This window comes from Caballeronia sp. LZ019 (assembly GCF_031450825.1).
Classification (GTDB): Bacteria; Pseudomonadota; Gammaproteobacteria; order Burkholderiales; family Burkholderiaceae; genus Caballeronia.
Map to the genome: position 1 here is coordinate 57,672 of NZ_JARTVZ010000004.1, position 57,671 is coordinate 115,342.

Here is a 57,671-nt window from a genome sequence, read left to right on the forward strand (position 1 = left end):
GCCTGCAACGCCTGCAGCAAGCACCATTGCGTGCCGGCGGCGACGAGAAACAACAGCCCGGCAATGAAGACCACGGCGGCGGTATTCATCACCCGCTCGACGTTCAGCTGGAGCCGAGGCGAACCCGATTGAGGCTTGCGAACATAAAGCGCCGCCAGTAGTGCGCCAATCCAGCCGGTGCCGATCAATGAGATCCACCCGCCGATTTTCGATTCCAGCCATAGAAAGGCCGGAAGGGCGTAGGTAGCGAGCAGGAACCACAGCACCCAGATGGCGGCGAGCGTGAGTAGCCACGCATTAAGGCGGCTCCACCACTCGCGACTCTGTTCGAAGAAGCGTCTGCCCACGATCCCGATGAAAACCGTACTGCTTCCGCAGATCGCAACGAGCATGCAGGGCGGGCCCCAAGTGGCCATCGCGATGAGCTTCGTCGCCTGCTCGTGCGTGGGAGGAGACGAGGTCGGATCGACCAGATAGAGCGTGGCGAGGAAAACGAACAGGGCCGCGATAGTCGCGAGGATATAGATCGGTATGTCATTGGCGGCGCGTCTCAGCCCGCGTTTGCTCCATAGCTGCGGCTTCGCTTCGCCTTTGCTGGTGTTGGATTGCGCGGTCCGGCCAGTTTGGGACTGAAACACGACATAGGCGCCGAGCAAAACAAGAAGCGCGACTGAGATAACGATTGCCCCGTCGACGTAGTCCCGCAGCGTCTTCGCATTCCCGCTCAGTAGCCATACCGGCCCCATGATCGCGCCCAGCATGCCGGGCATGACCACGGTCCACCCAACCCCGGCGGTCGTAAGCAGCCAGTTCCGGCGCCTTTGCACACTCAGCGTTTGTTGCCACAGGTTGTAGGCGATACCGAGCAAGAACACGAAGCCCCACCATACCGCTGCGAAGCCGAACTCCAGCCGGTGGCTCACCGCACTTTTGTGAAACGAAAGCAAGAGGTATGGAGCAAGAAACATGCAGCAAAGGAATCCTAGCAGAACGATTAGGTTCAGAAGGAAATTACGAAGCCACGTCGTGAGCAGGGTAAGTGAGTCGAGGGAGAACAAACCCGAACGCGGGGCGAGATAACTGGAATATCGGCGCAGCCACGTCACTTCCGGTGGCTCGTCGGAGACGGGAACACTCTTTGCCGATCGTTTCGTATTCTCGCAACGCCCGAGTTCCTTCTGCACGTCCTCGAGTCCTTGCCGGTGTATCCAGGCGCTCAGCCAACTGCCAATGTATCCACCGCCCGACACCGTGGAGAGATAGTCGAACGATTCGAGGCGGCGATTACGCGCCAGCGATTGCAACACGCCAAGGCTGAAAGTGGCGCTGCGGATGCCGCCTCCTGATAGCGCCAATCCGATGCGCGAGCCGCTTCGTTTGGCCGGCGTCTCGCCGTCGCAGGAGAGCGCTTCATCGATTGCTTTCAACTCGTCCTCGATAACCTGTTCGAGGCTCAGGGGGGAACTGTCGTTCATGGACTCTTACTCCGTTATTCCCTTGAGCAAGCATGAGTCAGCCTAAAGGAACCTGGATGCGGCCATACGCACGATCTCGACGTGATCGACCGGGCGACATTGTGCCGCTATGGCCAGACCGGCCCTTAACATGCCAGCGTCGATCAGACGTTCCGCCACGAGTGCGCGCGCTCTGGATTGCTGCGCCGGGTCGTCGATGAGGGCTGCGCGCTTATCGATCTCGCAAAGTCTCGCAAAGCGTTGCGACGCGCTCAGCGACGCCTTTTCGGCATCGAACTCGCCCAAGGAAATAAACACGGCAGTAATGCGTTCCCAGCGGCCTGCGTCTTCCGGATGGTTTAGATAGAGCAGCGCTCGTGGAGGCGTGGCGGGTACGCCCGCATTGACTAGTCCGGTGCGCACATTCGTCAGCAGCAGGAGCTTGTCATTCAGGCTGTCCATGGCTTCGGGCAGCTTGCTCCACCAGCGTATGGCTGCTTCCGTGTTGCCCAGCGACGCCCATGCAAGGGCGCGCTCCCGCGCACTGTTGTCGTCGGCGGTCTGGACGATATTGCCGACCGTGTACCGTTCGGGTTGCATGGTCTCGATCGATTGCATGATCGGACGTGCTTCGTCGGGCGCGCCGATGTCGATGAAAGCCCTGGCATAGCGCACATGATGAATTGCAAGCCCTTCACTTGGAACACGGGGAAAGCCAGGAAATGCAGCGTGCTCCGCGCGCAGCAGCAATATCGCCTCGCTCTGGCGGTCGCGTGCCGCCAGTAGCCGCGCGACACCGCAGGCGGCCTGGACCCGCGCTGTCGCATCGCGAATGGCCCGCAGACCGGCCGGTAGATTCACGTCCTCTTGACAGGCCACACGCTGAACGAGAAGCGCGCCTCGAGCCTCGGCAGTCACCGCCACGGGCTCGACAACATTCGTGCGGCACGTGTCCGCCATCAATTGCGGCAAGGGCATGTCGCCACGCGCAGCGACGGCGGTCTCATTGAACCATGCCACCGCATCGTCGATGCGGTGCGTCGCAACGAGGCCGAACATGACTGCGGCTGCGAGAGTGTGTTGTTCGCCAGCTTCGTCGCCGAAACGATCCAGTAACTGACGTGCTGCCTCCGTCATGCCGGCCGTTCCGAGAGCACGGGCCATTGCGATGTCCCCGCGCGACGGCCCGGGAGATTCCGGTCCCAGCACGCCGAGAGCGAGCGCGGGCTTGGTGTTCTGCTCGACGGCCACAGTCGTCACGGCGCGTTGTGCCTCGATAACCCGGCCGCCTATGGCGAGCCCCGAGATCAGCGAGGCTTCCGCGATCTTGCGATCGTCGGCAAGCTGAAGCTGCGAAGTCAGGAGTCGGGCGCTCGCGATATCGCCGCGTAACGCGAGTTCGGTTATCAGTTGATACGGGATTTCGGGGTCTTCAAAGGTAGCGCCGATAAATGGTGCGCGCACGAGCGCGTTCGACACGATGCTGCGAGGCTGAGTTGCTCCGAGGAGCGCACGCAGCTCGACACTGGCGAGTCCTGCGGCAACACACAGGAGCACGGTCGAGACAAGAGAGAGTGGCCAGAACTTGCGCCGAAGCGTGACCGTTGCCGCAGGTCCGCGCACGGCGGGTAGTGTTGCACCGGTCAACGCATCGCGCAAAGCAACACGCACGTCGGCGTCTAAGAAATAACTCGTATGAACTAGACTTTCGACCGCGTTAGCGTGTTGCGCCGTGTTACGGAGGGAGTCCACGGACGAGCCCTGGAAGGCAATGCCGTACAACGCAAGCCTCAGCCGGGCGGCAACTCGGGCGAGCCGCTCGTTGGCCCGCTTCGTTATCTGGTCGGAGACAGATCGCGGAAGGCTTCCATCCGGTGCGACCTCGTCGGGAGCGGTCAGGACTTCCCTGAGACGAAGGCCGCCCAGATCGTTTCCTTGTGACCGTCTCGAGAGCTGCGACCATATAAATTGGTCGCCGAGCGGCGCGATGATAAAGTTGTACGGCGCCGCCCACCATCCCTGAGCACGCATCATCAAGCGTCCTTCGAATGCTCTCGTACTGGCAAGACCGTTGATGGCTTCGTCCTCGCTCGAATAGAAACAGGTGTAGCGCGGTTGAAGCGCACGAAAGACATCTTTACGTTGTCTGATGAGGGCTATTTCGCGAGTCTGTGATATGGCTACAGCGACCAGACGCTGGCAGCCGAAGGCAAGCAACCCTACGAGGACGAAAAGCGAGATCAGCAAACTGATCGTTTCCCGCAGCTGCGGGTTCAGCGTGAACTCATGCCACAACGGTACGATGACGGAGTTGAAAAGAGGCAGAAGCGCAATGGCGCTCGCGAGCTCCACGAAAAGAACTGCCATCCAGCGTAAGAGACTGCCGTCGGGTCCATAGCGCAAGAACGGTGTACCGACCGTCACCCAGCGTTTTAGTCCAGGCAAGCCGGGCCGCGCCAAGTGGGCGAGCACCAGCGCATCGAAGAGAACGGACCCGCCATGACTATGTCCGATTAGGCTGTATCGAGCGCCATCCCGCTCAAATTCGATGATGATATCGGCAAGCCGTCTCGCAGCCTTTCGGCGTTCACGTTCGCTATTCAGGCCCGACCACGTAAAGACGCGCGTGACGGGCTGGACTTCGTGCAGCGAACCGAGCATTTTGCCGAAAGCCGTATGAAAATCGCTATTGCGTTGCCACCAGGTCGTTCCTTCTATCGCTTCCTTGAACGCGAACGTGCCATGGATAAGCAGAACAGTCGTAGGCGGTGCATGAGGCTGGTTCATCGACGCACCCCGTCAAGCCGGTTCAAGTAATTCACTTCTGCTCATTTTTTCCAATGAGAGTAACGGTGCTCCGGCCGCCATTGCAGCGCATGCCTCGTTGACGTCCAGGCGATATCGCTCGATCTTGTGCGGCTCAAAGGAACCTGCTAGAAACTGAACCCAGCGCTTGAGACCCTCGAGATATGAGTGAAACGCGGGTGCGTCGATATACGGGTCGCCGCGTGTATCGAATCCATTGATGTGATCAACATAGCCGAAAGCGCGCGGTGGGACGGAAGCGAAGATTGCGCTAGGCCGGCGGATCTGGCCGGGGAGGTGCCGGACACGGACGTCTAGTGTTGACACTTCGGTGTAGCGAGGTGCCCGGAAAAGGCAAAGCTCACAATCTAGCCATACACGCTGCATGATTACGGCTATTGCGCTGCCCAGCGAATTCCCGGTAAAGACGAGCCGACCCAAGTCTTGAAATGCGTCTCCCCACATGACATTCCTGGTCCTTGACTGCATGCTGACCGCCTCCTCCGCGAACGCTGCGCGCATCCCCGTCATGCCGTATTGCACGGTACTTCGAACGATGTGTGAGCGCAGATTGATGTTCCAGTCGAAGAGGAAGCGCGTTCCACGAAGGCCGATGAGCACCGCACGACTGATCCTGGCGCCGACGGCTGTCGCACCATGATCGGCCACCGCAAAGCTCGGCACCTCCGCCAGTCCGACAAGTGTCATTACATCCGTTGGATACCCGTGAACGACGATTGCTCGATAGGCGTCGCGAGGAAAGAGCTCCACGCGCTTGTGCGGATCGATCTCCCACTTGGGCACGTGATAGTAAGGCCGTTCGGCGAAGAGTGAGCGAACGTAGCTCAGCGTCGAGTTCGTGAGAGCGGTGTCGACCGGCTGGGATCGGGCAAGGGCGAGCATCTCGTCAAAAGCGTATTGGTACATGGTCTCCCTCTTATTTCATTACGCCGCGAGACGAAGGAATTTGTGCTTGTGTCCGATACCGTTTAGTAGATCTGGGTTCATTGAAGTACACGCAATACAAAAATCCAAGGAGACGCCAGCATTTAAACGAAATCGCATCATAGCCGTCGGTAAAATATCCATGTTCGACGCAGACCTGGCAATACTCAAAGATAGATGGGGTACTGGTCGGACGTTCAAGGCGATTGAGCCCAACGTATATCTTCACTTCCCGCCGAGCGTCGCGCCGTGCCAAGCAACAGATGTGGTTTTGTGCCCTTCCCCAGCGCGTCCGCTGGATGCCTAGAGACGCTGTGAAGCAATAGGTGTCGTTTCCATGCGCACCCACTTCGTACGGGAATCGTCGGTCTGCGTATCGAAGCGTCGCCATGATTGCCGGCTGAGCCGCATAGTCGCCGCCCAACACATGCTTCTGATGACGACAGCGCGGGTGTCGTTTCCCGACCCCGAAGCCGCCATCCGGACTATCATTAACTCAACGTTCGCTATCTGTTGTACAACAGCCATTCGGCTAGGTATCTTTATGCGGCGTATTCGAACAGAGAGTGCGTGAGGCGACTGGTTGAACTTCAGCTCGGAGCGTCATGCGCTGGCGAGCGGCAAGAAATGAGCCGACCAGTCAACTGACTTATTCGTAATGCTAGTAAGCTTGGACATAGACGGCCACGGCCACAGGTGGACATGTGTCTGACCTAGGAGACGGTCGATGCGGAAAAATCTGCGACCATCGATAGCATCGGGACCTGCAAAACTCGCTAGCTCAAAGTGAGCACAGCCGGATCAAGGGCGCATTCGGTCAACTCGTTCAACGTACCTTTCCATTCGGTGGTCGGATATGCCTAAAACCGTGGGAAGCCCCTTTCTAGAGCGCAATGAAAGATTGCCTTTGTTCGGTACCTGGATCAGGTTAGGAATCGCGTTCAGACATCGCTCGTCTGCCGAGTCAACGTAACCGAGAATGGTTGGTGGAAGCGTCGGCACTGCGTCGAGTTCATTGAAGATGTGGTATGGCTGAGGGAACGCGACCTTAGCGTTCGTATCGCCGTACCGAGGCATTCCAAACGTGTAGCAGGAGGTAGCGGATGGAATTGAGACTCTCCGCATTATTCAGTAACGGTGCCTGAAGAGATCGTATTGCTCGAGGCGCGCATAGAAAATTGCCGCCATCGCGCCACCGAGGGAATGCCCTGTTACATAAATGGGCACATTTGGCTCAATAAATGCAACGACTTTCTCTACTACTTCGTCAGCACAGTCCAACACTGCATCTAAGAAACCGCAATGAACTTTTGTCGCCGTAGGGCCAAGCGCATATCTGACTTTTCGCGCGTCAAGGTCGGCTTTGAAGTCGGAAAAGGAAAGTGTAGTCCCACGAAAAGAGATAAAGATGACGCGTCGAAGCTTCGAGATCGTAACAAGAACGCGATTACGAGTTACAACCGCTATCGGAACGTCTCCGTCTAACTGTCGAACGCTACTTTGCCTCTTCTCCATTTCCCATTCAGATACATGTCCCTGATATCGATCAGACGGGATGACTTTCGCCCGCTTCGATTTCTTCAGTTCGAATAGCGGTACTTCTTCGTACGCCAAGGCCGAGAACACACTGGAAATCTAGGCTTTTTCCCACGTGAAGTTGTTTACTTCCCAATCGACGATCTGATCGACGAGGTGCTGTGCTTCGCGAAAGTGATCGATGAAATCCATGAGAGCATTCTCAGATAGGTGTTCTTTTAGGCTTGTACCTTATCATGCTTTGACAATAGGCGCGGCCCTCGTCACCAATAGCAAGAGGCATCCCAATGGTTGAGCGGGTAACGGACCGCTTTGGCCAACTCGGAATCTCGGAGTGCATCAGTCGCTTGAGTGCCCGATGTTTCCGCAAGTGAGCGGCACGAGCTGGCCGGACGTTTTCCGGAACGCAAGGGAGCCTGGCGCGACAACGTGTTCGTCAAAGGGGGAGCGAAGCGTCGAATATGAGGAGGTGTACCTGAAGGCATATGAATCGGTGAATCGGTCAGTCACACCCGGCACCCGACCACGCGCTCCGTTAGTCCGTCTGTTCGATTCCCGACATCGTGACGAAAAATCAACTCAACGTATGTCCTCATGCCGAGCCTAAAAAACTTTACTACCTTCATTACAGTTGGTGATTAACTCTGGAACCCAAATACTGAGCTCCAACTCGCGCGGGTTTTCGGGTCGACATTGTCCGGCAGGCGGATTTTGCAATTGTCCAAAGAATGTCCTAATCATTGTGGAACCCTCGGAGACATCCGACCACACCCTCGCCGTTTATCCGCCAGTACGTCGGATCGACATCCGCAGAAATCGTTTGTGCACCCGCGGTTTGGCTCTATACAGTTTGAAATAGAACAAGACAGGCGGAACCGTGCCACCACAATCATGTTCCTGAACTGGGCGGAGGTGGTGAAGCTTTCCATACCGCAACTGGAATCCTTCCGAATTGCTATCGATATGAACGAGAACGATTCCGGATTCGGTGGTTCAGTCGCGCCGGTTTGTCCCGCTCTTCGATAAGTATGGCTTCAACCGTCACGAGACGGAAATAAACATTGCCAGTCGCCTCCTACCTCGGAGTGAGAATGTCTCAAGCTGCGAATGGATTTTCACGGCTTCAGTCCGTCAACAGAGACGCCAAGCGTGTTGCCGCTGTCATGATAGTGGCCCTAGGCATCGGCGCTTTCTCTGTTGCGGCAGGCACGCCCGATTGGAAGACTGCATGGGTAGGCCTATTATGGGCTATCGCGTGCAGTGCAGGTGCATGGTTCCTGGGTTTTCTGTTCGGCATTCGGCGGTCGTTGTCCTCCGATCCGGCTCGTACCGCATTGCCTGGGGCACAATCCTCCGCTCTTCCAATGGATCGGTCCAAGACACGGCAGCGGGCGAAAGCAACACGCAACCAATTGTCTGCGATGAAGCAGAGCACCGCGCAACCGAGCACGGTTCGATCACTGTTCTCAACGTCAACGCCGGGGCGAATCGGGCCACAACAAAGCAAACCACCTTCAAATTTTGGAGTCAGCCGGACAATGCAGCGGTCGAAGTGGCCTACCGCCGTCAACACCAATCTCGAGCAGATATCGAATTGGATCACCAAAATCATCGTCGGAGTGACACTTGTCGAGAGCAAAGAACTTATTAAACGGCTAGAGGGCTGCAGGACATGTCATCGGTCAATCGCTCGGCAGCACGTATCCGGATTCATTTGTCATGGCCCTGTTGAGTTACTTCTTCCACCTCCGGCCTCGTCGGCAGCTATCTTCTGACGCGGCTTTTTCTGCAGCGCGCATTCAATGATGCATCCATGTCAGGTCGTTGAACGAACGTGAATGAAGCACGCATCTCGCAACACTTCTCGCATCTTCTACGCACACTGCTCAGCACGTTCGAAGGCTACGCAATGAACCAGGCCGCTAATCTGCAAGACCTCGTCGTGATCATCCACGGTATGGGCGGTCGGGCCGAGAGAATGGAACCCGTCGCCAACGTGGTCAGCAAGGCGTGGAAGCAGCGGGGCAAGAGCGAACCACGTATCTTCGTCCCCCAGTTGGACTTCTCGATGGTTTCGTTCGACGATCCGTGTCAGATCGCGCATCGACTGAGCGAGGTCATCGAAAGGAAATACGCCAGCATTCCGGCCCCCGGGAACGTTGTCATTATCGGATACAGCTTCGGGTCGCTGATTGCGCGCAAGGCCTATGTCTATGCATGCGGCGACTGCGCTGCAGAGGATCTCGAAGCGTCCAAATATGATGCACCCAAAGCATGGGCGAAACATGTCGAGCGCATCCTATTACTAGCGGGCATGAATCGCGGCTGGCATCTGTCTGCGCAAGTGATGCCTCACAGGCTGATTCAATGGGGAATGGGCGTTGTGATCGGCAACCTCATCATGGGGCTGACACTCGGAAGAAAGACGCCCCTCGTGTTCCGAGTACACCGTGGCGCGCCGTTCTTGACGATGCTGCGCCTGCAATGGATGTCGATGCACCGTAATAGAGCCGGTGGATCATCGCCGATGGTCATACAATTACTCGGCTCGATCGACGATATCGTTTCACCCGAGGACAATATCGATCTCGTCGCGGGGCACGACTTCTATTATCTCGACGTACCGCATTCCGGACATCGAAGCGTGATCGAAATGGATCAGAGCGACGCGGGTCGCGCGCGCGCCGCTGTACTTACGGACGCACTGACGATGGATGCGGACCGTCTCGGCCGATGCTCCATTCTTCCTGGCGACGACGGCTCGCCGGTTGTGAACGAAACGGTCACTGACGTCGTGTTCGTGATTCATGGCATTAGAGACGAAGGTTACTGGACGCAGAAAATCGCGCGCCGCGTCATCACGCTCGCGCGCCTCCGCGAGCAGCAGCGGGACGAACGAGCGCACCCCGGCGCTGGCCGGTCGCGCGCAGGCGCGCCCTGTTTCGTCAAGACAGAAACGTCGAGTTACGGTTACTTCGCCATGCTGCCCTTTCTTTTGCCCAATGTGCGCCGCAAACGGGTCGAATGGTTGATGGATCGTTACGCTGAGAACAAGGCGACTTACCCGAACGCCCGGTTTTCTTACGTCGGTCACAGTCACGGCACGTACATGCTCGCTCGCGCGCTCGAAACGTATCCCTGCGTAAGGTTCAAGCACGTCGCCTTCGCCGGCAGCGTCGTTCGCACGCAGTATGACTGGGACGGGTTGATTCGTGCCGGACGCGTGCGCGCTGTACTGAACTTTGTCGCGAGTGCGGACTGGGTTGTGGCGACCTTTCCACGTACGTTTCAAATGCTCGGCTGGCAAGATCTCGGGAGCGCCGGTCATGACGGCTTCGCACAGGCGAAGCAGGACAATGCGCAGGAATATTTGGCAAAGCCGGACAGCACCATACAGGACCACCCGGGTCCGAGGCTGCGGGAAGATCACTACGTCAAGGGCACCCACGGCGCCGCGCTGAAGGAAGAACACTGGGACGTGATAGCCCAGTTCATTCTCGATGGGCAAGCGCCCAAGTCATGCGACCTGCTCGACGAACGCAGTTCGTTCGTCGTCGGATTGGGACGCAGCGCGCCGTTGATCTCGTTCATGGTCGTCGCCGTTCTGCTGGCCATCGGAGCCGTTCTGCTTGATCTGGCCGGACGCGGATGGGAGCATTCCAGATGGGCCCTGGCGTTCGCGGCGTATGTCGTGGTCATCTGGAAAATCGCGACATGGGTATGATCGCGCTCGCACGCCCGATGTAGTTGTGTGCGCCTTCGACACGCAAAGTGAACCGGGCATCAAGGGCGCGTTGCGCCTAATCGTTCGCGTGTGGTCTCAACCTGAGCTCGCGCGGAGGGTTCTGTCAACAACGCAGAACCCCCTTGCTCACATGCTCATAGCGACTTGAGAAACGAGATGGACGGCGCGAAGAAGTACTCGCCGCCGCGCATCGTGACGAAACCTGAGAAGCTTTCGTCGGGCGTTCCGTCGCTCAGTTCTTTGCCGTATATCTTCGTCCACTTCTGGCCGGATGGTTCGCTCGGCTGACCGATCACCGGATCGATGCCCACACCCGGATTTCGGAACGAAGAGTTATTGACCCACGAGCGTTGCGTGAATTCGAACTGTTTTTCGAGGTCGCTTTGATACGCCATAAACAGCAAGCCGACGCCTCCCTCCGGCTTGTTGTCCAGGCGATTGTCGTTGGGTTTGTCGTCGCGTCTGCCGTACGGAATGCCGCGCCGCGCCATCAGGTGTGTCTTGGAGTCGGGTGTATCGCTGCGCGGATTGGACTTACGGATGTGCGCGGCGAATGGGCAACGCAGGCCGGCTGTATCGCCATTCGGTTGCTGCTCGTAATTGAAGTTGTTGGTCACCGGGTGGCCCGCGAGAACGGAATCGTTCTCGTCGTTCGTGCGCGTATAGGGCACGCCATTTTCGAAACGGCCTACCACCGCAGCGCCTGCATCGATTGAATCTTTCGGTCGGCCGTACTTGGCTTCCAGTAGTCTCGACAACTCGTCTTCCCGCGTCTTGAAACCTTTAACGTTTTGTTCTAGCTTGCGGAACACAAAGTAGCTGCCGCAACTCACGTCATGCTTCCCGCCAGGGCATGGCAACAACAATTGCGATAGTGGAATGGTCGGATCCCAAACGAGCGGCACGCCTGCCTCGGCCTGTTCCTTCTGAACCTGTTCGACTAGCGCTAGCGGCTGACTGCGGCCATCGACGTACCCGAAGTGCTCGATGCCGACCTTTGCGTCGTTGCGCAGTACGTTACCGTCTTCCGCATGATCGCGGTTGAGCAACACGATCGCGCCACCCGTTGCGTCGATGCTATCGATCATGGCGTTACGCTCGTCGTCACGCGCGGTTTCGTCGTCGTTCGCGATCAGGATCATCGCGTGGATTTCTCCTGAAAATGTGAGGTCCCACGCCGATGCAGGCGGATCATTAAGATTTCGGGTTTTCATTCCCGCGACAAAAGCGGCGTCGTCCGGTTTTGCTTTCCGCACGCCGAGCGCATCATAGCCGGCTGCCGTCAGCATTACTGCGACGAACGTGCCGCCGTCCTTGTTCTGTGTTTGGTAAGCGCGCGCCTTGAACAGCTGATCCAGCGCGGAGCCGATTCTCTGCGCCACATGCGCGAGGAATGCTCGCGCTTCATGCCGCTTTGCCGCATTGAACCGGATAAATAGATTACTGGTGTGTTCGCGGCCGTGCCCGTCGAGAATATTTCCCTGCAAGTCATTGAGCATGGTCAGTTGCTCGGCCGCTTCGGGCGTGGACGCAGCATGCGCCGACGTCCATGAAAGCGGCTGCGCGAGCCACGCAAGCTGATTGTTGAGAACAATAGACATAAGACCTCCGTAAGTGATGATGGAAGCGTTTCAGCGCGGTCCCGGTAATGCGTGGCGGGCTGCGCTGGCCAGGGTGCAGTGAGAGGACGGCGTTGGAATGAGTGACGCGTGTTACAAAAACGTTCTATATACAGCTTTCATGCTTTCGCCCCCACGCGTTTTTATGCATGTGAGATGGTCCCCGACAAGATCTTCTATGGTTCCGGTAGGGCCTCGATACACCTTAGGACACGACATCATTGCTATCCGCCAATGTTTATGATTCGTACGCCTTGATGGGTGGGTGCCCATGAAAGCAGGCGAACATTGCTTGGGACGAGCCGCATCCGCGCTGCGGCCTAAGCTAGCAAGGCGACATGTGATAATTGCGCGCCCGCTGGCATCACTCACACGCCTTTCTCAGCGCGAGATCTAGACAGCACGCTTATCTGCGCCGCGAACTGTCCGTTCGCGTTCCTTCAGTCAGTGACGCTCGCGTTGTACCCGCCAGGCGCACGTAGTTCGGGTCGTCTCTGAAGAGATCGCAGCGACCAGTCAATGTCGGCCTTCGCCGGCGCGCCATCGGCCTATGCGGTTATTGGAGAGGCCAGTGTCGGACGTTAGCAATCAGCAGAATGGTGGGCAGCGGGTGTAACGGCCTCGTGCACCGGGGCGGCCGATTCGTGCATCGGCATCCGCGCGGTCGGGATGACTGGCGCTTCATTGTCAAGAACTCGCCGTCAGCGAACACGTCGAGACAACGTCTTGCCACTCGCTCGCTAGCCGTAGGAGCGGCGACTCGAGCCACGAATTTGGCCTGCTTCATGACATTGGAGTTGGCAGTGCGATGAAGCGTCGAGCCGATAGTGGAGCCGCAGGGCAGATCGGCTGCATTGTCGTTGCACTCGGGCGCGGTCGCCGCACCGCGGCAAATGCAGATGAAGAAGGCCGCTGTTGGTTCGTCATTTCTTCCCTCATTCGATGTGCGTCGGACGTAGTTCAGTCGCAAGACGATGAAAACAAAGTAGGAAGCCTGCCGGGAGGCATCGAATCTGCCTGAAAGTATGCTTTTCAGTTGCAAGCGCGCTCGTTCTTCGCTCGCTTCGCTTTTGCAAGACGTTTTCTAATGCTGGATTTTCAAAGCCGCGCGAGCTCAATCGTTCTCCTCACGAAGATCGGGTGCAACGTGTGGAGCTTTTGATTTGCGTTCCCTTACTCACTGCATCTCTGAGCAGTCGCTGATGACGCCGGCTTTGCAGAAGATATTTTGGTCCGCGCGACGCAGGTGCCACCCGTTGCATCGGCTGCATGTGATTTTGTTTTTCAGCCTTCGCAATCTCGAGGGGGCCATGAACTCAGCAATGCACACGCCGGCGGCAGAATTTACCGATACGCCTAGCGATCAGTTGCGCAAGCCGCTGAAGACCATCGTCGCGATCCAAGGCATCGGAGATCGTTGCGCAGCAGCACCGTGCGCACTGTCGTGCGGCAATCCGCAGAGCGCCACGACCCACCGCTCGCGCTCATGCCGCTCGGGTACTTCGACGTGCCAGATGCGGGCCATGTCGAAGTGCATTAGCTCGACATCCCGAAGCCTGAAGGTAAGCAGCCAGAACCGGCTCACGCGCCAATCAAGCTCATCCGAGTGTAACAACAGCCGTCAACTGGAACTTAAGTCGCAACGCACCGTGCAAACGAGTTGACGACGCATCACCACAAAGGAGCGAATAATGAATGCCTGCCGCCTGCTTCTGCTTCCTCTTGTTTCGCTGTTCGCGCTCAGTGCATGCAAATCCGTCGTCGGGCCTCAGACGGTCAACAAGTCCGTGGGCGATACACAGGCCGTCGGGTCCACTGCAGATATGCGTTTCATCCTCGCGCGACCAAAAACGGACGGCGACTTGCTTCGCTCGAACGCCGGCCAAGAATCTCTGCAGAACTCGGGGCAGGACGCCGCCGCGAGCCAGTTCAATGTCTGCGCCGAGCCGAGTCCGGACGTCGCGAAGGCCATTTCTCAGGCTATTACAGAGAACGCCGAAGCGACTATACAAGGCATCAAGGCGCTGGGAGGCACCGGATCGGTAAACGCGAAACAGGCGTTGTCGCTGCAGCAGAACTCAGCCGTCGCGGAACTGGGACGTCGGCTCGCGACGACGCAATTGCTCCGCGATGGGCTCTATCGCCTTTGCGAGGCGTTCTCGAACGGCGCGATCTCCAAGTATGAATACGCGCTCGTGCTGAGCCGCTACGGCGACACGATGGTGACGCTGCTCGCCATCGAAGCGGTGTCGGGTATCTCGGCGAGTCAGACCGCCGCATCGATCGAATCAGTCGTGGTGCCGCCCAAGGACGACACCCTGAACAAGACGCAGCCGAAGGACGGCGGCGACGGGCACAAGTCAGACGACAAGAACACAACCGACGCTTCAGCGAAGGACGTCAAGGCTGCACGGTTCACCGATGCTTCGCCCGGATCGGTCAATGCGCTTGCGGGTGGCATGATGAAAGTCGCGGCGCGCACGGAGGGCGCATCGATGCCCCAGACCGCAGCGGTCGATAAGTCGGCGCCGGATGGCAATGCGAAGACTGTCAACACGGCCGCGTCGCTCAACAACGACACTGCGCAGGCCGTCGTGATGCTGCAAAAAGCTTATCTCGAGCAATCGCGCTATGCGCCGCTCCTCGCGCTGTGCACGGCGGCGCTGAGCGATTCGATGCACGGGCCAAACGCAATCGCGGACATCTGCAAGGCCAACATGAACAGACTCCTGCAGTACATTCTCAACGGACGCGCGCCGTCCCGTTAGTGAACCGACCCGCTGACCGCCGATGAACGGATGCGCGTTGGCGGAAATGTCTAGCGCGACGCGGACAGAGTTGTTCCGGCAGCGAGCGCGAGGCAACGGCCCACATACAGCCGCTTGACAGCCCCGGTGCGCCGGCCACCAACGGCCGGGCAATAGCCGCGCAGACTCGCTTCGTCGCGTTTGCGTCGGGCTGCGCGAGCGCATCCGCGCTAACCGTACTGCTGCGAGGTCGGAGGCCCGTGGGATAAAGAGTCTCGCGCCGGGCTGGCGATACCTGCGCAGAGTGCGGTAATCGCACTAACGGCGGGTTGACCGAAAGCTGCTCGCGCCTTCTTTAGGGGCGAGCGATCAAACGAATTGTTGCCACCAGTTGACCGTCAAACTGCGTGCGCCCCTTCTTGCGTTCTAGCGGTATAGGGCGGCCGCAAGGCCACGACCCACAAGCGCGGAAATTACACCGCTATTGGACGACTTCTAACCGACGCAATTATTTGTTCGCCGGCGCAGATTCCGGCGGCGAACGTGCCGCAGCAATCTACAGCCTCATCGGCACCGCGAAACTCAATGGCATTGACCCTGAGGCATATCTGCGCTCCGTGCTTACGCACTGCCGACCACCCAATAAACCGCATCGACGAACTTCAATACGGTGTCCAGGCCACGCTTACGTCTTTCCGAGATTGACGAGGCGACATTGTCGCCCGACACCTTTCTGCCTTGCGCGCGGTGCCCTTACGTCCGAACCCATAGAGCGCAAGACTTGCCCCGGCGCCTTGTCTGGGCCGCCGTCGAGTTTCAACTCGAACACCACGAGGTCATCCGCGGAGTCGATGAACACTAGGCGAGTGGGCCGACCGCCGTTTGATACTCCACTCCGTCGCGGCCCTCCTCGTCGATGTAGAGGCGTGACGACCCCTTCCTGGGGCGGTCGGCGGGTTCTTAGCTAGGAAGTCCGCAAGGTGCGCTTCCATGGCGAACAGGCCGGAAACCGTACAGATCGCGGCTTCCGTCAATCGACTTGGTGATTTCCCCTCAAAGCCACCGCTTGCACCGCGGAGTTCCTGAGTCGATCATGCTTCCACGGCCGATGTGTCGTCGTTGGCCGTCGCGGCCCCAGGGATTCCCGTTGTTGTTAACGTGGGTATTGTGAATCGCCCCGGGTTTTGAGGAGGCACCAATTCGCGAGAGAATGGTGTCATGAACAAGACGAACAAGTTTTCACCTGAGATGCGCGAGCGCGCGGTGCGCATGGTGCAGGAGCATCGAGGCGAATATCCGTCGCTGTGGGCTGCGGTTGAATCCATCGCGCCAAAGATTGGCTGTGTGTCACAAACGCTGCTGGATTGGGTCAAACGCGACGAAATTGACAAGGGCCAACGCGAGGGCTTGTCCAGCGATGAGCGCGAGCGTTTGAAAGCGCTGGAACGCGAAGTCAAAGAACTGCGCCGCGCCAACGATATTCTCAAGACGGCCAGCGCGTTTTTCGCGCAGGCGGAGCTCGACCGCCGACTGAAGTCGTGAAGGCGTATATCGACCGCTACCGCGATGCATACGGGGTCGAGCCCATCTGCAAAGTCCTGCAGATTGCCCCGTCGTGCTACAGACGTCATGCAGCCCGGCAACGCAATCCTGCGTTGCGAAGCGAGCGGGCGCAACGCGACGATGCGCTTATCGTTGATATTGAGCGCGTCTGGCACGCCAATTGGCGAGTCTATGGTGCCGACAAGGTCTGGAAGCAGATGAACCGCGAAGGTATCCGAGTGGCGCGCTGTACGGTCGAGCGCCTGATGAAGCGCCTTGGATTGCGCGGCGCACGGCGTGGCAAGACCTTACGCACCACTATGCCGGACACATCGGCGCCTTGCCCGCTTGACCGGGTTCAGCGCGTGTTCAGGGCTGAGCGCCCGAACCAGTTATGGGTATCAGACTTCACCTATGTGTCTACCTGGCAGGGATGGGTGTACGTGGCGTTCGTCATCGATGTCTTTGCACGGCGCATCGTGGGTTGGCGATTGAGCCGCAGCATGCGTACGGACTTTGTGCTGGATGCATTGGAGCAGGCGCTTTATGACCGCCGGCCTGCTTCGTCAGACGCTTTGATTCACCACTCCGACAGGGGCTCGCAGTATGTTTCCATCCGGTACACGGAGCGTCTAGCCGAGGCAGGCATTGAGCCGTCCGTTGGCAGCCGTGGCGACAGTTACGACAATGCGCTAGCCGAGACCATCAATGGTTTGTACAAGACCGAGCTGGTTCATCGCCGGGCTCCATGGAAATCCCGCGAATCGCTGGAGCTCGCCACATTGCAATGGGTGCACTGGTTCAACCATATCCGCTTGCTTGAACCCATCGGATACGTTCCGCCGGCAGAGGCCGAAGAAAACTACTGGCGTAAAATCGCCAGCGAGTCCAAGGAAGCTGTTTTAACTTAAACCAACCTGCCTCCTCGATACCCGGGGCGATTCAGGGGCGCAGCGGATGAATCTCGAACCAGCACCTTATTACCCGTCGCAAGCTCCGCCGACCCACCGGGCGCGCTGATGGAGCCATCGTTTTCTACGAGGGCGGGCGAGATGAGCAACACATCGCCGCCCGTCGAGTTGATCTTTCCAAGATTGATAACGGAACCGCGACCCTTGCCCGCGAAAGTAAGATCGCCTCCCGCCATGAATGCGTCGTTATTAACATCGAGGGCGGATGCGACGAAACGCCCACCGGTGGTCACGACGCCGTTCGAGCCGATCACTACTCCTTGCGGATTAACGAGATAGAAACTGCCGGTCGCCTTAAGACTGCCGTCAATGACTGAGCGATCGGTGCCTGTGACCCGGGACAACGTAGCGCCAGTGCCGTTGTTGACGTTCACCGTATGGCCGTTGCCGATCGAGAAGCTCTTCCAGTCGATGATCCCGCGCGTCGAGCTCTGGTTAATCGTCAGCGACGATCCTTTTGCACCGATGGACCCGCTGCCCGCGACGAACTGGCCACCTTGAGGGAGCGGCGGTGCGGCATGAGCGCCTGTCGCGCAGAGACCCACCACGAGCGGTACGAGCAGCGAAAGCGGTCAACGAGACACGTGAGTGACCGACAAAAACGGTCGCGAGAAACCGATGCAACGCTGGTGCAAGCTGCGCATTGAACCCTCCGGACATAGCGTAGTTGTTTATTACTTTTTGTCGGACGAACGTTTGCTACACCGCTTGAGCTGCCGGAAAGAGTTGGTAAGCTCTGCGCCCTTGCGCGGATAGTAATCGCTTACTTGTGAGCCGTTATGTGGGCCGCCGCACACACGTCGGGATGAGACCCCGCGACTTCTATCGACTCTCAAGCGGCCAGTCGTCCGATATTCTCCGTCGGTCTATCGGTCCTCGACAACCGCAATGAAAAGGACAGTCCTCGGGTGGCTCCTCATGGTCGGCACATTCATAGCCGGGTGCTCCTACGCTGCGACTTTGATGTCGCGCGACTCCGGGAGAACATTCTCGGGCCTCACGAAGGGCAAAATGGGAAAGGGGACGATGACCGTCAACATTGACGACGTTGTCTATACCGGACCGGCCGTTCGCGTTGGCTCAAACGACACTCTCGGGTTTGTCTCGACATATGGATTCAACAATCGGGGCGTTTCGACGAGTGCTTCCGCGGACAGCTATTCGATCGGCGACAAGTTCGTGACGGCCCTTCTCTCTTCTCAGAACGGGCACGGGCTACGGTGCGACCTTCGCGGTAATGGAAGGACTGGAGGCGGAATCTGTGTCAACGAGGGCGGAAAAGTCTACGACGTGTTGCTCGTGCGCGAGTGATCGGTCCATTCCTAGCGAAGGCTTACATACGTCCTGCGCCGCCGCCCTATGGTCCTGCGCCGCCCTAACGCCCACGCTCTCTGTCCGAACTGCCACCGGGAGAGACACTTTGGGGCAGGTTACGCCGACAAAGGAATCTAGCTCACAAGACGCTAAGCGAAAGCTTGTCAACGGCACTCTGGAATTGATACAGGTTCTACCGGCATCGGCACTTCAGATTTGATACACCGGGTTGTAGTGTTATTGCGGTGCCGACCGCATTCCGTTGGCAGAGCTCTCCTTTGTTGTGGTCGATCGCTTCGTAACCAATCCGGCTCTCCGCTTGTCGCGTAGTCGATAGCTCTCGCCCTGGATCGCGACGACATGAGCGTGATGCAATAGCCGGTCGAGCATGGCGGCAGTTAGCGTTGCGTCATCGGCGAACGTCTGGTCCCATTGCCCGAACGGAAGATTGCTGGTCACGATCAGACTGCCGCGCTCATACCGTTTGGCGATGACCTGGAAGAACAGGTTGGCTTGCTCACGGCTCATCGGCAGGTATCCGATCTCATCAATGATCAACAGCCTGTACGGATTGACGAACCGTTTGAGCGCGTCGCCCAGTTGATTCTGCCGATGTGCCGTGGTCAATATCATCAGCAGGTCCGCTGCGGTGATGAAGCGCACCTTGATTCCCGCTTGCGTTGCTGCGTAACCAAGTGCCATTGCAATGTGCGTTTTCCCGGTGCCACTCGATCCAAGCAATACGACGTTCTCGTTGCGCTCCAGAAATGCAAGGCTCGCCAGCTCCTGGACCTGCGATTTCGGCACGCCACTGGCCGCTGCGAAGTCGAAACCATCCAGGGTCTTGATCGCCGGGAAGCCTGCCAGGCGTGCAAACGTCGCGCGCTGTCTGACGAGCCGCGCTGTGTGCTCGGCCTTTAGTACCGATTCGAGAAACTCTGTCAGGTTCACGTCGTCGGCGATCGCCTTCTGTGCCAGGTGTGGCAATGCATCCGCAATGGTCGTGAGCTTTAGTTGAGCGCATAGCTGCGCCACGCGTTCGTGTGCGATGTTCATGCGGCAACCCGGATCAGCTGGTCATACACGGACAGCGGGTGCTGTAGCGGGGACAGCCAGTCGTGGAATCGCTCGCGCAACTCTTGTCCGCTCGCCGGTGTCGTTGCTGGTAACAGAGCCGGATACGGTGGCGGCAGGCTCTGCAAGGCCTTCTGCTCAACAATCAATTGCTCGCCCGGCTTCAACCGGGTCGTTCCATGTATCCGCACATGCGCAACTTCGCGTAGCCAACGCAAGACTTCAGTGTTGGCGGTCATCGCGTCCAGTTCGATGTTGGCCGCCTTGAACTGAGCGGCCAACGGAACGTAAAAACTGCGGCGCAAATATCCGTTCATCCGTTCGACCTTGCCTTTGGTCTTCGCGCGATAGGGCCGACAAAGCTGGGGCTGAAACCCGTAGTGCCGGGCGAAGTCAAGAAACCCCGGCTGGAAGCGGTGCTGCTTCGGACCGTATGCATCCCGTTCGATGACCACGGTCTTCATATTGTCGTACAGCGCACGGCGCGGCACACCGCCGAACCAGTTAAAACAGTTGACGTGACACCTCAGCAAAGTATCGAGCCGCATGTCGGAAACGAATTCGACGTAGGTCGCACGGCTATAGCCCAGAGTGGCCACGAATGCGAACAGATTCGCTCCTTTGCGCCTGCGGAACTCGACCCAGTCAACCTGCATCTGATCGCCCGCAGCAGTCTCGAATCGCACCAAAGGATCGGGCGCCGGTACCGGCCGCAATATGGCAACGAACTTGCGCACGATCCGCTCGCCACCGTCGAATCCCTTCGACTGAATCTCGCGCCACAGAACGGTCGCTGGAATCCAGTCCGGCGCTGCTGCCGCGATCCTTTCACGTAGATACGCTTCGAATGGTTTCAGTATCGACTCACGCGGAGTCGTCGCGGCTCGAAACGCCGGCGCGTCCTCCGCCGCCAGATACTTCCTTACCGTGTTGACCGAGCAGCCAACCTCACCCGCAATGGCACGCAGGCTCTTGCCCTGCTTGTGCAATATCCTGATCTGCATGTATCCCTCGTACGAGATCATCGCCGCTCAAAGCGGCCATTATCCCTTCGTCGAGGTGTATCAATTTACAGGTGCCGATGACAAGCTCGTCTTACGCATACAGAAGCGCCTCTGCTCAGGCCGGACAAGGCACGAACTTAGTGACTTCGACTCGCGCCTTTGCTGTGCGCCGCTGAAACAGATGAGCGCAACACGCCCGAGCACGAATAACAGAAAACCGTTGCGTAAAGAATCTCTTGTGCGTTTCCGCTAACGCGCCCACCACTGGCTCTCGCAGCCGTCTCACTCAACGAAACCCCACGCGCAGCGGTGCCGTTAGTGGGTTGTATCACCCTCGGCGACGTGCTCCCGTGTAACGCTCATTTCCGCTGGCGGGTGGACGCTCGCGGGACATGGCCGAACGGTCCCTCGTTCGAAGGTGCTCTACAGTGTGCGCTTCTCCGACGGTCGAGACGGCGCTTTGAACACCGTCTGAATGCCCGTCGGCGACTGCATCGCCAGAACGTATTTGTCGAACGCCACTAGCTGGCCCGTCATTTAATGCCGTTGACCTGTTGACCAGACACACCCAGACGGCCTTCTCTTCGCGCGTCAGGGCGTTGGGGAAATCCGCTAATGTCGCTCGATTGACGGACATGGTGACCTACCCGCTGTTCGGTCAACAGAACGGGCCGTGGTCGTTGGCGCGGTTCGACGACACGACTCCGCCGCGACCCTATCCCGCGTCTTCGTCATAGTAGCGCGCGGCGGCTTCCAGCATGCGGCGTCGCTCCGCCCGCACATAAATCGAGGTCGTCTGCAACGACGCATGGCCGAGGATCGCCTGCACGACGTCGGTCGGCATCTCGCGCGCGACCGCGCGCGTGCCGAACGTATGCCGAAAAGCATGCGCCGACGTGTTCGCCAACTGCACCAGGTCGTCGGTGCTGAAGTCCGCCAACGCGGCACTCTCCTTGGCCAGCCGTTGCACGGCCGTTCTGACGAGCCGCCCGAACGCATCGACGGTGTACGGAGCGTCGTCTGCACTGACATCATGTCGCTCGAGCGCAGTGCGCGTGCCCGGAATCCACAGCGGCGCAATCAGCGGCCCCCGTGCATGCGGCGCGTCAAAGTCACGCGTCCGGTCTTGCCAATGCGCGCGCAGCGCAGCGACCGTCGCGCCACTGACGGGCACCGTGCGCTGCTTGCGGCGCTTGCCGATGACGGTCAGCGTCCAGACGGACGACGAGCCGCGCCCTGATTCGGCCGGATCGAAGGAGCGGGACGACGTTGGCGGCGACGTTGTCTGCGACGGTGATCGGGTCGAGGAATTACGCGACGCGCGCCCGTCCCCGGGCACCACGGCGAGACGCAAATCTTCGCGACGGGCGAGCGCCGCCTCCGCGCGCCGCAATCCGGAATCGCCCATCAATAAAATAGCCGCCCGCGCGGCGCGCCACTGTCGCGCCTCCTCGTCCGACTCCGGGCCGATACCGTTGACCCCGTCGCAGTGGGCATCGAGCGCCTGACGCACCCGCGTCCATAAGCTCGCGGGCAGCGCCCGGTGCACTTGCACGGACAGCTCGCGCGTGACGGTTGCCGGTTCGTGCACCGCGCTCCACGGATTGCCGGCGAGATAGCGCACCTCGACCAGCCACGCGAACGCGGCGCGCAGCACCCGCACCGCATACGCCTGACTGTCGGCCGACAGGCCTTCCGGTGCGAACGGGCGCCACCGCCCGCTGCTGCGCGGTCGCTTCGGTCCCGTGAACGACGGCAACGGCCCTTCCAAAAAGTCCTTGTACGCCTCGCAGTCCTCGACCGTTAGCGACGACAGCGCCTTCTTTCGAACCACCACGCTCCACAGGATCAGCCGCTCGATCTCCCGCGTGTAGGCGCGCAACGTCGTCGGCCGATCGCGATAACGATGCAGGTACGCGTGCACCGCCGCGAGATCGTGCTCGGCGCGAATGAACGCAAAGCTCGTCGCCCGGTTGAAGCCTTTGGCTCCTGACAATTCGGCCGGCACCGCCAGGTGCTCGAACGGCGCAAGGCGTGGTGCGCTTTGATCGCCGCCGACCACGATCACGCGATCGGCGCCCTTCCCTTCGTTCACGCTTGCCGGCACCAGGGATGCGGTATCGACGTCGGCGGCGACTTGTACGCCCAGCGTCGCTTCATGCCGCCGCAGCCACGCGACGATCGCCCGCGCGCGCAACGCGCCGATGCGCGGCACCGAGCGCCACCAGCTGCCGCCGCGCGCATTGCAATAGTCGATCAGCCCGCCGAGCGTGCCAATGCCCTCCCCGTTCAGGCGCTGCGCGACCAGCGGCCGGAACCACAGGTGCACCGGGTGCGCGGCCAGCGGCACCGCCGCCGCCAGCGTCGACGCCTGTTCGACCATGCGCAAGGTCATCGCGGTGAGCTTCGCGCTGCCGTGCTGTTTGATCGATGCCTTCAGGTGATCGGCCAGCACCGACGAGCCGTGCCGTAACGCAAGCTGCACCAGGTCGTCGCGCATCGTGCGCAGATAGCGCTCCATCGCGTCGGCGCTCGCTGCATGCGGCGCGTGCTCGGGATCGTAGTAAAGCCGCGCGATGGTGGCCGCGGGTAGCCGCTGCACGAAGGCGCGCAGCGCGGTGAAGTCGGTGCGCGTGTAAGTGCGCGGCGGCGGCAGGGTCAGTTGTTGGGGTTGATTGGCCATCGCGGTGCCCTTATTGATTCGTCAACGGAAGCCAACGGCTCCCCACGTGCGGCTCGTTTGGTGAGGATTTCCAGGGAAGGACGGCGAGCTCATTCGGGCGACCCGGCCGATCCGCTGACGAACAGCCGTTGATCCCAGACAACGGCCTGCGGCGCCGAGACCACCAGGCGCGCGGCATCCGGATGGGCCGGATTGACCACCGCATTGCATTCCGCCCGCGCGACCACCGACGGCACGACCAGGATCGCCGATCTCGCCTCCTCAATCCACCGATCGCCGAAGCGCCGCGCGACCGGCGCATCCGGGGCATCCCAGCCGGCCGGCAAATCCTCAACCGTTACGCGTTCGATCGCCACCTCCTCTGGCACCTCGGCTTGCGCCCACACGTGATGCTTCGGGACCTTACCGATCCGCGCATGGACCAGCACCTCGAGCATTGCGCCGGCGAAGTTCAGCGCGCCGTAAATGACCGGTCGCCCTGGACTATTAAAACGCCCGCCGACCAGCATCGCGCCGGTGCCGCTCCACACCGGGTGACGCCGGTCTGCGATTCGAAAGATCCTCATCAGGCCGACACCTCAGCCGGATGCTCATAAAACGTCATGCCGGCAGCCCGTAGAACAGCTTCCACAGCAGTTCCTCGACGCGCCGCGCGCCGAGTTCGGTGAGCGCCACGTCGACCGGCGTGCGTCCCTCCAACAGCGGGTGCGCGGTGTTCAGAAACTCGCGGGTGTCCGCCTCGTCGTCCCACACATAGCGCGCAGTCGCGACGATGCGGGCCAAGCGCTCGGTCTTCTCGGACTCGTCCGGACTGAGCCTGTCGCGGCGGCGTTTAAACGTCGCTTCCGGCACGATGCGCGCGAGCAGGGCGCGGCGCTCCTCGGCGCTGCGGGTCGCGTGCTCCACACCTTCCTTAAGCGCCGACTTGGGCAACCCCTCGCGGACCTGCGCGTCGAGTTCGGCGACCGTGTGCGGGATGGACGGCAGCGCCATCACCGCGGCGATCTGTTCGGGCGACACCAGTAGCATCAGGCTCTCCTTGGAATCACTTGAACCTTCATTATAGTCCAAATGATACCCCTACCCGATTGGACCGGGGTCTAAAGCAGACTACCCGTCATTCTAGCGATTAAATGGTTCACTGCTAAGAGCAATTAGCAGACAAGGTAAGGTCGGCTAGTTGGCACGTGTCCTACGTTGACAGGCCAGCTTCCCCGCCTCCGCCCCGCCGTTTCCGCGGCCATGACGACCGCTGGGTCGCCCGGGCCACCCCCGTTACGCCGGCTTGATGTTCGACGCCTGCTTGCCCTTCGGACCCATCTTCTCGTCGTAAGTCACCTTCTGGCCTTCGGCAAGCGTTTTGAAACCCTCGGCGCGAACTTCAGAGAAGTGGGCGAACAGATCGTCGCCGCCGCCGTCCGGCGTGATGAAGCCGAAACCCTTTGCATCGTTGAACCACTTGACCGTACCGGTTGCCATGTGTGCTTGACCTATAAAGTTGAGAACGGCGCTGCCCTCGCAGCGCGCCAACCTATCTTGGCCGTGCGCCTCCTGCATGGCAACCCGGTGGTTCCCCGCCCGGGCGCTGACTGACGAGTTTTACCGGCGCGCGCGTGAGTCACGCTGATAGTTGACGTTACCATGCTCGAGTGGGAGGCTCTGCGGCTCTAGGCAAAGTGAACCCGGCGGCGACGCCGTCGGCCGCGCATGAGCGACGCTCAGCGATCGTCCCGGCGATCGACGACGGTGCGCGCAAGCAGCCCATGCGAGCGAACCTGGACGACGTGCGGCCCTCCCCTACCGGCTGAGCCCAGAAGCCGAGCACAAAAAGTAAGGAGGCAGCTGACGCGGGGAGCGCGCTTGCCGCGCAGGACCGGTCGATCCGAACGGAACGTCGAATTAGTCGCGACCAAGCGGCCGGCGTCTGGCTGCAGGATGTGCTCGAGGGCCGTTCGCTTCTAGGGCTGAACTTCAAGCCGTTTCCGTTCGCGACCCCCGTCGCCCACTCGAATAAATTCCCTGCGAGCGCCTTCGCACGCGCGGCTCGGGTGATCGTGCCGCAGGGTAAGCAGGCCGGGTCGCGCCCATCAGATCGGCGAGCTGCAGCCCCTCGGCGTTCGTCTTCGTGTCACAGATGACATTGTCAAAGGCGTCGCGCGCCGGCGCGCGGTCTTGCCGTCGCATACGGCGCACAGGCCGCTTTGAAATCGGCACCCTCCTTTGCGCCATGCGCCGTACGCGCCGCGTGCGTGAGCGCTTCGTGCCGCCGCTGGAGGCGCAGGAAGAGCCGCACCCCGTTCGGGCCATACGAGACGCCGACAGAGTACGGTATCCGGGGCTGGCGTCGCGCTGGGTCAGACCGCGCTTATCGATCGCGACGGCCACGACCTTGATCGGAACGTCGGCGAGGAACTGCACGAGGATACAAAAACGTCTCGCGGGCCTCCCTGCCGAGCTTCGAAAGGGCGCCGCACTTACGGCGCTTATCGATCTCGTGCAGCAGGACTCAGTCGTGCCTGAGGGTCGCCAATGTGAGCCGCTTGATGCGCGGGACGATCGCATCGGGGTAAGCCCTCTTCTGAACGTGCACAAACCCAAGACGAACAGCGGTACGCCTATCCATCGAGCTCAAGCTGTTGTCTCCGCGCTCGTTGACACCGACGATGTGCGCTGCATGGGCCCGTGTTGGTTTGGGTGGGTTGGCGGATCGGAGCAAAATCGCGCCCCGCGTCGCCCGCTGCCTGGGTGATTTGGGTGGCCCGTTACCGGTGCCGCCGTACCGATCCACGCTGCCTCGCGCGCGGATTTCAGCAAAGCCGTTCGTCATACAGGCCCGAGCCGGCTGCGGGCGAAAGCACAATCGACCGCTAGTTGCGTTTGGCAAGCGTGCTTGCAAGCCTCGTCGTTTCGCCGTGCCGCGGGTTCGAGTCTGACGCGACCGGAAGTCATCGGCATAGGGCGGTGTTTGATCCGCCCGCCGTCCGCGCCTTGAGCAACTGGCGCAGGCCGACAATGTGCTCACGCGCGCTTGCCGTCACGGGCGGTCGCTCACCGGTCAGCGACGATCGCACCGGCTGAACTAATGGTGCGGTGCGACGCTGCGCCTCGGCGAACTGCTCCAGATCCAACGCGGTGGCGGGGCGGAGTTTCCCGGCCTTGAGGGCACTCGCAAACGACTGCATCCAACCGGTGGCTTGCCGGCCGACGCGCTCAGTCACGCTGAAGATCGTCATCGAGTCTCCTGCGGCGCCGACGACGAATTGACGCGCGTTGTTGACATCAATGAACGTGCGACCGGCGTGCTCGCGCGCGAACCGCTCGGCTTCGCGCTGTTGCTGTGCCCGCTCGTGCTCGGCGTGAGCCTCTGCGTGACGACGGCGTACGAGCAGCCCGAAATCAACTGGATTCCGTAGCAGGGCGCGGAGATAGTTGATCGGCGCCTTGGCGCGCTTCAGGTGATCCCAGGTGGCCTCGACCACGTCCGACAGCCGCTTACCGTGTCCGCCGGCTTCACGCATCAACTTGAAGATCAAGAAATCAAAGAATCCCAGGGTGCGCAGGCGCTGAAGGTCCGCAGGCAGTTGGCCCGGTTGTCTCTTTTGAAAAACAGAAGGGCTTAGATCCTTATATATTCCACCGTCTGCCACATTGGCACACGGTGTCGACACAGTAATCGGGGCGGGGGAGGGTGCCGGCTGTGACGGCGCTTGCACGGCTTCGTTTTGTTGCGCGGGCGGCGACTCGATCAGGCCGAGCACGGCAGCCGCATGCTTGGTCAGGTGGAGGTACGCGCGACCGAACAACCCCCCTTCAACATAGCGGCCCTGCTGACGTCGATCGATCAGTCCGGCGGCTTCGAGATCGTCGAGACTGCGATAGAAGGTCCGCATGGATTGCAGCGCGCGGCCTGTGAGCAGTTCGCGGCGCGCAAAGATGGCGGCGAAGGGTTTAGCAGCGTCAACGGTGCGCGCGAGGGCGGACAGAACCTCTCGAGCGCGACGGGGGATTTCTTCGATACGTGCGGCCCGGAATGCCGCCCGGAAGATGATCCAGGGCAGGTTGGTTGAGTCGCAGCGAAAAGCGGTGAGGGCGGCCGTATCTGCGGGGTGTGCTTCACCCTCGCCGGCAACAAAGCGTTGCGCGATAGACATGTCGAGCGGTCCATTTCGGTGAATGGGTAGGTTTCACTTGACTGTCGATCTTGTTGCGCTAAACTCCGGGATGTATGTAGTCCCTTTCCAGTTTCCAGCTGGGGAGTAGTGCGGCAAGGTTTCCAGCCAAGCCCACAATCACAAAGGCCCTCAGTTTCCAGCTGCGGGCCTTTGTCTTCTATAGACTTAAAGTTCCTTCATTTCCTTCTCCATCAGCGCCTGCGTAGTACGAAGGGCTTAAAAATCAATGGTTTGCGTTTTTTTGAACCTGTGCCAGTTGTTCAAGGTGTTTGCGGATAGCGTCACGGACCGAGTTCGCGATCTCCTCTGACTGGAACTCGATGCGCATGACGTTCTTTGCGCTGCGGACGTCGCACCACGTCGTTTTTCCCGAGCGGATCTTGAAGTTCGTAGCTCCTGTCGCTGCTTTCTTGGGCTCGACGGAAGCGCGTACGAATTTAATCGCCTGCGATTGGTCAAACTTCCCATCCGCAAGACGTTTGACCGCCTCTAGCACTCGGTCGCTCTTGCCCGCCTCAGCGAGAACCGCCAACTCCGCCGCGGCGTTTGCTCCCAATAGCGCCATGTTCGCTTCAAGAATCTTCCGGGCTTCCTGCGGGAGACGTTCGAAGGATAATAAAGCGCTGATATGCGACGGACTGATCCCCACATGCTCTGCAACAGATGCCTTGGTCAATTCTGGATGCTCGTGTTGAAATCGCTTTATTCCAACGTATTTCTCGTAGTCGGTAAGGTCCGACTGCATCAAGTTTGCGAAGAAGGCTCCTTCATCGGCCTCTTCTGGCGTCGCCTCGCCCAGTACACAACGAATCGTTTCGCGCCCTAGTTCACGATAAGCATCGCTCCGATGGTGTCCCGAAATAATTTCGAATCCGCCTTGTGTCCGAGGAAGGACCACTACCGGATGGATGAGCTTGTTGTGCCGCAGATTGTCTCGCAGCTCGGCATACTTCTCCGGAGCCATGTATCTACGCCGGCCCGGGACCTCATGCAAATCGGAAAGAGGCACATCTACCGCACCGCCCATTTGCTTGGCTTCCTGCAGCTCCTTCTTGAGGCGGTCGATTTCATCCTGTTGCTGTTCCGACTTCGCCTGGAGGTGCATCAATTGACCGGGAGCGGTGCGAGGCGTCGTCGCGGCTCGCTTCTGTGCCTCGTCTGCCTCCTCATTTGTAAGGCGTATGTTCGCGGCCTTGGAGGCAAAATTTTTCATGCTCATGATGCGTTACCCCCTTTTTGCCAAAGAGCCGACACGCGATCGTTGACGCGATCAACGAATTGGTCACAGGGCGTTCGAATCCGACGCAAAGTCTCGGCACCCCCCTCATATGTCGTAATGTCGTAGACCGTCGCAAATCGCATATTCGTATTGCGAGCGACATCGGTTTCTGGAATCTCGACTGGAATGACGCGGTTACCGTAGAGTTGGCTAATCCACGATTGGACCGCCTTGGCTGCCGGCTTTGGCGTCATGCGCGTGATCAAGATGTCGAGGAAGTCGAATTCTTTGCGTGACTGTTCTCCGCGTGCTGCCATGCCTGTCACCAAATCCGAAAACAAGTGCCAAAATTGCACCATGGAGGCGAACGACAAAACGTCCGGCACGACAGGCACAATCACCCCATCAGCCGCGAAGACAGCATTGATGGTCAAATAGCTCAGCGTCGGTGCCGTGTCCAATATGATGTAGTCGTACTCTTCGCGCAGCGCTTCAAGTCCCGCGTGAAGGACGTTTTCAAATCGCTCGCCGCGGGCGCCCGCCGATGCGCGCGCAGGAAGCATGAACTCAGCGTTGAAGAGTTCAGTGGACGACGGAATCAGGTCTAAGTTCGGCCAATAAGTCTCTTGGGGAAGGGACCGCATGTCAAACTCGTCACCCCTCAAGTAGGCCTCGATCAAGGGCATGATGGTTTGCGAAGCGTCGACTTCTGCGTGCGGGTTGATCCCATACAGCGTTGTCGCACTTCCTTGCGGGTCGAGATCTATGTGGCAAACACGTTGACCACGACGCATCGCCAGTCCCTGTGCGAGGACGGTTGACATCGTGGTCTTGGTCACGCCGCCCTTGAAATTGGCGACGGCAATAACCTTGCCGGGACCCGATCTTGGAGTTGGAGCCAGTTCAGCACGGACCCATTGAACGGCCTCAACCACGGTGAATTGACGCGGCGACCCTCGACGGGTCTGCTTGCCTTGAGGAAGCTCGCCCTTTTTGAGCATGTAGGCCATTCGCTGGACGTCAATCCCGCACATCTCTTGGACCCGTGCTGAACTAATCGTCGGCGGAACCTTCCTTGGGAATGGTTCGAGTAGCTCGTCGCGAATCTTTTGCAGCATGAAGTCGGACAAACCAGCGAGCTTGATAAGATCTTCTGGCGTCGTCTTGCCGGGGTTGGCGAGGTCTAAGTCCATGGTCCGTTTTTATCGTCAAGAGATATTCTATCGACAGAAGAGTTTTTAATTCTAGCGATAGAATCAAGGCCGACTTTAGTCGGCAAGCTGGGTAAACGCAAGTTAACTTTGAGGTTTTGCGATCGCGCAACGCCTTGCAGCGCGGGCGGGACACGTAGGTTCCGCGAAACAACGTTAAGCGCCAGGGTCATCCGATCGCGTTAATCAAGCGCGTCGGTGCCCGCGCCGGAGGGCCTCTAAGCCGTTATCAGAAACGCTTTGCTTGCGGCGCGTACGCATTGACGCGAAATCCGCCGAGCCTTCGAACCAATGACCTTCATTTGCACCGGCACTAGTGCCAGTGTTCGACTGCAGCCGTTGCCTAACCGTCGTCACACCTTTTTCGTATCCTGCGCATGATACGACATTCTTAGGACGGACTGTTGTTTCTCGGATACGGACCGGAAACATCTCTATGAAACTGTTGTGGTCTTAGCCGGTCGTGCCCTGCGAGGGCGTGCGCGCAACGGTGGACGGCCGTGATGCACCAACAGCGCAAACCGCGCCGTTGCAGGGTAGCGTTGTGGCAGGGGCGGTCGCTCGCCACCTCCGTACTTCTCTCCTTGGTTGCGGTTACTCTATTTCGGCAGTCGATAGAGTACGGAGCACTGCCGGTGTCCGAATATCCACGGCGGAGAGCCCACAGCTGCGAGCCGGCCATTCCTTGACGCCGTCGACGCGGCGCTCGCTGGGCATCCTAAGGCGCCAACGGGGTCGCATACGCCTCCGCCAATCGACGAGAGCGCCAAGGTCGAACTGCGCGTCGGGACACGGCAAACACCCGCGGAACTCGGGAAGTTCTTTGAGGCGCTCTGGTGATGCCCGGTTCGCTTCCGCCACGATTCTCGAGTCGCTTGGCGGCTTCACGCTGAATCAGCGCCTTCAGCGCTTCGCGAACCAGCGATGTTTTCTCTTCTACCTCTATAGGCGCGAGCCTTGGCGCTCAAGCCATCATCAAGAGCGATGATTGTAGGCCTCGCAAGCTCCTATTGATGCTTGATTATTGGTGTCAAATGATGCCCATGCCAATGCGCGCGTTCGCAACTGCCGGGCGGTCATAATCCTCGGCCTCGGCGTCCGTGATCAACCGGCCATTGTCTCCGTCATCACTCGTTTTCCCAATCACAAGTCGTCCGTGCGCCGGTTAAGAGCAAGCGTGTGAACGATCTCAGGAGAGATGAGAAACATCGATTTAAGTGTGCATCGGCCGCGCACCACCCGTTCGCGCTCGCGCTGCTGCCGTGCCCGCTTTGCCTGCATCAAGGCATTGCTCGGCCGCCTTGGTTTCTTCTTCGGTCATGGATTATTCCGGCTGCGTGTTCGCGTGCTCATCACAGCGGGTTCGTATCCATCCGCTACTCATGTCTCCGTCTAGGCCACGAAGCTTGCCACGATTCCCGCACAGGTCGCAGATGCGCAGGCTCATGGCCTCAGCTAGCTTGATCATGCCATGTTGCAGGGGCTCGGGTCGCTGCACGTGGAAACGCAAGCCGCCCATCTTTTCTCGGACCTGCCACGCCGTGACTTGCGGCGCTCCCTTCGCTGTCGCCTGCTGCAATTGATTGCACAGCGTGTCAATCAGATTGAACCAGCCGTCCCGACACCAGATCCGCTCTTGTCCCGAGAAGATCTGCGGATAGCGCTCAAATAGCTGTTCCTCGAGGTCTGGGTTCATCTCGTTGTCTTTGAAAGCGTGTCTTGGTTCGGTGCGTCGCCTTCTTCTAGTCCAGCGCCTGCCGAAGCGCGTTAACGCGTCGTTTGAATAGGTCATCGACGATGATTGTTCGATCGCGCATCGCGTCGGGACTGCCGAGGTCAATATCGATCAAGCAAGACGCCCATTCCACCAGGACGGGTAGCTCGCGCGCAGGAGCCAGTTGTGCCCGAATCCCGGCCATAAATTTCGCTTCGTCGCTTGGCATCGCAGTTTTCGCAAGCAGTAACGCGCTGGCCGTCGCAGTGGTGGCCGCGTTGACTTGCCGTGCACAGGTTGGCGAGCGCAACAGTTCGCTTAGGCGATTGCACAACGCAACGTATCGCCCGCTCGCGCACACTTCAGCTAGAACAGCACGAGCAGTAGCGGGTTCGTCATAAATTGGCTTCAGCCCTCTGGCCTCCAGTTCACGCACTGCGTCCTCGACCGCATTCGCGACGCGGTCAGCGAATACCTGGCTCGTAATGTAGCGACCTAATCGGCTACCGCGGGCGGTTCCGGCGTTCGCGACAGCGACAGGAACGCGTTCCACGGCTTCATCACGTGGCTCACCGTCGCGCACAATATAAGCAGGCTTGATTCCCTTGGCCTCAAGCTCGTTCACGGCCTTTTCGATAGCGGCGTTCGCGCGTTGTAGAAATTCGTCACTCACCATGTAGCGGCCAAGTTTGTCGGGCGGCATGTTTCTTCTCCTTGATGACGCAAGGATACGCGTGGAGCCTAGCGCCGCGAAAGCAAGATTCTCACGTCTACCACGCATCAGCACCCTTCAGCTGTTGACGATGGCAGTAACGCGGACGAAGATTGGGACCCTTCTGTGGCTCGCTGAACGAGGAGGCAAGCTCCCAAGAGTCCACGGGTCCTACGGGAGCATTTCCGACACATAATCCCTTCATCGTGCGCGACTCGCGTCGCGATCGCATTGCCTGCTGCCTGATCGACAGTGTCCGGAAAGGGCAGGGCGCTAGTCGGGGAGCGCGGTTACCAACACGCGAAAACGACAAGTCTGCTATGCGCCGCGCGACCTTCTGGGATAAGCGCTCGGACGTCCCGCAGCGTCGGGAACAGACGCGAGGGGAATGCAGAATGCCTAGGCGACCGATCGCTGGCAAGCCATCGGCGCAGCCGGTGCAAGAACTGCTGAAAGGCAAACTGGCCGCTGTCGGCTCCGGCAATGACCAGTTCTTTGCCGACAGGAAAAGCCTTACGGGTATTAGCGGGCCAATGACCCAGGTACGCCGGTGCGACGCCATCGCCGGTGTCAATCAGACTAACAAGAGCGGACGAGATGTCGGAGATGCCGCCGCAGCTGATTGACCGTTTTGGGCTGCGCCTCAGCTGCGGCAGACTGAATCAAAGCCGATTGGTCGCGCGATCCATTCTCGGGTTATAGCAAGCGCGTTCGACTTGCACCGGTTCTGTCAACGCGAGCGGGCGTGAGCAACTGGCTTCGAAAGAAGGACGCGACCGCCGGGACGGCGAGGGCAGCGGCGACGACAACCGCGACGAGCTTAATGATGCATACCTCCGAGTCTTGGTTGCTTCGCAGACGATACCCTTTGCGTTCGCGTAGCCCGAGCACGGGTAAGGATTCGCCTAAGCAGCGTGTGCATGCAACAAGCGCGTATTGCGAACTAAAGCCGGGGCCGAAAGGGTCTGACGTCGTCGATCGGTTCAGGGTTAGCGGGTACCGGCGCTGCGCCTGGCTTCGTCATCGACTTGGCAGCTTCCCGAAACTGCGCCCAGGCGGAACGACGCCGTGCGTAGTGTCGGCGTGCGGTCCTGACCGAATGATGCCCAAGCAGTTCGGCGACCTCCTCTTGCGACTTCACCGCTTTCGCATTCGCCGCGAATTGGTGCCGAGCGGAGTAGAGCGCGTAGCGTCGCTTCGAATCGTTGGGCCACAGCGACCGGCAAGCGCGGCGCAGTGCTCCGGCGCAGCACTCGTGGACCTGCGCAAATGTGAGTCTTGTCGCAAGCAGTGCGTTGAGCGACTCGAGATGGGCTCGGACGACCTCGAGGTCGTCAGGGTGCACGGGAACGGACCGGCTCAAGCCTGTGCCACGCCCGTTGGTCGCCTTGGCGTTCTTGACGATAAGTTCCTCTCCGTCGACTGAGAGGCTCGCTTCGCGCCACTCGCACGGGCGCAACCCGGTGCTGACTGCAGCTTTGAGCCAGAGCGCTGCACGGCGTGAGTAGTCACCGCCTTTCGCCGGATTCGAGAGCTTCGCAATCAGTGCATCATAATCGCGCTTCGGAACCCCCTTGCGTTTGCGTGATGAAGTCTGACCGACTTCGGATTCCGGCTTGCAGTTGGCCCACGATAGCGCCCGGATCTGTTCGGCAGCCTTGGCGAAAAGTGGGTATTGGGTGCGTTCAAATTCGATGTCGTACCGGCAGGCGATGCTAGCTTGGTACTGGCGAAAGGTCGCCCACTTCCACTCACTCGCGTGCCGTTCCATGTAGGCGATGACGTCGTCGGGTGCCGGATAGGCATCTTCGTGTAACCACATTTCCCTGGCCATGCGGCTCAGGATCTGATGGGCCCGTCTTAGGTATTTGGTGATGGTGTCTTCAGTTCTGGTTTGACTGCGTGCGCGGTTTCGGTCCATGGGTGTGGTCTAGGTCGTATTAATTTCTTATGCGGATGAGTTCAGCCGGCAGCAACTCCGATGTGTTGCCGGCTCCATCAGCCGTTCTTGCTCGGTCTGGCCGATCGAGAACGCGTAGCGATGCTCGACCGAAGCGGTGGTCTATTCGAACCGGATCCCCGCTTTCTCGTGCTTGATGTAATCATTGATCGTGCAGCCTGCCGAATGGCATGCGCCGGATTGGTTGCAGCACGTATCGATTCCAAGCCCCGATCGTGTTCCGAATGATCGCCCTTCGGACACCAGATCATTCTCGCTACAGCGAAGCTGTACGTTTTCGACTAATAGAGTTTTCGCCGCGTTACCCGTGCTAATGGGGCGCGCGGTAACAGCCCAGGCCGTCGCAAGTCCGAGCATAATACCGATTCGATGGGGAAAGCGGTGCAGGTCAGTGATCCGGTGTTGTTTGTGCGCAATATAGATACTTAGTAACGCAGAGCAATTATCAAATCGACGCAACGCGCAGTGTGCATCGCCGGTCAGCGGCCCTGTTCGTTACAACGCACGAGGCTGTGTTCAGTAACGGCCGCCTCGATCGATTGGAAATTGCCGGGCACACCCATCGCACTTGGGAAAGCGCCGAGCCAACTCGCAGTTCGTCGTCCCAGCAGACACCGGCTGCGTGTTCGCATCTGTGGCTGTTACAACGCATCGACGGGCGCGCGGTAACAGGCCGCACGCAAATCCTAACTGACCCGTTCAAGGGACTGGCATGCGATGCGTTCCAACGCTTCTTTCACCTAACACAGCGCCGCACTATCGGTTGCCATGTAGCGCGCATTGGGGATCGCCAGTAACCGACGATGGCTGTTACGACGCATTGCGCAGTGCGTTGTAACGGCCACCTGCATTGATTCAAATACGGCGCAATCGCCCGCGGCAGTTGGGAAAGCCGTGAGCCGCTTCCCGGTTCGTTGCCCGTTCGAGAGATTAGATGGGTGTTCAGATGTCGGGCTGTTACGACGCATGGCTCAACGCGCGGTAAAAGCCCGACACTAGGATGCATTCGATCCTCGAAGGCACTGGTGAATCTCGTATATAGGATCTTCCCCTAACTCATGCTCGCAAGTCGTCTCAGGCATTGCTGGAGCCAAACGACGCGAACACGACGCTGGCACGCGTCGTCTCGCGCGTGCGCTCCGCCGATATCGAAGAACGACGCCGCCACGCGTCATAGCGCGGGACGCCGCAGCTAACAATGTCCGCATCACACAGGGACGACGCTAGAACGACGCAGCGAGGCGTCATAGCGTTCTGGTACCGGTCGGTCAACGAAGTAAAATGAAAAAGCGAACGACGCCGCCACGCGTCACAGGCCGGGAACGTGCCGGCGAACAATGCTTAACTCGCGCGGGAATGACGCCACCACGCGTCGTACGCTGGTTACTACTCGCTCAGCGATGCGGATAGCAAGGAAAACGACGCATTCATGCGTCATAGACTCAATCCCCTGAGGGCAACGGTACTCGCAACGACGCGTCAATGACGCAACGCGGCGTGTTTTTCGCGCTGCGCGTCGATTATCGAGATGCGATTAGGGCAGGTCATGGTGGTCACGCGGTGACACATCGACCAACAACCGACGATGAGTGCGGCCTCGCGGTATCGTTCGGGCCAGAGGAGGTTGACAAGGAGGTCGGTATCGCCCAAACGAGGATGAAAACATTGACATACCGATGCTCGACGGAGACATGAAGACAGCTAGGACGCTATGTGCGCGGGCACATAGAGCAAGTCTCTCGGTAGTCGGGCGACAAGGATTCCGCTCCCGCTTTATGCAATCGTCAGATTTGCGGACGGCTGATAGGGCTCTGCGACGTCGCGGCGATTTCTGCTGCGACTCTCTCTCGCCTTCGCTCGCTACTTCCCGTCGATCAAAATCTAGCCTCACTGTCTGGGGCTCGCTTATGGAGCGGCGCCTTTTTCTCGGCCAGTTCCTGTGGCACCTGATCAAGAGGCACATTCGGCCTAGGATCGACTAATGACTCTAGCCCCTGCTCTCGCAACGACGTTGCATAGGCATCGGCGCTCGAGTGCGTCTGCATCATCGCCTCGGCGCGATCCGGGCAGACAATGTACGGCCGAACGCTTCTCGCCGTCCAACCGGCCGCATCAAATACTGCGGCCGATTGCTGTAGACGCATCCCAGGTCGTCAAACGTTGTCGATCAGTACGCGTGACGCCTCCTTCGGCGCGGTCGCCACCTCAATGGAGTTCGCACCCTCGAGCCTGCCCTCGCCGATAGCAGGCGGCGAACGAACTGTTCGCCGCAAAAGGGCGACGAAGCTCACCCCGTGCTTCCGACTAGGCGATCCACGCAATCCAACACTTCTGGAAGGCGTCAACCAATATTGAGGCGAGTACAGCTCCCGGGTGACAGGGAAGTCTGCACGCAGCCCGGGGTATTGCACGCATCTAGACCTGATCGCTGTATGACAACGGCCTTGCCTTGATCTCCCTTTTTCCACGAGCAGAAAAACAACAATGCAATTGTGTATCAATGTATCGATACGCACAATCCGGTCTTGATGTGCGGGTGACGCAGGCACGCGTCGTTTATTAACAGCGGCAAAAAGGAGACAGCGATGGTTAAGGGTAAAGTAGTTCGCGCGGTGGACGTTGGCTATGGCAACACGAAATTTACGGTCGGAATGCTGGACGGCGGCCTGGACTCGATTTGTGACTTCTTTCCGTCGCTGACACCGATGGCGTTGCACAATGACTTCTCCCGCGCCATCGGGCGGCAGCGGGATACGTTGAAAATCGAAATTGCAGGTGAGACGTACGAGTGTGGCAAAGATGTGCGTTTGGCGTTGGGTGGAGGCAGTCACGACCGCGTGCTTGACGAAGATTTCTGTCTGTCGAACCGATATTTGGCGCTTGTCCGGGCAGCGCTCGGGTACATGAGCCTGGATGAGATCGATTGCCTGGTGCTCGGCTTGCCATTGACGACCTACGGGGCCAAGCGCCGCCTTCTTGAACAATTTATTGCGGGAGAGCACCGCGTAGGGAACAAAACTGTGACGATTAACAAGGTCTCAGTTGTTCCTCAGCCGATGGGCGGCTTCTACGACTATGTCGTCCAAAACAATACGGTCGACGCCATCGATCACGAAATGAACCTCATCATCGATCCCGGTTACTACACCTTGGATTGGGTGGTGTCCGAGGGCAGCAGGCCGATCGATTCGCGCTCGTCGGCAGTCAACGAGCAGGGCGCTTCTACCATCCTTACGGCGGTTCGCGACGCGATTGAGGCCGACCTCAACTGCGATCCGGGCGATATCATGCGCATCGACGAATCGCTGCGTACGGGACGTGTTTTGCGCGTCCGCGGCCGGCAGGTCGGGCTTGAAAAATACCGTCCGCTGATCCGTCAGATCGCTGATTCCGCGGTGCATAAGCTCATCAGCGGCACGCGAGGCGTCGTCGATATCGAGAATGTCATCCTTGTGGGCGGCGCAACTCATCTCTACCGCGACGCGGTAAAGGCTCGCTTCCCGAACCTCGAAGTGCATACGGGTGACAACCCCGTGTATGCGAACGTCCGTGGCTTTCAAATGTTGGGGGAGCAATGGCTGCGCTCGAACGGAAGCCGATGAGACTTAACGGCATGGTGCACGACGTTCTCGATGCGGGGCTATATGACGCCTTATCCGCCGTCACGCCGCGCAAACGCATGTCGGTACTGCGCCGGCTTGCCAATCTAGGTCTAATGGTGGAGCAGGGCGTAATCGTGGCTGCAGCGGTCCCTGATGTGACAGGATCGGTCACCCCCGCGACGGTCGCCGAGCCAGGCCCGGTCGTGCCGCAGCGTAGCCCTGCGCCAGCGTCGTCGCCAGGAGCTGGCAACCAGGTTACGACTATTGGCGGTCGGAATGTGCCAGATGTCGCGACCGACGCAATGGCGGAGGAAGCGCCGATGCACATGGGTTTGTCCGCCGGGCAACGCTCCCTCATGAAACGGATGGATATGTCGATCATGGACTAATGCGGTCGACGGTCATGGGCACGAGCTGCCGGCGTATCAGCCGCTGGCGAAGGTTCTCTCATGCATCGGGCGCTGTTCCAGGTCCTTCAATCGCGGCCACTGCAGCGATGAGGCGTCACCGGCTTCTCGCCAAAGCGAACGCCCGCTTGTCCGCTAGCCATATATGCTCTTGCGCGGTGGCACCGTCACACGATCCGTCGTTGCTTCGCCGAAGTGATCGATTCATCCTATGCTGCACTGGCCCACGGAAGTCCCCCGCTTACGGCTGTCCGCGCGGCGTGAATCCTACGCGTCGTCGGGTGACGGGCTGAGCGCGCCCGGTTAGCGCGCGGCTTCGAAGGGGCCAGCCACCATTGCGGTTTTACGGGCGCGGCTCACCGCGAGGCCGCAGGGCGGTTGAATAGCCCCGGCGAGTGCTGCGTGGACGCTTCGCTGTGAAAAGGGTGATGCATCGCCGATGCGAGATGGTCGCACGGAAGCGGGCTGCTACCTGCTGTGGACTTTGAGCAGTAAGCATGGTTTGCCGCCTGCAACACAACCCGAGCTTCTACAGCGCAACTTCAATCTCTGGATGGAACCGCGCGTGGGCCTCGACAATCGACGGACTGTGCGCGCGAAAGGAAGTAGCCGTCAGTGGTTGATCGCTGAATTGGGTCATCACGGGATGAGTAACGATCGCGACATGGTGAAACTCTTCCAGCTCCAGCAGCTTGCCGATGAGGTCCGGCCGACGTGCGACAAAGTCAGACGGGCGGGACCAGTCGTATTTGTTCTCGGCCTTCTTGCCCTCGCTTGCCACCACCCACTTTTGCCAGTAGTCAGCGATCTTTCCGACGAGATCCTTGCTGATGCGCATCATGTTCAAGACATCATGATCTTTGACCGACGAGGGAGGCATGACCTTGGTGTACAACGGTCGCTGGAAACCCGCCAACAGATCGACGACAATCATTTCGAGTTGATGCGCATCGGCGTACTGACGCGCAAACATCAAGCCGTTCAAGCGTTGGTGTCCAGACAATCCCGTTATGAATCCGGGTAGCGACTCCTGAAGCGGCGTGGTAATCGAGCGCACGTGAATCCGGTGCGGGACGCTTTTCGGCTTGAAAAACTGCACGACCGTGACGTCGATGCCCGGTCGCTTGGGCTTTTCCATTGACGTGGCCATCACTGCTCTTTGCGCCACGTTCCGCGAGCGAACGGATCAGTCACACCCTGGCGGTCAGCAACTTCCGTCGCAATCTTGCGGAGCGCATTGCGTCGCTTGTCAGCCGAATTGGCGTCGAGCCTGCTGACTGCTTCCATCAAACGCTCAACGGGCTTTCCTACGGCACCCTGGTCGCCAAGCCACCGGTATGCGGCGGCTGGCTCACGCCCGTGAGCGATCGCATACTCTTTCTTATGGGAAGGATCCTCGGGATTGAACCCAAGTGAATGCATGTCGCGACGTATGTCTACGACCCGAGCCATGGGAATCGTTTCGGGATGCTCCAAGTAGAACAGGAGAAGGATGCAAACGGCCATATCGTCGATAGGCTCGGACGGCTTTTTGTGCAATTCGGCCCATTTTTGCCGCTGCAAGCCGAGAAGTTCGCATGCGGCGCTGATCGTGAAGCCGTGCCTCGTACGCCACATTTCTAGATCGACTGGACGCACCGGTTGCACTTTACTGGCCTTATTCATTTGCCTGCTTACGTATTGACGCATTATCGATCTGAACTCGCCGAGGGAATGCGTGGTGAACTCTCTAATCCGACTACGCCGAGCGCACCGCCTGGCGCTATTTATGTTGGCCAGCTCATCGCGGGCGACGAGGCTCAAAGGGAGAAAGACCGAAGCCCCAGGCCATTGACATAACCGCGAATTCGGCAAGCGATGCAATCATGCATTATACACAAGATGTTTTCATATCGATAAGAGGATACGTAAGCCAGTAGTCGTAACACACTGGGTGGACGATTATTTCGCCGCTGGGACGGCACCGATCTAAACTTACAGAAAGAGGGCAATGCAGTAGCCCCGCGTGACTTTTCTCACGTTCTGAAACCATGCTCGGCGACCGCTTGACGGAGGCCGTGCTGCCGAACGCTGGCCACGCCATGGCGCCTGAACAGCCAAAAGCAATGGGCGATGCAATCTCGACCTTCGCCAAGCGCTTTAACCAGATCGCTGATTGAATCGATGCGCGACTCTCTCGCCCCGGAGGATGACCTCGAAGTCAGCCCGCGAGCTGACAAACTCGCGTGCCAACTGATGACGTGCCCCTACCGACTCAGCAATTCGCGCCGGTGGCGTCGATGCTTCGCTTCCATAACGCCCCTCACGAACTTGACGAACCCGATTGCCGGAGCACCAAAGATATGACATCAGCGACGTTGAGCGAGCAGTGTGCTTGGTACGGCCACCTGCCCCCTCCGAGCGTTTAGAGCGTAAGGTTCGATCTGTTCGCATCGACCGCCTGCTGGTCTACTTCTTTCCGGTCAACCAGTGTCTTTGACCACGTCGAGCAGAAAACGTCGTCGCCGTACTGGCCTTCGAGTGACATCTGCAGGTACTGAAGCTTAGGATAGAACTGCGTTATGTAGCGCCGGGCGATCGCGTCGAACACGTTCCGCTCGTCGTGTGACAACCCGAGCTCGGCATGTCCGGTCGGGATGATGGCGTGATACGGGTCAACCTTGGAATCCTCCCAGCATGGGTACTGGACCTTGGCGTTGGCCCCGTTCGTGAGCTTCGTGTACATGCCCACAGGGCAGCAAGCTTTTTCGGGGCCTCGGCGTGCATCGACTGCGGGAGATACCGGCAGTCGGTGCCGATACAGATGACCATCTTCCTCTTCTCATACAGCGACCGGGCCGTATCGTGCGTCTTCTTCGCCGACATGCCGTACCGCGCCGACATTTCCGTCTGCAGCTGTGCGAGGTGGTACGGCAACGGCGGAGCCTGTTCGCAAGTGTTTCCTTGGTAATTGGTCACGATGCCCGTCAGACCCGCGTCTAGCCGCGCGACAATCGCCTCGGCTAAGCGCCGGTCGATGATGCGACCTTTCTCATCAATCCCGCGCTAGTCTGCGCCCTCGATGCGGCGTTTCCAGGTGAGCACGACGCCATCCGGTAGTTTGAACTTCGGAACGTAGTACGTATTAGGCTTGAAGTCGCGGATCTCGAGTTCGCGCTTGATCACGAGCGCGAGCATCTGAATCGCCTCTAATCCGTTGACAATGCCCTCGGCGAAGTAGCGGCATTCGCCCACATCTCGCAGTCGGACGAGTGCCCCCTCATCGTTATTCCTGCGAGCCGACGGCGCGAGTGCAACCCTCAGCGAGGCCTTATCCAAGGCTCGAAACACGACCCGCTCGACAGGCTTGCTTCGTCCGGCAATGGTTTTACGCCCCGCCGGTCGAACCCGGCAACCGCGATCAGCTTGTCAGCTATGTGTTGGTCAATATCGCGCGCGCCGCACGCGTTGACGATAATGTCCGCCTTCGCGCAGGAGGCGGCCTGCGAGCTTCCGCTGCTCGTCCTTGCCATCCGGCCGCGTCGGTGTTCGGTCGAAAAATCTCCTATAGGGGCTAGGAATCTCGCGCCGCACGTTGACAGGGACGCCGCCGAGCGGAACCCAGTTTATGTGCGTTACCGTGTCGCCGTTCTTCAGCCGATATGCGCCGTTGAGACGCTTGGTGATACCCAAGTACGCGGCGACGTGCTCGGGCACCGTCGAATCCGTAACGAATAACACCGCTTCTGCATACTTAGCCACTCCTGACATACGGCCAACGAACATCGGGCGAAACGCCCACTTATGCACCACTACGGCAAGGACCTTGCTCCCCTGTCTGTCATTGTTGGGAGCGATCGGTAGTTCCACGCAAACCGTTCTGACATCGGCTTGTCCACGGCCCGAAGCCTGTGCGAATCCGACCCGACGGCCCTGCCGCACGCAAGAGGCTGGTCTAGCACAGGGCATGCGCAGCGTCCGGCGGTGGGCAAGTAATCGTCTGGCAGTCACTCAAGATTCGGCCCTGCTTTCTCGATAGCCGCATCGATGGTCGCCTGCAAATCGAAAGTATCGGCTTCGATCTTCTCCACCTTTTCTTTCAGCACGGCGACGAGACCAGCGTTCGCGAGCAAATCGGCGCCGGCCGGCGCATCTGCCAACGCATCTTTGACCTTCTGCTCGAGGGCTACATCAGCATGAGCCCGCTCGTGGGTCTCTTTCAAGGCCACCGACTTGTCGGGCCGCGCCCAAGCCGGCGGCTTGCCCGCGCTGGGCTCCCACTCTTCCATGAACACCTGGGCTGCGAAGATGCCAATTTCGTGCAGCGCTTTGAGCGCCAGACCGGCATCCCGGAACGCCCTTAGCTCGCGCTGCCGCGTTGTCACGAGATCGGCCTCGCCGGCACAGGTCACGAACTCGACGTAAAAGTAGTTTCCATACGCCGCTCGCACGTTGGCCGCGCGTATCCCGCCAACACGCACGGCAAGCCGTGCCTGATCTATGTCGAACGCTTGGCGCATCCCGCTCTCTCCACCGAAATGATCCATCGAAACGAAATCGCTGTTGACAAACCCCATCCCTGCCTGATTAATATTACTACATGACGAAATATAATATTTCGAGTCCGGCCTGATGTCCAGCCTCTCCGTCGGAGCACCCATGAGCCCTGCGAAATCCGCCTTTCTGCGTGAGCGTCACCCCTCATCTTCTCCGCCACGGAGCAGAGTCACCCGCATGCCCCGTTCAGCTACCGGGGGGGCCACTGCGGCGACGGCTGGGCCGGGTTGCTCAACGACCTCTGCCGCAAGCTGCAAGCGAGACCGCCGAAAACGGATCATCCCAAGTCGTGGCGCTGCAGGTGAAAGAAAAATCCGGAGCCATCCGCTTCTATGCCGCCGACCTCGCTGCCCGTCAACGAAATCTAGTCCAAGCAGCCGAAGCGGCCAGCATGACCACCTGCGAGACGTGGCGCACCCGGCGCGCTGATCGATGGTCTGTGGGTCAAGACGCGATGTTCTGCCCACGCGGCCGACTAAGGGCCTAAGGCACAACGGCAACACCAGGAGAACGCAATGCAAGACCGTATCAATTTTCTGGATCTCCGCGAGTTGATTGGCATCGCGAAGCGGGGGAGCCCAGATCGCGACGAAGCGCGAAAGTTGAAGCAGTGGGCCGGACTCCTGCTGGAGCACGCAAACAAACGCTTCGGCGCGCAGCTCACCCCTGGCGTACAGGCTGGACTTCGAACACTTGCCGAACGGCACCCTAACTTTTCCGAAGCGGTAGATTTCCTGTCCGCCGAGATGGCATTTGCGCGTGCCGCCGGGCATGGGCTGTCGTTCGCGCGGCTGCTGCTCGTCGGCCCAGCCGGCACGGGCAAGACCACCTTCTGCCTTGAGCTGGCAAAACTACTTGGCGTGCCGTCTCAGGTAGCCTCCGTGAATAACGTCCAGACGTCGGCGTTTCTGACCGGAACGGAACGGCATTGGTCGAATAGCGAACCCGGCGCGGTGTTCCAGTTGCTTGCCAATAGCGCGTACATTAATCCGATCCTCGTCCTTGACGAGATCGACAAAGCGCATGGGCACCACCAAGGCTACGACCCGCTCAATGGGCTGTACACATTGCTGGAGCGCCGTACGGCGGAGCGCTTCTTCGATGCCGCTCTCCCCGGAGTGCATTTTGACGCGTCACGCATCAACTGGGTTGCCACCGCGAACTCGCTGGAGCCCATTCGTGCGCCGCTGCTGTCGCGCTTCAACGTCTTCCAGATTCGCCCACTGTCGGAAGATGAATTGCGCGAGGTCGTTGCACGCATGTTCGGCGAACTGCTGGAAAACAATCCGGCCGTTGCTAGGCAGATTGACGGCGCGTTACCGGACGAGGTACTCGACGCCCTGTGCGAAAAGCTCGGAACCGGCCGGGACATCGACCGCATGCTGCGGGTTCTGGTCGGCCGCACGTTGCAGGCCGGTGAGTCGGCCGTGTCCATCCGTTCCATTCCGGCCCATGCCGCGAAGATGCAGGGGGAGTATGGCAGCGAGCACCGCCGCCCGATTGGATTCTATTGAGGAGCGCACCACCGTGAAGGACATTCTGGATCTGAATCTGGATGCGCTGGACGAACAGATGGCGAAGATGCGCGACCAGGTCATGGACGCGCTACTCGACGGCTATCCGGCACTCGCCCGTCTGCAATTCGCCCGCACACGCGTTGGCACGAAGGATGAATCCTTTATCGTGCTCGACGCCTTGCCCACGGTCGTCAGGAACGCGTTCACAGAGGACTTCACCTGCGCGGCGTGCCTCATTCAGACGAAGTGGACGGTTGCCTCCCACAGGGATTGGGAGAAGTGGGTCGAACGGCTGAAAACATGCACGTACCCTCCCGCCGGTGACTTTCAACAAAACGCGGAGCAGGCGCAATGATCGCCTTTCTCGACTTCGATGGCGCGCTGCACCTTTTCGCCGAACGCCATACGCAACGTATCGGGGCATTCAAAGTCTCGAAGACGGATTAGATGACCACGCCTTCAAATGAGGATCACGTCTTGACCAAACCAAATCTTCGCGCTTTGAAGGAAGTCGCCGTGGGCTATGGAACAGCGATGACGGCCGCCGAACTGATTGGCGTTCTTCAAAGGATTCCGCAGGGCGCTCGTCTGACGGTGCATTTCTCCCAAAAAGGTATGCCTAGCATGCGGGAAACCCTGCACCTGCTCGAATCGCCAAAGAACGCGACGCGACTACGCAACGCCATTGCTGAATTTCGAGAGGCGAAAGCCATCGAGGCGACGAAGAAGTTGCCACCAGCCGTGTCCAGTCTTGCCGACGTTAAGCTTGACACCGAGGTGCAGGCCGTCATTTTTGATGCGTTCGGGACGCTCTGCCGGATCACAAACCTGCGCAAGCCGTTTCTGCGCCTTTTCAATCTTGGCGAAAGACGAAACTTCTGGCCCGCGAGGAAGACCGTCATGACGAAAGCCCTCGACCTGCGTGCAGGGGCGGAGGCATTGGGACTAACCCCGCGGTCCGAAGTGATGACTGCGCTGGAAGCCGACCTCGCTGCGGAGCTTGCCAGCATCGAGCTTTACCCCGAGACCATTGACGTGCTGACCAGCTTTCGCGAGCGCGGCATCAAGCTCGCAATCGCGTCAAATCTCGCCATGCCGTATGCGGCCCCGCTTCGGGCCCTGCTGCCCTTCGAGTTGGACGTCTATGCGTGGTCGTTCGAGGTTGGTCACCTGAAGCCGGATCGGAAGATCTTTGAGTGGACGTGTGATCGGCTGGGCGTGCTCCCCGAAAACACCCTCATGATTGGGGACTCACTGACCTCAGATTATTACGGCGCGACGCGTGCCGGCCTACGCGCGATTCGCCTCGGGCGTGACGCGGTACAAGGAATTCAAACTTAACCCGCGGCTTTGTTAAACGAATTGCGCGACCGCTAACCAAAAAAACCCTTTGCTTTATGTCACGGTGGACATGGATCAGCCCGGTGGTTCTCGCGTGGCCTAGTCCCGTAAAACGTTCGCTACGATTCGCACGGCCGATGGCTCTTCAATTCGCGAAACGTGGCTTTCGCTGACTGACCGGTTCGGAGAAAGGCGTCGGTCCGGAGTGGGTCGGCAAGGGAAGCTCGCCTGTCGGCGCGTTCGGCGGCGAGCCGCGCGTCCTACCAATTTCGGGGATCGGCCACAACCTGCCGCTCAACGAGCGGGGAACCTTGCCGTTCGAACGGCCGCAATCCCCTGGCACCCGACGGAGGAGCTGGGCACGCAATTCGGCGTTGGCGGACGATTGCTCATGCGCGTTCGGGAGACAGCTTCAGAATTCAATGTGTCGTTCAATTTGTGCGACGGCAAATGTCCGGTAAGTTCCCGACATTAGGACGGCAAAATTAAAAAAAGCGTCAGCTTCAGCGCGGCGAATATCGCGAGCCGGGCGGCGCTGTTTGAGCGCCTGTAGCAGCAGCTAGTGGTTGCTTAGAAAGTGAGCGTCCAGCGCGGTCACGGACCCTGCAGTTCAACGAATGTCACGTCCCCGCCGAAGACCACATCTGAATATCCGGGGACTATGACATCACAACGCTTGATCCAGTTATTCACAATGCTCTTCGCTGTCGGGTTCTTGCTACGATAGCCGTCGTATACGACGCGAGTCATCAAGATAGGTGGCGAATCCGGAGTTATCGCCACACGTCGTGTCGTTGGGAAAAAGCCGAAAACGTAAGCGTCCGAGTGTCTAAACAGCCTTCCAGTCCCGAGATATTCGACTTCTAGCTTTGGCAGAAACGTTTCAACTGGCTCGGTTGTCCAGAGGGCCTCACTGCCATACATGCGTCCCACATGGACAGCAGGCTCGTCGCGATACGTCGCGCCCTTGTTGGCGATGTCGGTGAGCTTAGAGGCGACGTTTGCAGGACGCCCGAGCCACACCAGCGACCTGTAATTATGTCTTTGGACGCCATGGCGGCGAAATCCCGTCTTGGTGACAAGCATGCGCCCGAAGTCGATACCGATACCGCATTCCACCTCGTTACGCTTGAAGTATTTGTTGATGATGTGCTTGGCAACTGTGTTCATCGCAAAGGCTGTATGTACCGCGTTGCTGAAACAGTCCTCAACATCATAGAGGACCATAAGACGATCTCCGATAATGCCCCGAACGTGTCCGTTATACTGCTCTGCGCAGCGAACCATTGCTCGAACAAATGACGAATAAAGCCTTGAAACCGTCTGTGCTCGATGTTGCAGATTAAGTTCCGTTGAACGCCTAATGTCGATATACAAGACGCATGTTTCAATCACCTTGCTTGACTGGCGCTTCGCGTCCAAGTTGGGAAAGGTTATCGCTGCGTCGTCTGAATGGGGCACGTACTGCGTGTTTGTCACGTTGACGACGAAATCGATTGCGAGGATTGCTTCGACTTCGGAAGCGATGTCTGCGCGCAGCTCTTTCAGGTTCATGTTTAACGGTTAAATGATTTCGCCAACGGCGGGAGCAACGAGAAAAAAAAGGGCGCACATCACCCACCGGGCACCCCATGAAAAGTGCCACATTTTGCGAACGGCGATCCGGCTGTTGACGGCTATCTGCTGGCTCAGATCAATGAGATATTCTTCGGTGAACGCGCGGTCAGCCTTAGGGCGATACTTTTCAAGTGCTCGCTGCGCGAAGGCATCGATATCCGTGGAAGCGATGTCTCCAAAAAACAAGAGATTCTTATCGGACGGTGGTACTTTCGTGAAGGCGCGAATAGATAGCTTGGGAAGAAAAGAGAGAACGGCTGACAGTGCGCCTGCGGCAAAGAATACAAACGAAAGGTGTAGTCCATTACTCAAAAATTCAGGTAGATTTTTGCCTGATGTCAATAGGTTTGCGATACCCAAGAGCCATGCCGAACAGAAAGTCAGTAGCGCGGCGTTCTTTGCCTCTGCGAACTTGATGAAGTCAACAACTCGCGAAAGATTTGCAGACATGAGCTTTTCAAATCGCTCTTCCTGATCGTTTTTTGCCATATATTTAGAGTGACCGTGGCCGACTTCAACAGCGTGCTCATTCTGAGAAATTGCGTTTGCCTGCAGCATTCTAGTGTAAAGTTCAGCGGAGTCGTCGATTCGACGACTCAGCGCGCATGGAGGCCGCCTCTCACCAGCACACGTGCCATGTCACTGGTCGGGGGTTGTGTGACCGGATCACTCTTTTAGCCGCCCTTCGATGCGCGACCGTGCGACAGGCTGCAGCGGGTCGTCTAGCGCCGGCCACGTCCGGCAGCACGCGGCCACAACCGGTCACTCGACAACAGCAGCTAGATTGTTGACATTTGAGCGGTCGCGCCTTTCCAGTAGACTGCAGGTTTGCCAATTTCGCGGCGGCAGCTTGGACTTCATCGATAATTCAGAGAGGCATCTCGACGAAGATCAAGATTGGTGACGATTTAGAGGCGCTGATGAAGCAGGGAAGGTTTATCACCTTGGGCCGGTCCATCGTCGCTTACCTGATCGGCATGATTGCCGGCGCCATGATGTATATGCCGGCGCTTGCTGCTGCGGCTAGACATCCATTTTCGTTTCTACTCGAAGATAGACTTGTACGGTTCGTAGAAGCTGAGGTCGGCGTTGCCCTAATGGGCCTCATGATTTTCGCTTTACCGATCTTTCCCTTCTACGCCGCCGGGGTGCTGCTTGCTAAGCACCTTGGAATAAGGCACTGGTTTTACTTCGTATCTTTGGGCGTTTCGCTGTCGTTGGGACTTTGGGCGGTCTTTGCTTTTCTACCGCACCATCGCATCGACCTAAGTTTTTTCCAGATTGGCGTTGTGCGCGGACTCGTTGCGCCTATCGGTGCGGCCGGTGGCTTAGCTTGCTGGCTATTCCTTTACCTCACGTGCGCTCGTAAATCCATATAATCGTCGTAACGAGGCTCAGTGAGGGCGAGAAGCGGCCAGCAGGAGACGGTTGACAGCTACCGGCCAATCGTTGACAATCTAGGCCGACGAACAATAAGGCCACGGCTCATGAATCTCACAAGAACCGTTGTGATCGGGAACTCGGGTTCGGGTAAGAGTTGGATGTCGCAGCGACTCGCCGCGCTTACAGGGGGCAACTGGATCGATCTCGACGTGTCCAACTGGGAGCCTGGTGGCTACGGTGTTGCTCGCGAACGGCAAGAGGTTATCTCAATGGCGCGCAATGCAGCTAGCGAGGAGCGGTGGGTTATAGAAGGGATCTATGGCTGGATCGCGTCCCACATTCTTCCAAGCGCAACCGCACTGCTGTGGATCGACCTCGCTGAATCGGAATGCGTCGCAAATATTCGCCGACGAGGAATGCGTGGTGGAGCGACTCCCCAGTCTTTTGCCGAACTGGTGTCTTGGGCGCAGACATATCGATCCCGCACTGGCTCGAGTTCGTATGCGGCACACGAGGCGCTCTTCACTGCTTTCTCGCTGGACAAGATATCACTGCGAACCCGGGCAGAGGTGACGTTACTCGCCGAAGGAAAGTTTCCGGCCCGGTGACGCACCTGCTCGTCTGAAAGCGCAGACTGAGACCGGCCAGGAACGGCCGATCGACGGCGGGCGTTAGATCGCCGACAATCTGAGTCATCGCCGCTGCTTCATCGCAAGCTTGTTTTTGACGTCGTCGAGCAGGCAGCACCTTGCAGCGGATCGTCAATTCACTTCACTCACTGTTATGAACGACACACGTCGGCCGACTCTCGTTGGTAAGACCATTGATCTTCGCGTCCTCGAACTCGAAGACGCGCCCCGGCTCATCGACGCTGCGGCAGACGGCGAGTTATGGAACTTGAAAGTGACCGTCGTGCCGGGGCCGTTGACTATCGACCCATACATCGCTACAGCATTGCGGGGGCTTCACGAAGGTCACGTGATCCCGTTCGTGGTTATCGCTCGTGACAGCGGCCGCATCGTCGGCAGCACACGCTTTTGGAAGATTGACAGGGGTAATAGGAAGCTCGAAATCGGCCACACCTGGCTGAGCAAGTCCGTCCAACGAACGGCGGCAAACACTGAGGCGAAATACCTTCTGTTGAAATATGCGTTCGAAGTAATGCAATGCGTTCGCGTGCAGTTCACAACCGATGAGCTGAACGAGAAATCGAGGGCGGCGATATTGCGCATCGGTGCAAAGCAAGAAGGTATCGTTCGCCATGAGCGGATCATGCCTGACGGCCGCAAGCGGAATTCGGTGCGGTTCAGCATCATTGATGCCGAATGGCCTGATGTGAAAGCAACGCTGGAAGCCAAGCTATCGCGCTCAACAGAAGCGCCGAATACAGTTATCTAGATTACTGGGCGGGGCGCGCCGTGGTGACCGCGATCGCCATCGATTGATATCCGGCCAGCGAAACCGCTGACCGAGCGAAACTGAGACGTCCTGTCTGAACGGCTGCTTTGGAGATCGGCCACTGTCCCTAATGGGTCGGTTTCAGCCATTCGCCGACATCAATGGCTGCTCCTCAGTTGACGCTGCATAGATGCAACTAATCGTCTTCGCGCTGCCAACCTCCGACAATGGCTGCGCCACGATATGCGGCCAGCGGAGGTACTGCCGTACAAGAATGGAGTGCGGGCCACCGGACCCATCGAGTGCGCCACCAAATAAAGACCGCTGATGCGGAGACGGTCACATACTAGAGTAGGACGTTGTCCGCTCCTGCGAGAAGCATTCGTGCGTACTCCGATGCAAAGACATCGTCGCTGTGGTCGGCGCGACCAAGAACTACCGGATTCACGCGTCGGGCCTCCGCAACAAATGCGATTCGCGCTTCGGCCGACACAAACATGACGTCCGTGACAATCATCTCGCGACATCATGAATCTGACCAGCCTGAGTCCCGTCCTCAGCCACGATCGTCGCGGTAGCGTTGACGCCACGGCGAGTATGCTCGAATTTGATAGTCCCTGCGTTGACACTGAAGCCCATCCTGACTCTCCTTCGAAACGGCCGAACAGGGGCTGCACGGCTCATTACATAGGCTAGCGACTAGCTGGCGTTGTCAAGCGTAGGACTTCTCGCGTTCCTCGTTGTTCACTCCGGATAACGTCCAAAAGCGCGTGTCACACCCGACCGGCATTTTCAACCAGGAACGTTTCAGCGTAACGCATCGATGAAGGGGCGTATTCGGTCGTCGGCGCCCCTGCCATTTCAATCAGAAGACGGGTCTTCGCCCGGATTAAGCCAGCGCCTCCGCCTGGCGCATAATCGGCAGCATTCGATCAAACTCGCGCTTGACGATGCCGTAGCACTCGCAAGCGCTTGCCTCTAGACCGGCGCGATCTAGCAGCTTGATGCGGCCGCGGCTGTTGTGGATGAGTCCGGCGTCGTGCAATCTCCCTGCGGCTTCGGTGACCCCTTCACGACGCACGCCGAGCATGTCAGCGATCATTTGCTGCGTCACTCGCATGTCGTCCGACCGCGTGCAGTCTGATTGGATAAGCAGCCAACGGCAAAGCTGTTTGCTCAGCGCATGGTGACGGTTGCATGCCGCCGTCTGGGCGACTTGCGTCAACAAGGCCTGCATGTAGAGCAGCGTCACGCGCCGCAGAAGATCCGAACGGCCGAAATGCTCACGCAGCGCGTTGGCGCTCATACGATAAGCGGACCCTGCGCTTTGCACTTGAACGCGCGTTGGCATCGTGTCGCCGCCCGTCAGCACCGGTACACCTGTCATTCCCTCCCGGCCGACGGCAGCTACCTCGACGCATCCACCATCTTCCATCGTGTGCAGGAGCGTGATGACAGCGGTAGTGGGGAAGTAGACGTGATGGATGCGTCTGCCTGAATCACAAAGCAATTGCCCCGCGCGCAGTTGAACGAGCTCTAGGTCGCTCGCGATCGCCTGCCATTCATTTCTGGGAAGCGCGCCTAATAAGTGATTTCCGTGAAGGTCCGACTGAAGGGTCAACATACTCTCTCGTTGGTCTATGCGCGTTGCGCTCTGCTTTTTCCGGCCCGATTCTCGATCGCGATTGGCTTCGCTGAAGGACTGGCCGGCCCCGTGCACCCTCGCGCTGTCCGCTCGCAGACAGTGCTGGCTGTTTTTTTTGTGCGTGGTCATACATAAGCGAGAGCCGTGCCAACGCTCATACCAAATGACCGGCGAGGGGAGTGCGACGGGGCGCGCCAGTGAATTTCGATTCAGCTATGAAACCAACGGATTGGGACCATCCGGGCCGAATGAACGTATTGCAAAAAGTCGCCCGGCATTTTAACGTTTGCAACGACGGTCTGCTTAGACACTCGAGAAGAACGATCTCCCCATAAGGGGCAAATCGCAAAACGTTGCAGCCGGGAATCAAAACTGGTGAGGACGGGCGCCGCGTCGAACTAGCTGAACTAGCCGTCAGCGCGTTGGATCAGTTCGACAACTGTCCTCATAGCGCGGCGTCGATAGAAGATGCAAAACAGGAGAAGAAACTTGCACAGCCCGGGTGCGAGTGCGGTCCTCGTCGCCTGGGACGCTCAGTGGGACGTGATCTTGCCAGCAGCGATGGCCTTTGCAAGTTCGTTGGCAAGCGCCGCCTGCACGGACGCATGCTTTTCTCGCACGGCCTCGGCGTCCTTCGTGAGTTCGGGAAGATCATGGACAAGAGATGCGATCTCTGCGTCCCGTGCGGTGGCCAACTTCGCCAAATTCTCTGGCCGCAATGCGCTTTCGAGGACTCTAGCATCAATGCCGAAATGCTTGCTGATGGCGTCGCAAGCATGTACGAGCACGAACGAGACTTGCTTTTCCTCGTCTAAGCCTTTGCTCTCAGGGCAGAAATAGCCCGCGTATAGAACGTCGCCGATTATCTCCGTTGCCACCCAGTCGGTGAGGTCTTCCTCGAAAGCCCGCGTGTCGCTGCTGGCTGAGGCGAACATGCGCAGCGCGTCCGCCCTGGACACTTCTCGCGAATAGATTTCGACGCGGCCACCACCGGCGACAGCGTTGACCCACACCAAGGCGCTAACGGCGTTCGACATGTTTGCTCCCTCTCGTCGGGATCAAGAAAGTTCCTTCTGGGCGAGCGCAAGACCTATCGCTTCATTTTGCTCTGGCGTCAGGTTTCTGGCTTAAATGCGATCCCGTTGATGATAGATCATCGCTCCGTAGGCGTCGGCCAGTACCCTTGCTCTTGGGCAGACCGCGAAGTCATCCGTCGCCGCCTGCCGCGATCGCCAGTAGTTGATGGCGTTCTCAATATCAACGATTGTGTACTCGTCCATCCTGCCGGCTGCCATTGCTCGGTCAAACGCGGATGATACTCTTCGCTGCCCCTCGCGTTGTCAGCGATCGGCGGCGGTGATGGTTTGTCGGGCGAGTGGCCAATGGCTGGACGCGCGGGCATCACCGACGCTCATTTGGCCTTAAGCGTTGGGCGGCACGGTGCTAGTGCCTTACTTCGCCTCGCAACTCGATGGCCGATTCCGCAGCCAACACAGCCTGCACGTTTCCATGCTTTTCGCGGATTGCTTCGGCGCCGGCTAATTTCCGGATGGTCGTTAAGGAACGAAGCCAGTTCCGCGTCCCTTGCGGAGCTGAGCGCCGCCACGTTCGCGGGTTCTAGCGTGCGCTCCAACGTCTCGGCGTTGACGCCGAAATGCTCGCTGATAGCAGAGACTGCGTGCACAAGCGGGAACGCCACATCCTCGTGCGCGTCTTTGCCGCCCTCGACGAAGAAGTAGCCTGCGCAGAGCAGGTCGCCCTTGACCTCCGCTGCGACCCGCAAGGCGAGATCGTCCTCGATTGCACGCCTGTCTTACTTCTTTCTGCCGATGTACAAGGACCGATGTACAAGGACGGTGCCGCGTGGCATCGCATCGGTGGCCGCTGCATCCGCGCACCTTTGCCATGCCCATTCCTGCCCGCTGCCGCGTGGCTTGGCTTCGTACTGTCCCCGGTCGGACGCGGACAGGGCGCAAGTACGCCATCCGGTAGCCAGTAATGCTGGCGTCATCCGGGCGGCATCTCCCACAATGAGGGTGAGGCAAGGTCTGGATAACGCTGAAGCAGCGCGTCGCGGCCGGCCGTGGCGTGCTTCTTCCAACTGGGACCGCGAGCCACCGCGTCTGCCCAGGCGGCTGCGAACACCTCCTGCTGACCGTTCTTAATGTGCCACTGGGCGAGCGCGGCGGACTGAACAAGGTCTTTCACCGCCTTTGGTCGCTCGGCAAGGGGCCGGAGACCGTGAACGATCAGCTTATGAACCGCATAGCGCTCGGGAGCCGGGATGTTCACGATGACCGACCCCTCACGGCTAAGCACGATGGCTTGCGTCGTGCCTTCCAACGAGTACTCCATAAAGCGCAGCGGTTCGAGCGTGAGGCCTAGGTCTTTCATGACGACTGGCTCGTCATTGCGACCCCGACTCGTGACGAAATCCAGTCGAAGCTCGGGATCTTTGGGGTTCTGATACTGACCGCCGGCGTGACCGCCGAACTGCTGGATCGGCAGCAGGCCCATCTCCAGCGACGTCAGTGCGTCGTGCACGGAGATGTTCATGCTTGCCGGCAGCGCGACGGAGATGTTGTTGCCCGCGTGCGCGAAGTCGATGTCCAACGTCTGGTTGGCTTGTGTCCAACGCACCCCGAGCAGGTTGCCCATCGCGACGAAGGCATGCGTGCCGATCAGAACCCCCCCGGCCTGATAGAAGCCGTAATTCCCAAGCTGCTTGAGAATGCGGAAGTGCTTCGGGACGACAGCCGTGCAGCCCAGCGCGATCGCCGCTTGCGCGACAGGCGCAAGCTTCTTCGGGGCCTTCACCTGCTCGAAGTGCTCGATGAGGGCGTTTATCCGATCATCAATCGGGCCGACGTACGCCATGCGGAGCTTTCCGTCGATGTCTTTGAAGCTGAAGTAGGCGTATTCGCGGCCGCGGATATTGCGTCTCCCGAAAGAGCCTTTGAGTCCCGCGAGCCGCTCCAGTTCGAAGACGCGGGTCTGCTCGAAGAGCTCAGAATATGCGGTTTGAGCCCCGAGGGAGAGTTCGGTGTGCAGTAGCGGGTTCATCGAAGGACATTACTATACAAAACGCGTTTTGTATAGTAATTGTGTTGTTATACATTTCGTTTTTAGTATAGTAACGCGCGCGCGGCGCGTCCTCTTCGACGCATCGGGCGCCCCCGCGGCGCAAAGCAGTCTCGCGGGCGAGTGCACGGCTCAGCACTGTTAGTCCGTCGTGCGTGTTCGCAAGGGGCATTCGTCGGCACGCTCGGTGTGGTCGCACTTCCCGCCCCTTATTGCAGTTCATCAGCGATCCTAAGGGCACACCGCCCCATGAGGATCGCTCAGCACTTCAACAGTGCAGAATCTTGAAGGCTTCCCGAAACAGCGGTTCGGCCTTAGCCAGCATTCATGCGTCAGGAATTAGCCATGAAATCTCTCCATCGGTGCCCCCTAATTACTTGCTGTTCAACGATGAACTTTCGACGGTTGAAGCAAAGTTTTCATCCGTGAACTGCAAGAAGCCGTCGGGAATTTTTTGCATCGCCGAGGCACGAGGTCGAGACCGCGGCATTCAGGGCGGCGGGCACCAAAGTCCCGTTTGAACCAGGGGAGCCGACGGATAAGCGCGACGGCGCAAGCCGTCAGTTGTATCAGAGGCTAAAGTTCGTGAGCACGGTTTGCGAAACCGGCCTGGGTTGGAATTACTCTCAGATCCTCTTTGATTCTCCCGTCTTACCTGCCGTTGGAACCGCGAAGCGCCGACCGTCGGCTTTGGGTGGCGACTTTCGCCACCTACATGGTCGCGCAGCCTTCGCCGGAATTGCCGGTGTTCTCGATGACGTCCCGACATATAACGCTAAGTGGAAACCGTTGGCACCCGGAGCGATCGCTTTCGCGAATTCTAAGCAGGCACCTCAAGAACAACCAAGGCCCTGCTAGTGGCGGGGCCTTGGTCTCACTGCACGATGCAAAGCTGGATTATTGTTGGTCGTTGTCTCTATCCCTGTCCCGACCGCGCAGGACCGACAGGTCGATCGCGTTTGCCATCGCAACGTACCCGGCATCGTTCGGATGCAGATGGTCGCCGCTATCGTATTGCGTCTGCATCGAGATTGGGTGCGCGGGGTCGCGAATCACGGCATCGAAATCCACAACGGCATCAAACTCGCGGCTATTGCGGATCCAGTTGTTGACGGCCTGCCGCACCGCTTCCTTCTGAGACGTGTAATAGCCTTCGTTCGGCGTGCCTTGCAGTGCATTACGAAAAGGCGTGAGGGTGCCGCCCATGATGCGAATGCCCCGCAGATGCGTGCGTGCGATGATCTGCTTATAGCCGTCGATGATTCCTTCCGCCGTGGCCTGAGGCGCTGATGGATCAAGCGCAGTGCCCGGCCAGCCGATATCGTTGATGCCCTCCAGCATGATCACCCACTTGACGCCTTGCTGGCTCAGCACGTCGCGGTCGTAGCGTGCGAGTGCGCTCACCCCGGCGCCATCGCTCAGCACTCTGTTTCCGCTGATTGCTTCATTGAGAATGGCCGTTCCGTGACGCGACTGTCCGCTGTTGAGCCGCCGCGAGAGGTTGTCCGGCCAACGGCGATTCGCGTTGACCGTCGAGGAGTAGCCATCGGTGATGGAGTCGCCGAATGCGACGATGGCGTCCGTATGACCGCGCGTGTTAACGAGCACGCCCGACAAGTAGAAGCGGTTCGTGTAAGCCTTGGGCGAAGGCTGGTCTGGCGCGGCCGTGTTGTCGCCACTCGATACGTAGGCGTTCTGCACTGCAAGCTGATGCACGGTCTCAAGTTTAGTCGCTTGCGGTAGGAACAGGCTGATCGCAAGGTTCGCAAACGGCCCGACTGTAATATCGAGAGGGTCGCTAAGTATCGGCGCGCCGGCATACAGCGTCACGGAGGTCTTACCGCCGAACGTCAGAGTCCTGTCCGTGTTTGGGTAGATCTTCGATCCGCCCGCTGATACTGCAATGTGAACCGGGCCAACGGTGACCGGCGACTGACCAAACTCATTGGTGAGCCGCACGCGCACCTGATTGCCTCCGACGCTCGTATGCACGATCTGCCGGATCGTCGTCGCCGCATTGAAGTTCTGCGGCGTCGTGATGTTGTTGTTGCGGTCGGCGCTCGCGGTCCAAGTCGATAGCCATCCGTCGCTCACATCGCCATCTCGCTGATCGTGCGCGAAGGAAGCGGGCGCAGACATCAGCGCTGCGATCGCCAATAGCGGCGCAACCGCGTGAGCAAACAGCCTCGGAAGTGAACGATTTCGCATTCGTGCTCTCCAGACTCGTTGTTGGTCACGCCGGGGATCGGTCGGACACCGAACCAATATGGTGCATGGGCATATAACAGAAAAGATCGTTTACCCGTATTTGATTACGTAACCGAGCTCGGGCGGCAAATTCGTCCTTGTGAGCGTCTGTCGATTTCGCCTGGACGAAGCGTTGATACTTCGCCGAATGCACCAGATGAAAGCATTGTAATTTCAAGCGGTGACGGTGGCCGCCGCGCACGGGAGCGCCTTCGACGCGCGGTTGCAGCTGATAGCACCTAACGCGGCCGCGTCCCGCCGATGACTTCTCCGCGCAACGTTGCAAGCAGATGCACCGGGTCAACATGCAGACGCACGGCGTTCGAGAATTGCGACACGCCATTCGATGAATGAATCGGTCCCGTCACATTGCCCCGGCATCTACGACTAGGACTGCGCATCGGCCTTCGTTGAAGGGCGCATCGGATCGCCGGCGCCCTCGCCAACCAAATGAGATGCAGGCCGTCGCC

The 57,671-nt window shown here is 59.0% G+C and carries 45 protein-coding genes, 4 pseudogenes and 1 other annotated feature (1 of these 50 only partly in view); of the genes and pseudogenes, 16 read left to right on the forward strand and 33 right to left on the reverse strand.

Going from position 1 to position 57,671, the window contains the following annotated elements; all coding sequences use genetic code 11:
* The 4 genes and pseudogenes from P9255_RS12085 to P9255_RS27295 all read right to left on the reverse strand — a co-directional run.
* A protein-coding gene (locus P9255_RS12085) for a patatin-like phospholipase family protein (protein ID WP_309789571.1) crosses the window boundary here: on the reverse strand, positions 1–1,475 show its 5' portion. 1,957 nt of this gene lie to the left of the window's left edge; the window shows 1,475 of its 3,432 coding nt (coding positions 1–1,475); the start codon lies at positions 1,473–1,475; its stop codon lies off the left edge, out of view.
* A 42-nt stretch (positions 1,476–1,517) separates the two neighbouring features.
* On the reverse strand, positions 1,518–4,241 hold the full coding sequence (locus tag P9255_RS12090) for a hypothetical protein (RefSeq protein ID WP_309789572.1): 2,724 nt from the start codon (positions 4,239–4,241) through the stop codon (positions 1,518–1,520).
* A gap of 12 nt (positions 4,242–4,253) precedes the next feature.
* Positions 4,254–5,186 carry a hypothetical protein gene (locus P9255_RS12095; RefSeq protein WP_309789573.1) on the reverse strand — a complete coding sequence of 311 codons (933 nt, stop codon included), beginning with the start codon at positions 5,184–5,186 and terminating at the stop codon, positions 4,254–4,256.
* An 819-nt stretch (positions 5,187–6,005) separates the two neighbouring features.
* Positions 6,006–6,719, reverse strand: a pseudogene (locus P9255_RS27295) (lipase family protein).
* A gap of 1,855 nt (positions 6,720–8,574) precedes the next feature.
* On the opposite strand from P9255_RS27295, the gene P9255_RS12105 reads away from it, so the two are divergent.
* On the forward strand, positions 8,575–10,464 hold the full coding sequence (locus tag P9255_RS12105; RefSeq protein WP_309789575.1) for a hypothetical protein: 1,890 nt from the start codon (positions 8,575–8,577) through the stop codon (positions 10,462–10,464).
* 155 nt (positions 10,465–10,619) lie between these two features.
* Here the strand turns inward: P9255_RS12105 and P9255_RS12110 are convergent, their stop codons facing one another.
* The gene (locus P9255_RS12110; protein ID WP_309789576.1) at positions 10,620–12,086 is read right to left on the reverse strand and encodes a Dyp-type peroxidase; all 1,467 of its coding nucleotides are present in this window, start codon (positions 12,084–12,086) and stop codon (positions 10,620–10,622) included.
* Between the two features lie 1,328 nt (positions 12,087–13,414).
* On the opposite strand from P9255_RS12110, the gene P9255_RS12115 reads away from it, so the two are divergent.
* From P9255_RS12115 to P9255_RS12130, 4 genes and pseudogenes are all read left to right on the forward strand, one after another.
* On the forward strand, positions 13,415–13,768 hold the full coding sequence (locus P9255_RS12115) for a hypothetical protein (protein WP_309789577.1): 354 nt from the start codon (positions 13,415–13,417) through the stop codon (positions 13,766–13,768).
* A gap of 27 nt (positions 13,769–13,795) precedes the next feature.
* The gene (locus P9255_RS12120) at positions 13,796–14,872 is read left to right on the forward strand and encodes a hypothetical protein (protein ID WP_309789578.1); all 1,077 of its coding nucleotides are present in this window, start codon (positions 13,796–13,798) and stop codon (positions 14,870–14,872) included.
* Positions 14,873–15,351: 479 nt separating this feature from the next.
* A pseudogene (locus P9255_RS12125) lies at positions 15,352–15,556 on the forward strand (transposase domain-containing protein); the annotation flags it as partial.
* A gap of 513 nt (positions 15,557–16,069) precedes the next feature.
* Positions 16,070–17,304 (forward strand): IS3 family transposase gene (locus P9255_RS12130; protein ID WP_309789579.1). Its coding sequence is split into 2 segments (ribosomal slippage): positions 16,070–16,358 and positions 16,358–17,304, totalling 1,236 coding nucleotides; the frame shifts between segments, so codons are not numbered across the junction.
* Positions 16,348–16,464, forward strand: a sequence feature (AL1L pseudoknot). (Overlaps the previous gene by 117 nt.)
* Here the strand turns inward: P9255_RS12130 and P9255_RS12135 are convergent.
* A complete protein-coding gene (locus P9255_RS12135) occupies positions 17,301–17,912 on the reverse strand; it encodes a filamentous hemagglutinin N-terminal domain-containing protein (RefSeq protein WP_309789580.1) in 612 nt (203 codons plus the stop codon). The two genes, P9255_RS12130 and P9255_RS12135, sit on opposite strands and share 4 nt — an antisense overlap.
* A gap of 340 nt (positions 17,913–18,252) precedes the next feature.
* On the opposite strand from P9255_RS12135, the gene P9255_RS12140 reads away from it, so the two are divergent.
* Positions 18,253–18,675 (forward strand): hypothetical protein, encoded by a 423-nt coding sequence (locus P9255_RS12140; RefSeq protein WP_309789581.1) that lies wholly within the window; start codon positions 18,253–18,255, stop codon positions 18,673–18,675.
* 240 nt (positions 18,676–18,915) lie between these two features.
* On the opposite strand, the gene istB is transcribed toward P9255_RS12140, so the two are convergent.
* From istB to P9255_RS12200, 12 genes and pseudogenes are all read right to left on the reverse strand, one after another.
* Positions 18,916–19,734 (reverse strand): IS21-like element helper ATPase IstB, encoded by an 819-nt coding sequence (gene istB / locus P9255_RS12145; protein ID WP_309789582.1) that lies wholly within the window; start codon positions 19,732–19,734, stop codon positions 18,916–18,918.
* On the reverse strand, positions 19,731–20,777 hold the full coding sequence (istA, locus tag P9255_RS12150) for an IS21 family transposase (RefSeq protein WP_404980325.1): 1,047 nt from the start codon (positions 20,775–20,777) through the stop codon (positions 19,731–19,733). The genes istB and istA overlap by 4 nt, the downstream gene beginning before the upstream one ends.
* A 694-nt stretch (positions 20,778–21,471) precedes the next feature.
* Positions 21,472–23,439: a phage integrase family protein gene (locus P9255_RS12155; RefSeq protein WP_404980326.1), complete on the reverse strand. Its 1,968-nt coding sequence runs from the start codon at positions 23,437–23,439 to the stop codon at positions 21,472–21,474.
* 89 nt (positions 23,440–23,528) lie between these two features.
* Positions 23,529–24,005 (reverse strand): RES domain-containing protein, encoded by a 477-nt coding sequence (locus P9255_RS12160; RefSeq protein ID WP_309789585.1) that lies wholly within the window; start codon positions 24,003–24,005, stop codon positions 23,529–23,531.
* Between the two features lie 34 nt (positions 24,006–24,039).
* Positions 24,040–24,468, reverse strand: a complete 429-nt coding sequence (locus P9255_RS12165) for an antitoxin Xre/MbcA/ParS toxin-binding domain-containing protein (RefSeq protein ID WP_309789586.1) — start codon at positions 24,466–24,468, stop codon at positions 24,040–24,042.
* Positions 24,469–24,714: 246 nt separating this feature from the next.
* Positions 24,715–24,918 (reverse strand): cold-shock protein, encoded by a 204-nt coding sequence (locus tag P9255_RS12170; protein WP_040048696.1) that lies wholly within the window; start codon positions 24,916–24,918, stop codon positions 24,715–24,717.
* A gap of 1,466 nt (positions 24,919–26,384) precedes the next feature.
* Positions 26,385–27,590, reverse strand: a complete 1,206-nt coding sequence (locus P9255_RS12175; protein WP_309789587.1) for a Replication protein O — start codon at positions 27,588–27,590, stop codon at positions 26,385–26,387.
* A gap of 244 nt (positions 27,591–27,834) precedes the next feature.
* Positions 27,835–28,830 (reverse strand): ParB/RepB/Spo0J family partition protein, encoded by a 996-nt coding sequence (locus P9255_RS12180; RefSeq protein WP_309789588.1) that lies wholly within the window; start codon positions 28,828–28,830, stop codon positions 27,835–27,837.
* Positions 28,827–30,023 carry an AAA family ATPase gene (locus P9255_RS12185; RefSeq protein WP_309789589.1) on the reverse strand — a complete coding sequence of 399 codons (1,197 nt, stop codon included), beginning with the start codon at positions 30,021–30,023 and terminating at the stop codon, positions 28,827–28,829. Before P9255_RS12185 ends, P9255_RS12180 begins: the two co-directional genes overlap by 4 nt.
* A 736-nt stretch (positions 30,024–30,759) precedes the next feature.
* A pseudogene (locus tag P9255_RS12190) lies at positions 30,760–31,030 on the reverse strand (type II toxin-antitoxin system VapB family antitoxin).
* 335 nt (positions 31,031–31,365) lie between these two features.
* Complete coding sequence (locus P9255_RS12195) at positions 31,366–31,737, reverse strand: hypothetical protein (protein WP_309789590.1); 372 nt, start codon at positions 31,735–31,737, stop codon at positions 31,366–31,368.
* 46 nt (positions 31,738–31,783) lie between these two features.
* Positions 31,784–32,458, reverse strand: a complete 675-nt coding sequence (locus P9255_RS12200; RefSeq protein ID WP_309789591.1) for a hypothetical protein — start codon at positions 32,456–32,458, stop codon at positions 31,784–31,786.
* Positions 32,459–32,904: 446 nt separating this feature from the next.
* Between P9255_RS12200 and P9255_RS12205 the strand changes: the two genes are divergently transcribed.
* Positions 32,905–33,093: a hypothetical protein gene (locus tag P9255_RS12205; RefSeq protein WP_309789592.1), complete on the forward strand. Its 189-nt coding sequence runs from the start codon at positions 32,905–32,907 to the stop codon at positions 33,091–33,093.
* A gap of 317 nt (positions 33,094–33,410) precedes the next feature.
* Here the strand turns inward: P9255_RS12205 and P9255_RS12210 are convergent, their stop codons facing one another.
* Positions 33,411–34,388 (reverse strand): site-specific integrase, encoded by a 978-nt coding sequence (locus P9255_RS12210; protein WP_309789593.1) that lies wholly within the window; start codon positions 34,386–34,388, stop codon positions 33,411–33,413.
* Positions 34,389–37,012: 2,624 nt separating this feature from the next.
* On the opposite strand from P9255_RS12210, the gene P9255_RS12215 reads away from it, so the two are divergent.
* On the forward strand, positions 37,013–38,029 hold the full coding sequence (locus P9255_RS12215) for a PRTRC system protein D (RefSeq protein WP_309789594.1): 1,017 nt from the start codon (positions 37,013–37,015) through the stop codon (positions 38,027–38,029).
* On the forward strand, positions 38,002–38,418 hold the full coding sequence (locus P9255_RS12220) for a hypothetical protein (RefSeq protein WP_309789595.1): 417 nt from the start codon (positions 38,002–38,004) through the stop codon (positions 38,416–38,418). The genes P9255_RS12215 and P9255_RS12220 overlap by 28 nt, the downstream gene beginning before the upstream one ends.
* 547 nt (positions 38,419–38,965) lie before the next feature.
* Here P9255_RS12220 and P9255_RS12225 read toward each other — a convergent pair.
* Together P9255_RS12225 and P9255_RS12230 are read right to left on the reverse strand one after the other, a co-directional pair.
* Complete coding sequence (locus P9255_RS12225; protein WP_309789596.1) at positions 38,966–39,574, reverse strand: hypothetical protein; 609 nt, start codon at positions 39,572–39,574, stop codon at positions 38,966–38,968.
* 11 nt (positions 39,575–39,585) lie between these two features.
* Positions 39,586–40,101, reverse strand: a complete 516-nt coding sequence (locus tag P9255_RS12230) for a hypothetical protein (RefSeq protein ID WP_309789597.1) — start codon at positions 40,099–40,101, stop codon at positions 39,586–39,588.
* Positions 40,102–40,466: 365 nt separating this feature from the next.
* Here P9255_RS12230 and P9255_RS12235 point away from each other — a divergent pair, with 365 nt between their 5' ends.
* Complete coding sequence (locus P9255_RS12235) at positions 40,467–40,595, forward strand: hypothetical protein (protein WP_309789598.1); 129 nt, start codon at positions 40,467–40,469, stop codon at positions 40,593–40,595.
* A 245-nt stretch (positions 40,596–40,840) separates the two neighbouring features.
* Here P9255_RS12235 and P9255_RS12240 read toward each other — a convergent pair whose 3' ends face one another.
* From P9255_RS12240 to P9255_RS12255, 5 genes and pseudogenes are all read right to left on the reverse strand, one after another.
* Positions 40,841–41,161, reverse strand: coding sequence for a hypothetical protein (locus P9255_RS12240; RefSeq protein ID WP_309789599.1), 321 nt, complete (start codon positions 41,159–41,161; stop codon positions 40,841–40,843).
* A 35-nt stretch (positions 41,162–41,196) separates the two neighbouring features.
* Positions 41,197–41,475, reverse strand: a pseudogene (locus tag P9255_RS27300) (DNA topoisomerase); the annotation flags it as partial.
* 6 nt (positions 41,476–41,481) lie between these two features.
* Positions 41,482–41,766 carry a hypothetical protein gene (locus P9255_RS12245; protein ID WP_309789600.1) on the reverse strand — a complete coding sequence of 95 codons (285 nt, stop codon included), beginning with the start codon at positions 41,764–41,766 and terminating at the stop codon, positions 41,482–41,484.
* A gap of 93 nt (positions 41,767–41,859) precedes the next feature.
* On the reverse strand, positions 41,860–42,285 hold the full coding sequence (locus P9255_RS12250) for a hypothetical protein (protein WP_309789601.1): 426 nt from the start codon (positions 42,283–42,285) through the stop codon (positions 41,860–41,862).
* Positions 42,286–42,422: 137 nt separating this feature from the next.
* Positions 42,423–42,992, reverse strand: a complete 570-nt coding sequence (locus P9255_RS12255; RefSeq protein WP_309789602.1) for a hypothetical protein — start codon at positions 42,990–42,992, stop codon at positions 42,423–42,425.
* Positions 42,993–43,487: 495 nt separating this feature from the next.
* Here P9255_RS12255 and P9255_RS12260 point away from each other — a divergent pair, with 495 nt between their 5' ends.
* From P9255_RS12260 to P9255_RS12270, 3 genes are all read left to right on the forward strand, one after another.
* Positions 43,488–44,486 (forward strand): AAA family ATPase, encoded by a 999-nt coding sequence (locus tag P9255_RS12260; RefSeq protein WP_309789603.1) that lies wholly within the window; start codon positions 43,488–43,490, stop codon positions 44,484–44,486.
* A 13-nt stretch (positions 44,487–44,499) separates the two neighbouring features.
* Positions 44,500–44,844 carry a hypothetical protein gene (locus P9255_RS12265; protein WP_309789604.1) on the forward strand — a complete coding sequence of 115 codons (345 nt, stop codon included), beginning with the start codon at positions 44,500–44,502 and terminating at the stop codon, positions 44,842–44,844.
* Between the two features lie 92 nt (positions 44,845–44,936).
* Entirely contained in the window at positions 44,937–45,830 is an 894-nt protein-coding gene (locus P9255_RS12270; protein ID WP_309789605.1) for an HAD-IA family hydrolase, read from the forward strand.
* A gap of 594 nt (positions 45,831–46,424) precedes the next feature.
* Here P9255_RS12270 and P9255_RS12275 read toward each other — a convergent pair.
* Both P9255_RS12275 and P9255_RS12280 read right to left on the reverse strand, forming a co-directional pair.
* On the reverse strand, positions 46,425–47,384 hold the full coding sequence (locus tag P9255_RS12275; protein WP_309789606.1) for an adenylate/guanylate cyclase domain-containing protein: 960 nt from the start codon (positions 47,382–47,384) through the stop codon (positions 46,425–46,427).
* A gap of 9 nt (positions 47,385–47,393) precedes the next feature.
* Positions 47,394–48,005, reverse strand: a complete 612-nt coding sequence (locus P9255_RS12280) for a Pycsar system effector family protein (protein WP_309789607.1) — start codon at positions 48,003–48,005, stop codon at positions 47,394–47,396.
* 236 nt (positions 48,006–48,241) lie between these two features.
* Here P9255_RS12280 and P9255_RS12285 point away from each other — a divergent pair, with 236 nt between their 5' ends.
* The 3 genes from P9255_RS12285 to P9255_RS12295 all read left to right on the forward strand — a co-directional run bounded on the left by P9255_RS12285 (position 48,242) and on the right by P9255_RS12295 (position 50,228).
* On the forward strand, positions 48,242–48,826 hold the full coding sequence (locus tag P9255_RS12285) for a hypothetical protein (protein WP_309789608.1): 585 nt from the start codon (positions 48,242–48,244) through the stop codon (positions 48,824–48,826).
* Positions 48,827–48,934: 108 nt separating this feature from the next.
* A complete protein-coding gene (locus P9255_RS12290) occupies positions 48,935–49,438 on the forward strand; it encodes an adenylate kinase (protein ID WP_309789609.1) in 504 nt (167 codons plus the stop codon).
* A gap of 175 nt (positions 49,439–49,613) precedes the next feature.
* Complete coding sequence (locus P9255_RS12295; protein WP_309789610.1) at positions 49,614–50,228, forward strand: GNAT family protein; 615 nt, start codon at positions 49,614–49,616, stop codon at positions 50,226–50,228.
* 889 nt (positions 50,229–51,117) lie between these two features.
* Here P9255_RS12295 and P9255_RS12300 read toward each other — a convergent pair.
* The 5 genes from P9255_RS12300 to P9255_RS12320 form a co-directional block, all read right to left on the reverse strand.
* Entirely contained in the window at positions 51,118–51,852 is a 735-nt protein-coding gene (locus P9255_RS12300) for a Crp/Fnr family transcriptional regulator (protein ID WP_309789611.1), read from the reverse strand.
* 554 nt (positions 51,853–52,406) lie between these two features.
* Entirely contained in the window at positions 52,407–52,910 is a 504-nt protein-coding gene (locus P9255_RS12305; RefSeq protein WP_309789612.1) for a hypothetical protein, read from the reverse strand.
* A gap of 90 nt (positions 52,911–53,000) precedes the next feature.
* Positions 53,001–53,168: a DUF3717 domain-containing protein gene (locus P9255_RS12310; protein WP_309789613.1), complete on the reverse strand. Its 168-nt coding sequence runs from the start codon at positions 53,166–53,168 to the stop codon at positions 53,001–53,003.
* Positions 53,169–53,880: 712 nt separating this feature from the next.
* Positions 53,881–54,936 carry a nucleotidyltransferase domain-containing protein gene (locus P9255_RS12315; RefSeq protein WP_309766946.1) on the reverse strand — a complete coding sequence of 352 codons (1,056 nt, stop codon included), beginning with the start codon at positions 54,934–54,936 and terminating at the stop codon, positions 53,881–53,883.
* Between the two features lie 915 nt (positions 54,937–55,851).
* Positions 55,852–57,093, reverse strand: a complete 1,242-nt coding sequence (locus tag P9255_RS12320) for an SGNH/GDSL hydrolase family protein (RefSeq protein ID WP_309789614.1) — start codon at positions 57,091–57,093, stop codon at positions 55,852–55,854.
* Positions 57,094–57,671 lie beyond the last annotated feature (578 nt).

Coding starts and splice junctions, on each gene's coding strand:
- P9255_RS12090 (WP_309789572.1), bottom strand. CDS start 4,241: ATGAACCAGCCTCATGCACCGCCTACGACTGTTCTGCTTATCCATGGC.
- P9255_RS12095 (WP_309789573.1), bottom strand. CDS start 5,186: ATGTACCAATACGCTTTTGACGAGATGCTCGCCCTTGCCCGATCCCAG.
- P9255_RS12110 (WP_309789576.1), bottom strand. CDS start 12,086: ATGTCTATTGTTCTCAACAATCAGCTTGCGTGGCTCGCGCAGCCGCTT.
- P9255_RS12115 (WP_309789577.1), top strand. CDS start 13,415: ATGAACTCAGCAATGCACACGCCGGCGGCAGAATTTACCGATACGCCT.
- P9255_RS12120 (WP_309789578.1), top strand. CDS start 13,796: ATGAATGCCTGCCGCCTGCTTCTGCTTCCTCTTGTTTCGCTGTTCGCG.
- P9255_RS12140 (WP_309789581.1), top strand. CDS start 18,253: ATGAAAAGGACAGTCCTCGGGTGGCTCCTCATGGTCGGCACATTCATA.
- istB (WP_309789582.1), bottom strand. CDS start 19,734: ATGAACATCGCACACGAACGCGTGGCGCAGCTATGCGCTCAACTAAAG.
- istA (WP_404980325.1), bottom strand. CDS start 20,777: ATGATCTCGTACGAGGGATACATGCAGATCAGGATATTGCACAAGCAG.
- P9255_RS12155 (WP_404980326.1), bottom strand. CDS start 23,439: ATGGCCAATCAACCCCAACAACTGACCCTGCCGCCGCCGCGCACTTAC.
- P9255_RS12160 (WP_309789585.1), bottom strand. CDS start 24,005: ATGAGGATCTTTCGAATCGCAGACCGGCGTCACCCGGTGTGGAGCGGC.
- P9255_RS12165 (WP_309789586.1), bottom strand. CDS start 24,468: ATGCTACTGGTGTCGCCCGAACAGATCGCCGCGGTGATGGCGCTGCCG.
- P9255_RS12170 (WP_040048696.1), bottom strand. CDS start 24,918: ATGGCAACCGGTACGGTCAAGTGGTTCAACGATGCAAAGGGTTTCGGC.
- P9255_RS12175 (WP_309789587.1), bottom strand. CDS start 27,590: ATGTCTATCGCGCAACGCTTTGTTGCCGGCGAGGGTGAAGCACACCCC.
- P9255_RS12180 (WP_309789588.1), bottom strand. CDS start 28,830: ATGAGCATGAAAAATTTTGCCTCCAAGGCCGCGAACATACGCCTTACA.
- P9255_RS12185 (WP_309789589.1), bottom strand. CDS start 30,023: ATGGACTTAGACCTCGCCAACCCCGGCAAGACGACGCCAGAAGATCTT.
- P9255_RS12195 (WP_309789590.1), bottom strand. CDS start 31,737: ATGAACCCAGACCTCGAGGAACAGCTATTTGAGCGCTATCCGCAGATC.
- P9255_RS12200 (WP_309789591.1), bottom strand. CDS start 32,458: ATGCCGCCCGACAAACTTGGCCGCTACATGGTGAGTGACGAATTTCTA.
- P9255_RS12210 (WP_309789593.1), bottom strand. CDS start 34,388: ATGGACCGAAACCGCGCACGCAGTCAAACCAGAACTGAAGACACCATC.
- P9255_RS12215 (WP_309789594.1), top strand. CDS start 37,013: ATGGTTAAGGGTAAAGTAGTTCGCGCGGTGGACGTTGGCTATGGCAAC.
- P9255_RS12220 (WP_309789595.1), top strand. CDS start 38,002: ATGGCTGCGCTCGAACGGAAGCCGATGAGACTTAACGGCATGGTGCAC.
- P9255_RS12225 (WP_309789596.1), bottom strand. CDS start 39,574: ATGGAAAAGCCCAAGCGACCGGGCATCGACGTCACGGTCGTGCAGTTT.
- P9255_RS12230 (WP_309789597.1), bottom strand. CDS start 40,101: ATGAATAAGGCCAGTAAAGTGCAACCGGTGCGTCCAGTCGATCTAGAA.
- P9255_RS12235 (WP_309789598.1), top strand. CDS start 40,467: ATGCTCGGCGACCGCTTGACGGAGGCCGTGCTGCCGAACGCTGGCCAC.
- P9255_RS12240 (WP_309789599.1), bottom strand. CDS start 41,161: ATGTACACGAAGCTCACGAACGGGGCCAACGCCAAGGTCCAGTACCCA.
- P9255_RS12255 (WP_309789602.1), bottom strand. CDS start 42,992: ATGGGGTTTGTCAACAGCGATTTCGTTTCGATGGATCATTTCGGTGGA.
- P9255_RS12260 (WP_309789603.1), top strand. CDS start 43,488: ATGCAAGACCGTATCAATTTTCTGGATCTCCGCGAGTTGATTGGCATC.
- P9255_RS12270 (WP_309789605.1), top strand. CDS start 44,937: ATGACCACGCCTTCAAATGAGGATCACGTCTTGACCAAACCAAATCTT.
- P9255_RS12275 (WP_309789606.1), bottom strand. CDS start 47,384: ATGAACCTGAAAGAGCTGCGCGCAGACATCGCTTCCGAAGTCGAAGCA.
- P9255_RS12280 (WP_309789607.1), bottom strand. CDS start 48,005: ATGCTGCAGGCAAACGCAATTTCTCAGAATGAGCACGCTGTTGAAGTC.
- P9255_RS12290 (WP_309789609.1), top strand. CDS start 48,935: ATGAATCTCACAAGAACCGTTGTGATCGGGAACTCGGGTTCGGGTAAG.
- P9255_RS12295 (WP_309789610.1), top strand. CDS start 49,614: ATGAACGACACACGTCGGCCGACTCTCGTTGGTAAGACCATTGATCTT.
- P9255_RS12300 (WP_309789611.1), bottom strand. CDS start 51,852: ATGTTGACCCTTCAGTCGGACCTTCACGGAAATCACTTATTAGGCGCG.
- P9255_RS12305 (WP_309789612.1), bottom strand. CDS start 52,910: ATGTCGAACGCCGTTAGCGCCTTGGTGTGGGTCAACGCTGTCGCCGGT.
- P9255_RS12310 (WP_309789613.1), bottom strand. CDS start 53,168: ATGGCAGCCGGCAGGATGGACGAGTACACAATCGTTGATATTGAGAAC.
- P9255_RS12315 (WP_309766946.1), bottom strand. CDS start 54,936: ATGAACCCGCTACTGCACACCGAACTCTCCCTCGGGGCTCAAACCGCA.
- P9255_RS12320 (WP_309789614.1), bottom strand. CDS start 57,093: ATGTCTGCGCCCGCTTCCTTCGCGCACGATCAGCGAGATGGCGATGTG.